We start from the raw sequence: 57,671 nt of genomic DNA, 5'->3' as shown, positions 1-57,671 counted from the left end.
CAATTGTTGGTGTCTGGCTTGTTACCGCCAAATTACCGAAGGGGGCATAACCAATTGCAGTTAATCCGTCTCTTGTGACCAACTCATCTGTTCCTGCGCTCAGCATAAAGGTCATACTTGAATTGAAATTACCTCGCCAAACGCCTTGTACGGATTGGGCATTGAGCGCACTATAGCAACCTATAAGTGCCGATTCCGCATCATCCGCTGTTTGATAGAAATTCTCCACCGTAGTGAAGGATAGTGGCTTGGTATCCAAAAAATCGTTACTGCACGAACTACAATAAATACCGATGAACGTTAAGACAACAATATTCTTTAGTATTCTATTTTTCATCTCTATTGATTTTTTTGCTGTTATTAAAATGTGAAACTGGCTCCAAAAGTGAATGTTTTGGTCCTTGGATAGGTCAATCTATCATATCCGGGCAAAAGCGAGTTTCCTGAATGGATTTCTGGATCAAATCCAGAGTAGTTGGTCCACGTGTACAGATTGGTGCCCGTGAAGTAAATACGAGCGTAATCTATTCCCATTTCCTTAATCCATTTCCCAGGAAGGGCATAACCAAATGAAATGTTCTGAAGCCTTAACCAAGAAGCATCCTCTACATAATAGCTAGAAGCCAACAAAGAAGTCCTGTTCCAAAGGTCGTCGGCAAAAGTACCATATTGATTCGTTGGGTTCTCAGGAGTCCACCTATTGCTGAAAAAATCATCGGAAATGTTCATCCAAGTGTTTGACACCCCTCCCTCTAGCCTATATTTGGCTTCGTTGAATATTTCATTTCCATAGGACCAATTGAACATTACGGAAAGGTCGAAGTTTTTATAATTAAAGGTGTTGTTAATACCTCCAAAGTGCTTAGGAAAGCTTCTGCTAATGGATGTTCTATCATTGTCCACATCAATGGTCCCATCTCCGTTTAAATCTTTGAACTTAAATGATCCCGGCTGCACATTGATCCCGTCTACGGTAACAACTCCTTCGTTCAGGACATAATCACGTTGCTCGTGCGGAATGGTCGCATCGCTATCGTTCTGCCAATTAAAATCTGATATCTGATACACACCATCAAACTCATAGCCATAAGCGTTACCCAAAGATTCCCCTTCGATTACCCTACCTGCATTTGTAATCCAACCACCTCCTATGTTCACAGGAATAAAGTCTACACCTCCAAGGTCCTTTACAATATTCCTGTTGCTACTGATATTGAAATCTGTTTTCCATTTGAAATCGCCTCCTTCAATATTTCTGGTCGAAATCTGAAGTTCGGTACCATCATTGTCTACTCTACCAAGGTTTTGCCATTGCTGTTGGAAACCACTTCTTTTAGGCACCAATGCGGCAATCAACATATCCGTAGTAACTTTATAGTAATAATCCCATGTAATGCTAATTCTATCGTTCACCAGTCCAAGGTCAAAGCCTGCATTGAACTGTGAGGTCTCTTCCCACTTTAGACCATAATTGGCCCTAGAGTCTGGTGCAAGTCCCAAATCTCCACCATAATCCGTGTTCACCATTCGTGCCAAGTATCTAAAGGAAGGAATTCTATCATTACCCGTAATACCATAACTCAAACGGAGCTTCAAGTTGCTCAAATCATCTACATTGGATAGAAAAGGCTCCTTATGCAACTGCCACCCATAGGCGAAGGATGGAAAGTATCCAAAGCGATTGCTAGGACCCAATTTATCCGATCCATCTGCCCTAAAGGTTGCTGTCAACAGGTGTTTACCCTTAAACTGATAATTGAACCTTCCGAAATAGGACATCCTGTTTATGATGTCCTTACCAGTGGAATTGTTCTTTATCCTCCTACCTTTACCGATATCATGAACCCCCGTAGACTCATCGGCAAAATCGGCTACCTCCATAAACATATTCTCCCAACTGTACCTGTTTGCTTCAAAAGCCACCATGGCTGTTAACAAATGATCTTGATTGGGTCTTAATGTATAATTCAATCTACTGGTTACGTTCCATGAATTTGCTCTTGCCTCTTGTACCATAGCTCGACCATTGTCCAAATTACCCCAGTTGGTATACTTGCTATAGAATTCCTTTCCCTTGGAGCTGGAGAGAAAACCACCTCCCGAGACATGGATTTTTAGGTCCTTCATCAATGCATATTCCAAATAGGCATATAGGTTGCTCCTCAATGAAGAAACATTTTTCTCCGCATTATCGATCATCGATAAAGGGTTGATGTATCTTCCATCCGTATCCCAGTTAGGGGCGAAAAATTCCAACGGTCTTGATATCACAAGATTTTGAACAACTCCATTGAATATCCCGGAACCACCACCGCTCTGTGTTGCACCGTTAAGCTCAGAATAGCCCATGTTGAAATTCAAACCCATCTTTAACCTATCGCTATGCTGGTCATCAAGGTTGAGCCTCATGGTGTATCGTTGGAAGTTGTTGTTGATTATGATCGCTTCCTGATCTAACATTCCAATTCCACCAGAAAAAGTGGTTCCCTTGTTATCCCCGCCGGAAATTGAAATATTGTGGCTATGGGAAACAGCAGTTCTCAACATCTCGTCTTGCCAATCATGCATGGGCAGCTCATAAGGATCCCTTGGAATATCATCCGAATTGTACAACCCATCTTGATTGCTATCCGTATAGAACAAAAAGGTCTCAGGATTGAGTGCGGCCCTATACTCAATATATCTTTCGGCATTAAGCACAGGTAGTTTTCGTGTTACTGTACCCAAACTAACAAAACCGTCATAGGTAATCTTGGTATCCCCTGCTTTACCTGATTTAGTGGTAATTATAATAACACCGTTTGCACCTCGAGCACCATAAATAGCGGTTGCGGAGGCATCCTTGAGCACTTCAACGGACTCTATGGATGATGGGTTCAGTGTTGCCAACGGGTTGGACGATGTACCGTTCCCTACACTGGCATCGGCAACCTCTCCATTGTTGACATCATAGGGTACCCCATCTATCACATAAAGAGGAGCTGAGCTACCAAATACCGTATTGGCACCACGAATGCTAATATTCATGGCTGCACCAGGTTCACCGGATGAAGACGAAACTTGTACCCCTGCCAGCCTTCCCTGAATAGCCTCTTGGAATGACAATACCTTGCTTTGGGAAATCTCTTCCGCCTTTACACTGGAAATGGAGCCGGTCACATCAGCTCGTTTTTGCTGACCGTACCCAATTACCACCACCTCATCCAACCTATTCTGGTTTTCGGATAACTCAATTGTAATGGATTGTCTTCCGGATACGGCTACCTTTTTGGTAGAGAAGCCCATATAGGAAAAAACCAATGTCCCTTCGGGATCCATAGTTATGGTGAACTCACCATCAAAATCGGTCACGGCCCCGTTGGTGGTTCCATCCACTACAACATTCACCCCTAATAGCGGTAAGCCTTCACTTTCTGAGATGACTTTACCGTTAACCTCAATTCGTTCTTGTGCTGCAGCTGTTTGTATTGCCAAAATTACAACGAACAGACAGCAGAATGTTGTTTTTAGTATTTTCATATTACATTAATTGTGAATTGTTCAAAAAAGTTGATTCAAATCTATATAATGGGAATAGACCAAGTATCCTGCCCCATCCTGTTCCCCTTAAACAAATGGGGTAAAAGAGTTTTTGGCCCTATTTCACAGGCGTCAATGCCACTTTGTCCCAACGCTTTTAACACAAGCATTACAAAAGATTTAGTAGGAAAAAAACCACTTTAAATATCGAGATATAAGGTGTTAAGAATAGAAAGATTCCAAATAAAGAACAGTATCTGTAGCACGCGTATTTGTAGGTAAAACCAACAGTTTTATCAAAACTGGTTTAGCAAAAACATTGAATAGGTTCAACTAATCGAGATATTGTTGGGGAAAAATCAAAAAGAAGAAGAAAACCCGGGATAATGACCAACCAAGGCGCCAATATTTAACCTTATGGTACAGCATACATTGATAGGAAAAGTATTTTGCTCCTATGCGGTAGAAGCCCTAACCGCACACCCTCCACATCCCGGGAAGTTGTCCAAGCGCAAGACGCCTGTATTTATATGGACCAGCATATATTGAAATCTGACAATAGACTATTATTTTAAGTAAGGCTCCATGACCTTTTGCCAAATCTGATAGCCCTTGGCATTCATGTGAAGGCGGTCGTCCAAAAAGATTTCCTCTTTAATATTTCCTCCTTCGTCCAACATTGGGTAAAATATGTCGATGTATGATGCATTTGACTTATTGTCCAGATAATCGGCTATCATTTTATTGGCCTCAATGGATTTATTCAAGATATTCATCCGAGAAGGACTTGGTTTAATGGATAAATAGTTTATCGTGGCTCTTGGGAAGTTTACACGGATCATCCCGTATAAGGTCTCAAAACGTAGAAAAAACTCTTCTACCGAGAGGTCGTTGTCAAAAGCAAAATCATTCTCACCACAATAAATGATGACCTGATCGGGGTTATAGGGAACAATAATGTCATAGAAATATCGGGTTACATCCACTAATGTCGACCCTCCAAACCCTCTATTGATAATTTGATGATTTGGAAAATAATCATTGACATCCTTCCAGAACTTAAAGGAACTACTTCCGATGAAAAGTATTCGATTTTTTGATATCGAGCCTGAAGCGTCCAACTCCTTAAAATCTACGATTTCATTCCATAGTGTTGGGTATTCCTGAGCTGACAACTGGAAGTTGAAAACAGATATTACCAACAAAATTAGAATGTTATATTTAATTGAATTAATTTTCATAAGTACTTGATTTACATTTCTATTTTATAAGTGGTGGTTAGATAAGTGTCGCTACGGCAACAGCCCAGTTGCAAAACTATTTTAAAGTCTCTGCAGTACCATCCTGTACCCTACTGTTAACTAGTTTCCGGCGCGATACCTGCCCGTAAGTTGAAGTTCACGCACCAACATACCGGAATCGAAAGTCCCTGTGGTTTCCCATCCGAAATTGAAGCTGGAAATAAACATATCGGACCAGTGCGCATCTTGCAAATACCCTTGTCTCTTGGCTCGTTCAAATGCGTTTTTAATGTACGGCAATATATCCTTGTCCACATCTATACTTCCGGATTTTTGTAAACTTCCTGGGAAAAATTCCTCACTTGCTATACTCACAATGAACTTTTTACTGGCATCATCCTTGCCCAAATCTTGGGCAGCGTACAGCGGAATCCCCTCTGGCCTCCTGTGGTCAAATACGGGAATACCAAACCAAAAAAAGTCGGTCGAATCACTAATGGTCAAATAAAGTGAAACCTGAGAGGTATGAAGACTTTCGTCAAACTCGGAAGGGTCCATCATCATCTTGTCATACACAAGCGAAAGGCCCATGTTCAATTCAAGGGACTCCATATCCTCTAGGGCTATTTTATCTGCCATGGTCTGCTCTAATAATAAATGGGGCCAATCTTCTCCATCTTTACGAACAGAAGTATAATCTTCGGAAGCTATTACTTCCAAAAGTACATGTGGTTTATCCTGAGCTTTCTCCTTTATGAACACTACCCGCTTTGCTTGATTGGCATAGATTATTGAATCTCCCTTCACCTCTTGTTCCACATTGCCAAAGGCATGGTTACTGCCCCATTCGGCAAGTTTCCAGCTAGCTGTTTCCGTTGCTGTTGAATAGGGGTAGATAAAATCCAAGGCTTTAATGTCAGAGGTATCGGTACCGAGCAAGCGAATACCATTTATGAACCCAGTGTCCTTTACAAATTCAACGGAGCTCAGAGAATCTTCATCATCGACATCACCATCTTGCTGGGCAATATCGGATTGTGATTCGTCATCTTCCAGATTGTGCCCATTGCCGTTGCATCCAACAAATATGAACATGCCCAACATTACCATTCCTAGTTTTAGTGCTTCCGGCCATAATACTTTACTTAATCTCATATGCTTATATCTTTACGTTAGGTTCTCGTCAACAGTTTCAAAATCCAAAGACTCTTAAATGAGTGAAAAATGAAACTTTCGTGCTAAAGTAACAGCAGTGACTTGGTTAAGCATCCTGAGGTGTCAGGTAATAAAATTCGTCCGGAACTGTCCTGTAAGACAGGAAATAGATAATTTTAAAATAAGGTCATATTGAAATGATCAATCGATTTGGATGTCGTTCTTACCTTCTTTAAGTGCCAGGTTACGACCATTCCAGATCAAGGTGCCATCTAGCCCCTTTGGAAGCTCAATCTTGCCCTTGAGACCGTTTTGCCCTCTTTTTTTAAGATTAAATTCTATTTCGCCCAAATGGTGCGGCACTTTACCATTGACCTCTTCTAATTTTCCTAAATGAGGTTCTACATGTATCTTCTGAAATCCCGGCGCCGCGGGTTGAATTCCACAGACCATTGACAGAAAATGATACATTGGGGAGGCGCTCCATGCATGGCAGTCCGACCGGGTAGGTTCTTGCTTTTCCGCAAATGTGGTGAGGCCATTATCGAGCATTTCTTCCCATCTGCCCATAAGCCCAAGATATTTCTCTTCCATTCCGGTATGCCTAAGTGCCTCGGTCAAATAAAAGGAAAAATAATAGCTAGTCTTTGCTAAGGACTCATCTTCTAGAACCTTTTTCATTAAAGAAGCGGCTTTTTCACCAGAGACAACATTCGCCAGTATGGCCATAATATTGGTATGCTGACTGAATTTTTCACCTTTCGGGGTATCACTGAACAATTCCTTTTGCTCATCCCAAGCGAGTTCCTTTACTTTGGCCCTTATGTTTTCCAATCTACTTCGATAGAGATCGGCCTGCCCAGTATGACCAAAAACTTCCAACATTTCAATGGCATATTGAAGGGTATAGGCATATTGCAGGTTGATAAGTATTGAGTTTCCTTTTTCAGCACCGGGAGGCACCCCTCGAACCCAATCATGTGTATCCACCCAATCGACGAACATCCACCATTCGTTTTGCTCCACTAGCCCGGATTCTCCACTTCTCTTTTCGAACCAGTTGAGAATATTGAGTACATTCGGCATCATTTTGCCAACAAATTCTTCATCTGGCAGAAGCATCCAGTAATCGTGCAGCATGGTTATCCATATGAGAGAAAAGGTTGGTATGAACTGTGTTTCGTTGCTAGGATAACGGCTCTGGGTGAGACCGAAAGATTCCTGTGAGTGCTGGAAGGATTCCAAAGCATTTTTATAAAGCCTTGAATCACCTGAAACATAGGTGGTCACCAAGCTCTGTATTCGGGTATCCCCTATGTACTGCAATTGCTCGTAGTAGGGGCAGTCAAAATAATTCTCGCCCGAACATAAACGCTGTGTTCTCCAGCTTACGTCCCATATCTTATCCAATAAAGAATTCTTGGTTCCGAACTCTGCAACTTGCTTAAAGGGATATCCCGTGAACCGCGATGCAAAATCATCCAAAACCAATGGTTGTTCCTTGGTCTCGATATCCAATTGCACATACCGGAACGTTCGCCACCAAAGCGGTTCATAAACCCGTCCTTCCTGACCATCTGGACGTATGATATCGATATTGCCCTCGATGCTTTTGCCCTCTATTTCATTTCGATTCCCTTTTTGCCTCTGAGCATCATAGAGAGCCTCAGCGTAAGTGATGTCGATTTGTGAACCACTTCCTTTTGAAAAGCTTACAATTGGGTAGGCATTGGTTAAATGTCCTTGGTCCAACAAAACAGTAATTTTGGTATGGGGAGGAACGATAAGTTTCTCTTTTCCTGATATAAAATCTGGCACCGACTTCTTTATCGATGTCCTTCTGATAGATTCAAAACGCTGAAACTTTTCCTCCATTAATGGAATATTCCTTGGAACAAGTATATGGGATGGAACAATGCCATATCCAGCAACCCCATTTTTAGGAGTTCCTTTGGAAATACTCTTTGCCGGTACAAATTCTTCCGATTTAAATCCCTCGGTCATCCATCCCCATGGATACTCGCTTGAATCAAAGTCTTCCCCTGCACCAGTAATCAGGTAGATTCTTTGGTCTATTTGCGTTGGCCCATGTGCCCTACTTTGCATTACGGACCATTTTTCATCCGTGTTTAGCTTTTGTTCAGCATCTCCGTTTCCTTGAAGAATAAAACCTGTTTTTACCGTATGCTGTGCCAAGGGACGATAATCAGAAAAGTTCCAAACCACTGCTGACAATGTATTCTCTCCATTTTTTAGATAAGGTGCAATATTCAAGGTTTCAAAGCGCCAGTTCAATTGATCCCCTCGTGCCGGTCCGCTGGCCACGTATGTTCCGTTCACATAAAATTTGTACCTGTTATCCGCACTAAGGTGTACTATAAATTCCTCTGGAATATCTCCCAACTGTGTAAAGTTTCTCTTAAAGAAAAATACACCGTATTCATGGCCCTCTATTTCTGGGTGAGTAATCCAGTTGGCTTTCCAAGAGGTCAACAATCTATCATTTATTTTATCCACTTGCTGGGCGTTTGCCCCAATTCCAATGAGAAGACAAATGATGAACGAACAAAAAACTTGCCTTGTTAAATGATGAAATACTGCAATCTTCATATTATAAAAATAGTGATATGATTAATGGACAATATTGCCATAAGTTTGTTTATTGGGCAGAACCTTAAGATTAAAGTACCCAAACAGAAAAGAGGACAATACAAATACAAGAATAAGACAGAGCGCCCACATAACCATCCTGTACTGTTATGAAGATTGCTCCTTCCTATACAATGGATTTCACTCTAGAACATAAATAAATGAAAGATGCTCTTGAAAATGAGTTTGACTGTACTTTTTCTTTTCGTTTACCAACTATGGTTATGGACGGAAACGATTCCCAAGGACTTCTCTATATAAACCATTTTTAAGTTTTTTATGGAAAGTGGCCTACGGTCATAAAATATTAAAACAGTTGAAAAGTAACCATATCTTTCTTAAAGCGATTAGGGGCTTATAGTCATGATTATCTATCTTCGTTTGTTTTTGCTTTCCTACCAATTGTGGGGTTTACCCCTATTAACGGTTCTTGTCAATTTCGTAACTTAAAATATTATCATTTAAATGGTGACGTTGTTAATTCCAGATTTTATTTTGGCCGATTTTCCCTGCCAAATAAATTCACCGTAAACCCCTTCAGGTAATGTAATGGTTGCCTTCACCTTCCTACCTGTTCTTTTATAATCCACGGATATCATTCCCGATGGATGAGGTATTTCGCCCCCAATTTTTTCGATGTCCCCCAAATTTGGGGCTATCCGTACCGTTTTAAAGTTCGGCGAAGCACTTTCTATCCCTAAAATAATCCTGAAAAATTCTATGTTAGGACTTGATCCCCAAGCATGGCAATCGGAACGCGTAGTTTCCACTTGGGAAATTTCTGCCCAAGTGGTCAGCCCCAACGCTATGTTTTTTCTCCAAACATCTAACCAATCCAGATACTTGTTGCCGTATCCTGCCTCGTTAAGAGCCTGATGAAGATAATAGCTAAAATAGATGGAGGCTGGAGCCAAGGATTCATCGTCCAACAGTGATTTTCCAATGGCCATTTTCTGGTCGGCATCCACTATATCGGCAAGAATGGCCAAAGAATTGGTATGCTGCGAATACTTGTTCTTTTCCGGGGTATCGGCAAACATCTTCTTGTCCGGGTCCCAATATTTATTTTTGATGGTCTCTGTTAATTGCTCGACCATTGTTGTGTACAGGGTTACGAATTCCTGCTTCCCCAATTCCTTCTCCAGAGCTATTCCATATTGTAGGGCATGGAGCATTTGTAAATCCAAGGCGGCCGATGAACCGTCTTCGGCCATCGGGGCCACTCCCCCTTCCCACTCCGGGACCCAGTCCGTAAAGTTCCACCCGGGAACGTTCTTCAAAGAGCCATCCTCATCCAAATACGTAATGAAATAATTCAGTACCTGTCGAGATCCCATTAACTTCTCTTCAATAAATTCCATATCACTGCCATACATCATATAATCATAGAGAAGGGCAACATACCAAAGAGAGTAGGTTGGGATTACCTGATCCTGTCTGTCCGGGTACCTGCTCAAGGTAAATCCGTCCGGTTGTCTTGAATAATCAATTAGATTGATGGCATTTTTGATCAACCGATCATCCCCGCTGTTATAAAATGATACAAAATGCTGGATTCTGGTATCCCCCACATATTGTAGCCTTTCATAATATGGGCAATCCATATAGGTATCCACAGCACAAAGTCGGGCAGTTCTCCAACCAATTTCCATCATATTGGAAAGTTCTTTGTTATCCGAAATGAGATTTGCCTTCATTTGGAACGGATACCCCGTGAAAGTGCCATAAATATCGTTTATGATCAAGGGCTCTTCCTTTGTCTGAACCCCAACCTCCACATACCTATATGTTCTATAGGTCAAAGAAGTGTATTCTTGATCAGCTTTTCCATTGGAAATGATGCTATCCCTTCTTCCTGCCATCGATTTTCCTTCGATAACATTGCGGTTTCCCTTAACTCCTTCGCTATCAAAGAGTCCTTCTGCATATGAAAGGGTAATTATACTATTTTTTCCTCCACTGAACAACAAGGTTAAGTAAGCGTTAGTCAAATGCTCTTGATCCAATAATATTTTGACATTGGAATTGGCCCCTACCTTGATATCCTTAGGTTTAGCTGGAAAAGATGATGGGACTTTCACTCCCTCGGACTTTCTTACCGTTGCCAGACGCTCTGCGGTCAACTCCATTTCCGGTAAAATAGTTGGAGTCAACTGCCAACCTTCTTGATACCGTATTCCGCCTCCCCTTTGTACCTCCTCAAAAACAGTATCTGGGGATTGCCATGCACTATCATCAAAGCTCTGGGACTTCCAGCCCGTCAATGCCTTGTTCATATCTATAAAATCCCCCGCACCGGCCGCATAGTATCCTCTTATGTCCTGTTTCAAAGGAGTATAACTTTCATCTTTGATGACTTTCCAACTGCCATCCGTATCCACTATTTTTTCCAAATCGCCCTCACCTTGTACAAATAATGCAGTTTTATAGGAAAATTGTGCCACCGCTCGCATTTCGGCTTCATTCCAAACTTTTATTGCCAAGATATTGTCACCTGCCTTTAAATGTTTGGCAATATCCACGTTGTGATAGTTCCAATGCTTTATATCTCCCCAGTTGGGGCCTACAGAAGCCAAGGTTCCATTTACAAAAAGTTTATATCTGTTATCTGCAGAGATACGTATTCTAAACTCGCTCGGCACGGTATCCAACGTAAAGTCCTTCCTAAAAAGGAAGGACCCGGCAGCTTGCGTATCTATTTTGGGCATGGTAATCCAATTGGCCGTCCATTCCTGATCCGCACTGAGTTTCTCCTGGGCCATTGAAATTAAAGTCGTACATAAAATAAGTAGTGATAGAAATTTTCTCATATTTTAAATCTAAATGATTTGTGCAAATATCCTGAGGCCTATGTATTTTGAATCAAGCGAAAACTCGCCATACGCCCCCTTATAAAAGGCCCAATGCAACGTTAATATAAGGTCTAAAGAAAACTATTCCGTTCTGTACTGTTCTGGTAAAAAGGCAAGTCCTCCAATATTGGACTATAGGGAGCTTCTTTGAATTATATGAAAAGGGTTTTCCGTGTAGATGGTCTGGTTCTTCAAGACAATTTCAGCAGCTTTTTTCCCAAGGTTCTCAAAGTCGGTGGATATTACGGTGATGCCATCCAGAAGCACTTCCTTTAGCGGGGTCTCGTTATATGAAATAATCCCAACATCTTGTCCCAACACAAAATTGGTCTCCTTTATTTTCTTGATCAAAATAACCAAGTCACTTTCCTTAAGATTAATATAGACAGTTTGCTTTTCAATTTCACTGGATTCAATTTCCTCTATAATTCCAAATTCGTAAGCAAATTGTGCGCAAAACTTTATGAAGCCCTTTTTGATCTCAATTGGATGGTACGTCTTCTTTCTTAATAAGAGTTTGATCTGCCGGTATTTTTTGAGTTTAGGGTTAAGTGCAACCAAAGCTGAATATATGTCCTGCTCAAAATCTTGATAAATGCTGGAAACGGTATTCGCCAGACCATCCAATCTTTTATCGAGTACAATCAGTTTTTCCAAAGGAATTTCATCTTTGATAAAGTTGATCACATCATCACCTCCTTCTTCAAAATGACTGATCACAACATAATGTGTGTAAGTGTAGGATCTTTTCTTGGACTCCAAGATTAGTTCCTTAAAATGTCTGTAATTATTTTCATAGATAAAAAAGTCTATGGTAGCATTGTCTCCCAAAGTTCTGGCAAAAGCATCATAAATAATTTTTTTATGTGCACTCAACTTATTAAAAAGAAGAAAAACTTTTGCTTTCAAGGCCAACTCATCTTCCTTTACATAATAGCCTTTTCCGGGTACGGACTCTATAATTTTGTTCTTCTTCAAGTGGTCGTAAGCCCTTACCACAGTATCGCGGGATATATCAAATTCTATTAGCAACTCATTCACGGAAGGCAACCTATCGTCCAATTTGAGCTTGCCATTTTCAATGGCTGCTAAAATGGAATCAACGATTTGTTTGTACTTTGGAACCTTTGATTCCTCCTTTATATCTATCAATTCCAGCATTTTATTAACTTTTACGGTACAGTACAGAACACTTAATAGAAAATGGGTAAGTACATTTACCGACAACAATAATAAAAAAAATACCTGATGGGGATTAAGACTTTTAAACATGTGGATTATTTATGGGACGAAAAAAAGGCCTTGGAACTTGGCGACGACCAAGTGGCTTTGTTCCTATATAGGTCCAATATTTTGGGCTCCGATTTAAGGATTACAAACTACGGTGGAGGAAATACTAGTTGCAAGACAATTGAAAAGGATCCACTGACCAATGAAGAGGTTGAAGTAATGTGGATTAAAGGATCTGGAGGAGACATTGGTACCCTTACCCGTTCAGGAATTGCCGGACTTTATACAGAACGATTGAGAAACCTGAAAAAAGTCTATAAAGGATTGCATGATGAGGATAGAATGGTGGGACTTTTTAACCATTGCATTTATGATTTGGACAGTAGGGCCCCGTCCATCGACACTCCTCTTCATGGATTGCTTCCATTTAAACATATCGATCATCTACACCCTGATGCCCTTATTGCTGTAGCAGCGGCCAAGGACAGTGAAAAAGTGACCAAAGAAATTTGGGGGGACACCATGGGCTGGGTGCCATGGCAAAGACCTGGTTTCGACCTGGGCCTTCAATTGGAAAAATGTTTGGACGAAAACCCAGGAATACGTGGTATAGTGCTAGGAAGCCATGGTCTTTTCACTTGGGGAGACACCTCATACGAATGCTATATCAATAGTTTGGAGGTCATTGAAACGGCTTCTGATTATATTGAAAAGAAAATAAAAGAACAGGGAAAAGTTTTTGGCGGTCAAAAAGTGGAATCGTTACCTGCCGAAGATAGAAAAGAGAAAGCGGCACAGTTGATGCCCCTACTTCGTGGACTGTGCTCTTCGGAAAACCGAATGATAGGTCATTTTACCGATGCTGATGTGGTCATGGAATACATCAACAGCAACGATTTGGAAAAATTGGCCCCGATGGGGACCTCTTGTCCGGATCACTTTTTAAGAACCAAGATACAACCGTTGGTATTAACTTTGGACGCCGGTGAAGATGTATCCAATGCAGAGGAAGTGCTTAAAAAATTAGAGCCCGCCTTTGAACATTACCGAAAAGAATATAAGGAATACTACGAGAACTGTAAGCACGATAACAGTCCAGCGATGAGGGATCCGAACCCTGTCATCATTATTTATCCCGGGGTGGGTATGTTCAGTTTCTCGAAAAACAAGCAAACTACACGGGTAGCCAGTGAATTCTACATCAACGCCATCAATGTGATGCGCGGAGCAGAGGCCATTTCAGCTTACACTTCGTTGCCGAGACAAGAGGCTTTTGATATTGAATATTGGCTATTGGAAGAAGCCAAGTTACAGCGTATGCCCAAGGAACAACCGTTATCGAGAAGAGTGGCCCTGGTCACCGGTGCCGGTGGAGGAATTGGTAAAGCTATCGCGGACAAACTTGCAGAGCATGGGGCAAATGTGGTATTGACCGATATTGCCGAGGACAGATTGAAAGAAGCTGTTGAAACCTACACAAGGGACGTGGCCACTTATGCAGTGTGTGATGTAACAAGTGCCGATTCCATAAGAAAGGCATATAAAGATGCCTGTCTGGAATTTGGAGGTGTGGATTTGATTATCCACAGTGCAGGATTGGCCATTTCCAAACCATTGGAAGAAACTACCGAAAAGGATTGGGACTTGCTTCAAAATGTTTTGGTGAAAGGACAGTTCGAACTCTTTAAACAGGGAGTCGATATTATGAACAAACAAGATTTGGGAGGAGACATTGTAAGTATTGCCAGCAAAAATGGTTTAGTTTCAGGACCGAACAATGTAGGCTACGGAACTGCGAAAGCTGCCCAACAACACATGGTACGTTTACTTGCGGCCGAACTCGGGGGCAAAGGAATCCGAGTGAATACGGTAAATCCTGATGGAGTCATCGTAGGCAGCAAAATTTGGGAAGGCGATTGGGCCGAAGGAAGGGCCAAAGCCTACGGTATTAAAGTTGAAGAACTTCCTGCTCATTACGCCAAGAGAAACTTGCTCAACGAAATTATATATCCAGAAGACATCGCCAACGGTGTATTCGCTTTTGTAGGTCTACTGGATAAAAGCACTGGAAACATTATCAATGTGGATGGCGGTATGGCAAATGCCTTCACTAGATAAGGTTTTGAGTTTAGTTATTTTTAATTCAAATTTTCCGCAGGTCTACATATTGGCCTGCGGTTTTTAAAGATTAAATCATCCTATGATTATCAATAAAGAACAAATCGCATCGCATAACCAAATCAACTTTGACAACCATGATCAAAGTTTTGATTTTTTGGCGAACCAGCTGTCCAAAAAAGGATACGATGTTGAACATATACTCAAGAAAATCAGCGACTTTCAAGTAGCCATTCCAAGTTGGGCCATGGGTGCCGGCGGAACGCGCTTTGGGAGATTCTCCTATCATGGGGAACCTGGCACTTTGGAACAAAAAATCGAAGATGTCGGAATGATTCATGCGCTAACCCAATCTGCAGGGGCCATTTCCCTTCATATTCCATGGGATGTGACAGAAGATGCTGAGAAGGTTAAAAAATTGGCCGGTGTCCTGGATCTAAAGTTCGATGCAATGAACTCCAACACCTTCCAAGATCAGCCTGAACAAGAACATTCCTATAAGTTCGGTTCACTTTGCAGCACCGACGAAAATGCACGCCAACAGGCCATACAGCACAATATTGATGTTATCCGATTAGGAGAAAAATTGGGTTCCAAAAGTCTTACCGTATGGTTGGCGGACGGCTCCAGTTTTCCTGGACAGAACAATTTCCAGACCGTACTTAAAAACACACAGGATAGTCTTCAGCAAATCTACAAAACATTACCCGATGACTGGAAACTCTTTATCGAGTACAAACCTTACGAACCTTATTTTTACAGCACGGTCATCCAAGATTGGGGAACTTCCTTTATGTTGGCCAACGAATGTGGCCCAAAAGCCTATACTTTGGTAGATTTAGGGCATCATCTGCCAAACACCAACATAGAACAGATCGTGGCCACTTTGATGATGAAGGGCAAATTGGGAGGATTCCATTTCAATGACAGCAAATATGGGGACGACGACCTTACCGTTGGAAGCATAAAACCATATTCCCTGTTCTTGATTTTCAACGAACTGGTTTATGGTATGGAGAACAATCCGCAAAACCCCTACCCTGCCTGGATGATAGATGCCAGCCATAACCTAAAAGACCCTTTGGAAGACTTAATGCAATCGTTGGAAGCTATTAGATCTTCCTATGCAAAGGCTCTTTTGGTAGACCAAAAGTCACTTCGTGAAGCACAGAGGAACCATGACGTGTCACAATGTCAAGAAATTCTTCAAGATGCTTACCACACCGATGTAAGACCGTTATTGGAACGTGCTCGAATCTCAAATGGGGGCGCTCTGAATCCATTGGACACGTACAGATATCTCAATATCCGTAAACAATTGATTGACGAGAGAGGTAAACATACCATGGCAACGGGGCTATAATAAATTTATATATGGCTAAAGATGTAATCGCAATTTTTGATATAGGAAAGACCAATAAAAAATTCTTTCTTTTTGACCTTGACTTTAAGGAGGTACATCGCGATTACACCTATTTGGAACCTATTCAGGACGAAGATGGCCATCCAACAGAAGATGTTGTCAAACTCCAGGACTGGATAAAAGCCACTTTTCACAACATCCTAAAATCTAAGGATTACAAAGTAAATGCCGTAAATTTTTCATCTTACGGTGCCAGTTTTGTGCACTTGGACGACATGGGCAACGTTGTGGCTCCGCTTTACAACTATACAAAGCCCATACCGGAAGAAGTTATCGAACAATTTTACGACACCTACGGTCCGGAAATAACATTTTGCAGGGAAACTGGAACAACAAAGGAAGGTATGCTTAACTCAGGCATCCAATTGTATTGGTTGAAACACCATAAACCGGAAGTTTTTTCAAAAATCAAATATTCGCTTCATCTACCACAATATCTAAGCTATTTGTTTACAGGAATACCGATCAGTGAATATACAAGCATTGGATGCCATACCGCCCTTTGGAACTACGAAAAACAAGATTATCACGATTGGGTCTACAAAGAGCAGTTGCACAGGGTACTGCCTTCCATTGTGGATACCGGGACCAGTATAAAAACTAATTTAATGGGGCACCAGATAAAAGTTGGAGTCGGTATTCACGATAGCTCATCGGCCCTTTTGCCCTACATAAGAAGTATCGATAAAAAATTCCTACTACTCTCCACAGGCACTTGGAGCATCTCCCTGAACCCATTTTCAAAAGAGTTTTTAACGGAAACGGACACCCGCTCCAACTGCATCAATTACATGCGGATAAACGGAGAGCCCGTTAAGGCCGCTAGGTTATTTTTGGGAAACGAGTACAATATCAAAATAAAGGAACTATCGGAGCGCTACGGGGTTGAAGAGGATTATCATAAATCGGTCGATTTTGATTCTGAATTGTACCATCGTCTCAAGGATAGTTTTTCACATAAATTCCAGTGGTCCAGTCTAGATGTTAGTGCTTTGGAAAATCTCGCTCCAATGCACTTCAATTCTTATGAGGAAGCCTATCATCAATTGCTGATGGAGCTGGTGGAGTTGCAGATTGAGAGTATCCAACGGGCTATCGGTGAGGAAGATATAGCCCAATTGTACATCGATGGAGGCTTTGCCAACAATCAAATTTTTGTGGAGCTGTTGGCACAGGGCCTTAACCATATGAAGGTAAAAACTACCGATGCCTCTCTAGGTTCGGCACTTGGCGCGGCCATTGTCATATCCAACGTGGAACTGGACCAAAAGTTCCTAAAAAAGAAATACGCATTAAAAAAACATAGACCCCTAATTACAAATTGATATGGCCCAAAGTTTCGATACCCGATACCCTTCCGTCGATGACCTTAGGGAAAAAGCCAAGAAAAGAATCCCCCGTTTTGCTTTTGAGTATTTGGATGGTGGCTGCAACGAAGATGTAAATATTAAACGGAACACCTCCGAAATTAGGGACGTTACGCTAAAACCGACCTATATTAAAGACTTTAGGGGAGCTTCTATCAAAACCAAACTTTTTGGACATGAATATGATGCCCCATTTGGCGTGGCCCCGGTCGGCCTTCAAGGACTAATGTGGCCAAATTCACCGGAAATCCTTGCGAAAGCAGCCCATAAGCACAATGTGCCCTTTATTCTGAGTACCGTAACCACTATGGATATAGAACGGGCGAGTGAGTTGACCGAGGGCAAGGCCTGGTTCCAGCTGTACAATCCGGCAGAAAATGCCGTAAGGTTCGATATTATCGACAGGGCCGCCGCATCCGGTTGTCCCGTTTTGGTATTGTTGTGCGATGTACCCACTTTTGGGTACCGCCCGCGTGACTTTAAAAACGGATTGGCACTTCCGCCAAAAATGACCATGGCCAATATACTTCAGGTTTTGGGCAAGCCCAGTTGGGCCATGCAGACCTTAAAATATGGCATCCCTACTTTTGAAACTCTAAAACCCTATACCCCGGAAGGACTGAACCTGAAACAATTGGGCAAGTTTATGGACAAAACGTTCTCTGGTCGGTTGAACGAGGAGCGCATTAAACCGATCAGGGATAGATGGAAAGGTAAGTTGGTTTTGAAAGGGGTCGCGTCCGAAGAGGATACCGAACAGGCCATTGGATTAGGGTTTGATGGCATCATAGTTTCCAATCATGGAGGAAGACAGTTAGATGCCGGTGAATCCACCATTGCACCATTGACTCGAATAGCGGAAAAATATAAAGATCAAATAACCGTAATGATGGACAGCGGCATGCGCTCAGGCCCGGATATTGCACGCTCCCTTGCACGGGGAGCGGAATTTACATTCATGGGCCGTTCTTTTATGTACGGCGCCGCCGCCATGGGAAACAAGGGAGGCGACCATACCATGACCATCCTTAAAGTACAACTACAACAAATTATGGACCAATTGTGCTGCGAGAATATCCAAGACCTGCACAGGCACCTGATCTAACAAACTAGCACATAAAAATTAACGAACAAACCAAACCTATATGAGCCAATATAATATTGATGAAGAAGTTGAGGAAATAGCTGGCGGAGAATTTGAAAGACAGCCCGTTCCGCAGTCCAAATTAAAAAGCTGGAAAAGTTTCTTGGGCATGTATGCCGGTGAGCATGCCGCAGGTACCGAATTCGTGATAGGCCCTTTATTCTTGACCACGGGAGTAAGTGCTTTTGACCTTATAGTCGGACTGTTATTGGGAAATCTTTTGGCTGTGCTCAGTTGGAGGTTCTTGACGGCAGAAATAGCCGTAAAGTATCGTCTTACCTTATACTATCAATTGGAAAAGATTGTTGGAAAAAAATTGGTCATTGGATATAATCTGGCCAATGGGATTCTCTTCTGTTTTCTTGCCGGTGCCATGATTACCGTTTCGGCCACGGCGGTTGGAATTCCTTTTGACATGGAAATGCCCAAGTTAACGGATACCATGCCCAACGGCATTACATGGGTCGTTATCGTATTGGTTATCGGGGCCGTAATTTCGTTGATTGCAGCAAAAGGGTACGAGACCGTTTCAAAAGCGGCCAACTATATGTCCCCTATTATTGTATTGGCATTTTTGGCAAGTGGTATCGTGGCATTGCGCGATCTTGATGTAAATAGCTTCTCCGACTTTTGGAACATTTGGGGCGAAGGTGGAGAACCTTTTCCTGGACAGATAAAATATACTTTTTGGCACGTCACCATTTGGTCATGGTTTGCCAATGCTGCGATGCACGTAGGCATGTCCGACTTGTCCGTATTTAGGTTTGCGAAAAAGGCAAGGTCAGGTTGGACCACCGCAGCGGGAATGTACGTGGGACACTATATGGCGTGGATTGCGGCAGCATTACTTTATGCTGTTTACCTTAAATCCCCAGAAGCTCAGGCCGCTTTGGCCGGAGGTAATGCACCGAATGTTGCTCCCGGACCATTGGCCTATAATGCTTTGGGCATTTTTGGTGCCATTGCCGTGGTCTTGGCGGGATGGACAACGGCCAATCCGACTATTTATCGGGCTGGACTGGCTTTTCAGGCCATTATTCCTAAAACATCCACATTTTGGGTGACCATTATTGCCGGTAGCGTGGCGACCCTTGCAGGGCTTTTCCCTGCCTTTGCAATGAAATTATTGGATTTCGTGGCGCTGTACGGTTTTATTTTGGCCCCAATGGGCGCGATTATAGTTTTTGAGCACTTCTATGGGAAAAAGGCCAACATCATAATAGATTATGCCGAAAAAACGAACGTGAAGTTCAACAGAGCCGTATTCTGGGCCTGGGCCATAAGTTTTGGACTATGTTATTTCATCTCCGTCACTTTTGATGTCTTTTTATCCTTTATGACCTTGCCCGCTTGGTTATTGTGCGGCGTACTGTTCTTGGTGATGTCCAAAAAACGAAGTTAAAACACTTTGATATCCAAGGAAGTTTTAAAAAAGTAAACTCACTAACTTTTGAATCTATAAATATAAGGAGCCCTATTCTGGGCTCCTGTATATTTTTTGCCCAGTCGTTCCAATACATCAAGACCCAATATTTTCTTTTGAAAATTGTTCATGGGGAATTTCTTATCATAAATGGCCTCATATAACTCCTTGATTTCCCTCATGGTAAACTCCTCAGGAAGTAGATTGAACCCTATCAACTTCTCATCAAGGTTTTGACGCAGCGATTTATGGGCCTTTTCAACAATCTCATTATGGTCATGCGTCATATTGGGAAGATCCTCGATGCTGACCCATTTTAGAAACTCCTCGAACTCTCCTATTTTTGGGTCCACCTTTTTCAAATCCACCAAGGCATAATAACCGATACCGACAAAACGGCTTGTTACCCAGTCTATGGCTTCGTCATCAAATTTCTTTGCGGCAAAATCCCGAAGTCCAGCCCTTACCACTTCCCTATATTCACTTCCAATGATTCTATCAGAACTTCCGAAAGCTCTAAACTGCCCTAAATAAATATTGTCCAGTCCAGTTCTCTCAATTAAAATACGTGAAGCTGCCTGATCAATACTTTCCGTTTGGAGAATATACCCACCCGGTAAACTCCATAAATCCTCTCCATAACTCAATTTTGAGATCAGCACCTTCAATTCGTTATTATTATATCCGAAAATCACACAGTCAATCGAAAGTTGTGCGATATAATCTTCTTTTCGAAACTCTCCCATAATCGTTCTATTAACACAACTGTAAATACAAGCATTCACAGCTGTTTAAATATCATTGTAAACTAATTAAAGTAACAACACAAATCTATTATCTTTTATTGAGAAAATAATATATATATTTATCATGCACACAAAACTAAACAAAGTAATCATGAAGCATTTTTTTCAACTTCGGGAATACGCTTTGGGCAATATATTGCATCTGTTCCAAAGGTATTTCCTGCTTTTTCTTGGGCTTCTTATAAGTTCATCCATGCATTCCCAGAACGATTCCATTGCCATCATCAAATTATTGGAAAAGGAAGGGCTTACTTGGCGTATGGGCGATAAGGAAGCACATGCAGATTGTTGGATGGAACGAGCCTACAGTAGCATATTGGTATCCACTTCGGATGGTCGAACCATCGATGTCCCAACAAAGACCATTATCGACCCACCGTCCAGCATGATAGGAAAGGGAGGATTTGCCTTCCATACCAATCATAAAATGAAAATTGATGAAAACATAGCCTGGGTAACCCATGATGAAGTTTCAGTGGGAACCAATGGTAAGGAAACCCTATCCAAAGAAGTCCGGTTTCTGGAAAAATTTGATGGCGATTGGAAATTGGTAGGACAATCCAATCATTTTTATAATCATCCCCCAGAAAATAAAATCGATACGACCAGTTACATTCAAACAGTGGATATTGAAACCGGTAGAATCGAGACGGTTCTTACTATTGACGACCACTTTGAAGCCCCAAACTGGCATCTTGATAATTATCTGATAGTCAACAGTAAAGGAAAACTATATACGTTGGACCTAAAAACAAAGAATTTAGAGCTATTGGATACCGGTTTTGCCGATCAGAACAATAACGACCACGGTATTTCCCCAGATAACCAATGGTTGGCCATAAGTCATAATGATGTAACAGACCCATCACCAAAGTACTATAAATCAGTCATTTATGTGCTGCCCATTGAAGGTGGCAAACCTAGAAGGATCACCTCAGAGGTGATGTCCTTTTGGCATGGTTGGTCTCCCGATGGAAAACGATTGGCCTATTGTGCCGAGCGAAACGGCAATTATGATGTGTATTCCATTAGCGTTGATGGTGGAAAAGAAAAAAGGTTGACCACGGCCGAAGGCTTGGACGATGGACCCGATTATTCACCTGATGGTAAATACATTTACTACAACTCGTACAAATCTGGACATATGCAGATTTGGCGCATGCGAACCAATGGTAAAAAAAAGGAACAATTGACCTTTGATGAAAACTCGAACTGGTTTCCGCACCCATCTCCGGATGGAAAATGGATTGTGTATATTGCATACACTTCTGACCAGAAACAAAACCATCTATTTGGAAAGCAGGTCAAACTAAGGCTTATGAATGTTGAAACAAAGAAAATTAAGGATATTACACCTGTATTTTTCGGTGGACAGGGTACCATAAATGTGCCCTCCTGGAGTCCGGACAGTAAAAAATTGGCCTTTGTGAGTTATTCCGTCAACTAAACCATACATATTATATCAAAGTACATGAAAAACAACGATCAGAACAAACGACGAAAGTTTCTACGGCAAATTGGAGCCACTACCCTGGCTTCTGCCGCTACCCCATTTGCTTCTTTTGCTGCCCAAGAAAAAGCAGAGGAGAGAATCTTGAGATACAACAGGACATTCTCGAACAACGACACTGTAAGAATCGGTGTCATCGGATACGGTGTACAGGGCCATTTTGATTTAAGGACCGCCCTACAGATTCCCGGTGTTGAGCTTGCAGGTATCTGTGATATCTACAAAAGTAGATTGACTCGTGCCCAAGAGGAATTTGGAAAGGATTTATTCGTAACCCGAAGCTACAAGGAACTTCTGGCCAAGGATGATATTGATGCCGTTCTGATATGCACCACCGATGTATGGCACTCCCAAATTACATTGGATGCCCTTGCCAAAGGCAAACATATTTACTTGGAAAAACCGATGATGCACAAAATTGAGGAAGGTTACCCAATGATGAAAGCTGCGGAAAAATCCGGAAAAGTGTTTCAGGTGGGCAGTCAACGAGTGAGCAGCGTTGGATATGCTAAGGCCAAAGAGCTTTTGGTTGCCGGTGAAATCGGTGACCTAAATATGGTTCAGGCAGCTTGGGACCGCCAAAGTTCCATTGGTGCTTGGGAATATACCATCCCGGATGATGCCAGTCCAGAAACTACCGATTGGGATACCTTTACCGAGGTGACGGACAAAATGGAATTTGACGCCAAAAAATTCTTTTGGTGGAGAGCTTATAAAGAGTTTGGTACGGGTGTAGCTGGGGACCTATATATCCATTTGTTGAGCGGAACCCACTTTATCACCAATTCCAAAGGACCGGAAAGCATCTACAGTACCGGACAGTTCAGCTATTGGAACGATGGCAGAAACATGCCCGATGTTATGTCCGGGGTAATGCAATACCCAAAAAGTGAAGAGCACCCGGCATTTCAATTAAACCTTCGGGTAAACTTTATCAGTGGCACGGGAGGTCAGGAAGTAATCCAGTTGATAGGTTCTGAGGGCACCATTACCATTGACCGTAATGATATTATTGTAAGTTACAGCAAAATGCCTGAGGCTCCAGGTTTTGGAGGATACGATTCCGTATTTACTTTTCCAGAGGCTATGCAAGAACGTATGAAGACCGAATACAACGCCAAATGGACCGAGGCACAGCAAAAAAGACATCCGAAAGGTGATGTAATCCATAAAGCACCTGAGGGATATAGTGACCATTTGGACCATTTCACCAATTTCTTTGATGCCATAAGAGATGGTAAAGAAGTAGTTGAAGATGCCGAATTTGGCTTTAGGGCCGCAGCACCTGCACTAGCTTGTAACACGAGCTATTTTGATAAGAAAATCTTGCAATGGGATCCCATAAAAATGAAATTGGTATAAAATAATTTCCCATCATCTTTTGGAAAGAAGAAGGAGACAATAAGTTAATTTTTCATTGGTATCTCAGATTGTTTTATCATTGTTTGGGGTAGCTTATTGTCTCCACCAAAAGTTATGGTTATACTAAAACCTTAACCAGCCTTTGTTGTTCTCTAACTTATTGATACATTTGCATGTTTCAATATATTATAGCATTTTGAACTTAAAACAAATAGAACGGATTTCGAAAGCGCTCAGTGATGTTAATCGCCTAAAGATTGTCCAAGCCATACAGTCCTGCGATGGCAAACTTGAATGTAGTACCATTACAGCGTCCTTGAACCTTTCACAACCATCGGTTAGCCATCATATCAAAAAATTAGTGGACGCCGACTTAATAGAGCCCCAAAAAGAAGGTAGGTTCTACTTTTATACCCTAAACCATGAGGTTATGGACAGTTATTTGTCATCACTCAAAAAGCTATAATTTTTTTATTTCAACAATATATCGATACATATAAATATATGGATTCAAAAAAAATTGCGTATTCTATTTTAGAATTGGCTGTTCTCCCAAAAGGAAGCACCATCAACCAAGTCTATAAAAATACCGTTGCATTGGCCCAAAAAGCGGAAGAGTTGGGCTATGAAAGAATGTGGTTTGCAGAGCACCACAATATGCCCGCGATTACCAGTAGCGCACCCGAGATTTTGATTGGCCATGTGGCGGAGGCCACCACCAGTCTGCGCTTGGGCTCTGGAGGCATAATGCTGCCCAACCACTCCCCTTTTGTTGTTGCTGAACGCTTTGGGACATTGGCCAACTTGTACCCAAATCGTATTGACCTTGGTCTTGGCAGGGCTCCCGGCACCGACCAACCTACTGCACATGCCATAAATCCTGGTTTTATAGAAGCCACTCATTCCTTTCCCAAGGATATTGAACAGATTCAACACTATTTTTCAAGTGATAACCATACATCAAAAATCAGGGTGCCATTGGCCGAAGGATTGAATGTACCCATTTATATTTTGGGCTCAAGCACCAGTAGTGCCAGATTGGCCGCCCAGAAAGGTTTGCCCTATGCCTTTGCTAGTCATTTTGCAACGGCACAGCTCTTCAATGCCTTGGAAATTTATAGAGACCAGTTTCAACCATCTGAAGCTTTACAAAAACCTTATGTAATTGCAGGCATCAATGCAGTGGTTGCGGAAACGGATGAGCAGGCCGAACGTTTATATACTTCTGCGCTAAGGATGGTCATCAATATATTATCCGGAACGCAAACACAGTTTATAGAACCTCCTACGGAGATGAGCACCAGTCTAAAGGAAGTAAGACAACACCCGGCCATTATGCAAATGACCCGCTACAGTTTTGTTGGGAGCAAAGAAACCGTAAAAAAACAGGTGGAAGATTTCCTTGAGCAAACCCAAGTGGATGAAGTTATTGTCTCTTCTATGATGTATGATAGCGATGACCGTATAAAATCGGCAGGATTGTTCGCCGAAATCATGAAGGACATCAATAAGAGCAATAGAGTTGCCAAAACATCTTCCTTGTAGTTTACCAAAAGTGTAGTCAAGAATTGAAACCAACTTTTAAAATCACCTATGGAAACCCGATTATCAAGCATCCATAGCCAACTTCCCCAAAGGGCCGTATGAAAAAATCAATCAAAATTGACAAATTTGTGGTAGGTATAATCCTAGTAATAATTTTGGCCTACTTTTTCCCAGGTCTTGCCAGTAGAGAGAGTACGGTTCCTTTAGATACTATTTCAGGAATCGGGATATCGCTCATTTTCTTTTTTTATGGACTAAAACTCAATCCCGAAAAAATAAGGCACGGATTAAAAAATTGGCGTTTACACATTTTGGTGCAATCCTTCGTGTTCCTAATTTTCCCATTATTGGTAATTGTTTTCTATCCACTGTTCAAGTCGAGTGATTTTTTACATATCTGGCTTGCATTCTTGTTTATGGCTTCCCTCCCCTCTACCGTATCCTCCTCGGTGGTGATGGTTTCCATTGCAAAGGGGAATATTCCCGCAGCAATTTTCAATGCAAGCATATCAGGATTGATTGGCATTGTGGTAACGCCATTGTGGATGGGCATTTTCTTGGAACATCAATCAGGTGATTTTAGCCTATTGGATGTCTATACCAGTTTGATATTACAGATTCTATTGCCCGTATTTCTTGGATTGTTACTACATCGATATTTGGGCGGGTTTGCTACACGATATAATAGTTATCTGACCCTTTTTGATAAGTTGGTGATTCTATTGATCATATATGTAAGTTTTGTGCACTCTTTTGAAGATGGAATCTTTGACTCAGTGAAATTGGAACAGCTGGTCCTGATCTACTCAGGGGTACTTGCCCTATTCTTCTTGGTCTACTTCATCATAGGCCGGGTTTCCAAACTACTGAAGTTTTCAACAGAGGACACCATTACAGCACAGTTCTGCGGCACCAAAAAATCCTTGGTACATGGAACCGTTTTCTCGAGCATCCTATTTCCCGCTTCTTTTTCGATAGGGATAATTTTATTGCCGTTGATGCTTTTTCACGTGACACAGATTTTCATCATCAGTATTGTTGCCAGTAAAGTCTCCAAACGTGATGATACAGGGGGAATAGTCACCTCTAATCAATAAAGCAAATAGAACGGTAAGGCTTAACAACGACCATTTTTGGCAAACAAGCTGCCATTTAATCAATGGAGTCTTGATTCGTGGAATCAGTCTTTATGGCGGCACTATCTTTTGTTTTATTGGATTCGGACCATTCCTTATACTTATCCATACTTTCAGTTTGGGTCTCTTTGACCTCCTTAAGTTCTTCTCCCTCTTTTGGATGATTTAATTTTTTCTCCCGGCAGGAAGTGGCAAGAGCCATCAAAAGAGATAATGCGAACAATAAACCATACTTCTTCATCATTATTTTTTTTAAGATTATATAGAAAAATAATATGTCTTTCTCTTGGACATGGTTCTTATCCGTTCGAAAATTGTCTTGATTCAAACAACCACACAAACTACTGTTAGTCAATCAGAAATGAATCAATTTTTTCTTGGAAAAAGCAAATATCCCCCTTCAATCTCCAGTATCTTGAAACTGGAATAAGAGCTGGATGTTTCCAGTTTTATTTTAAAAGAAATATTAATAAAAAACACACATTATGAAAACTTTGAAAACAATAACCGTATTGGCAACTTTTTTTGTTGCTTTCGGAACTTTTGCCCAAAACAGTAAGGACAAACAAATTATTGAAGATGCCAAAAAGGCTAAAAAACAGCTCATTGCAAAAGATGCGGGACTTAAAAAGTTCTTTGAGACATCCACAGGGTATGTAATTTTCCCAAATGTTGGTGAAGGTGGCTTTATTTTAGGTGGTGCTTCGGGAAACGGAGTGGTATATGAGAACGGGAAAAAAGTAGGAATGGCCGACATGAAAAAGATTGATGTTGGGCTCCAAGCAGGAGGCCAGGCTTTGACCGAAGTTATCTTTTTTGAAACTGAAGACGCATTAAACGAGTTTAAAACCGGAAGCTATGCTTTTTCGGGCGACCTTTCTGCCATTGCCGTAAAATCCGGAGTTTCCAAAAGCGCAGATTATGACGATGGTGTTGTAGTATTTGCCATGCCTAAAGCGGGACTTATGGCAGATGCCTCTATCGGTGGCCAAAAATTTGAATATGTTCCTTTTCAATAGGATGTAATATATAGCTAGCAAAAAAGGTCGGTACTTCTACCGACCTTTTTTTTACCCAGAATCAAATTTATGGTTTGATTTTGGCATCCGAATATACGTTCTATAAGTTCACAAATCCCTTTTCACTGGAACTGGAAGACACATTGCCTTCCTCTGCTCCAAAGAAGGGTACCAACTTGCTGTTCTCGTTATCCCAGAAAAAAGCATTTTCCATATTAACGCAGATGAGTGTAAGGTCGGGGTCGTCCTTACCTTCGAACCAATTGAGCAAATGATGGTTCCATAGTTCCTCTTTTTTCTGTTCGGCTATAATGTGTGTTGCGTTTCCAAAAATGGACAAGTATTGCTGCTTGTTGTCATCGTTATAGATTATCTGAACCCGATTGTCTTCCTCGATATCCTTAAAAAGTCCACTATCCTTGGAAACAAAGAACCAAAGGTCTCCTTTTTCATCCATTTGTTGGACGGTCATCGGGCAGACCGAAAATGGTATGGTATTTAAATTACTGGCCATCATCACAGTTTTCTGTTCATCAATCAAAGTCCTGACTTTTCTGAGGCCTTCTTCATTTTTCATATAATTTCTCTTGTTCATCGTTTTTGTTTTTATGTATTATTGATTCAGTTATATCATCCGGCCAAGAAGGGCTCTTACTATATTTTCATCTACTGGCCCCGCTCTGACCATCATCTACTTTAGTTTGATGATTGCATTTGGATGATTTCATAAATCTAACCGAAATACAACTGTTGGTTTTGCTCTTTAGATAATATGTTGGACGTAATCAAATAAATCACAATATTTCCATTCAAGATTCAACATACTCATATTCAATATATTACCTGCACACATTCACCATATACGGCAATCTTTCAACCATTAACGTCAAAAAGTCCGTCGTATGTGCTTTATATTAATATTGATGATGAACGGTACTGGGAAACGGCACCATTAAAATGAACTTTTAACCTTTAAAAAAATAGTTATGAGTATTGCAGATAAAAGAAAATTTAAACGAAAAGTAAAACAGAACAATCCAACAAACCCTACTGGTAACACCAATATCGATACGAACAAATTTGATATTGATGAGAATACCATTAAAGAACAGCAGAATAAAGAATAATAAAAATAACTGTTAGTAGATTAAGAAAAAAGCTCTCTTAAAGAGAGCTTTTTTAATGGTAATAAGTCCCGCAAGGAAACTATACTAATAAATGGATAACATAATTATGTTATGAATATATAGAGATACAACACTAATGTTGCAATTATTTTATGCTGAAATGGCAAAGCTTCTCTGTTTGTCCTTATACTCTTTGGGACTACAGTTATATTTTGCTTTAAAGATTTTTGAAAAATAACTTCTACTGATAAAACCAATGCTGTAAACAACCTCGGAGATGTTCATATCGGTGGTCTTGATTAGATTCTCTGCCAATCGCACCCTTACATCCCTTATATAGTCCGTTACCGTTGTCCCGTGCATCATTTTAAAGCCTTCTTGCAATTTTGAAGGTGATAAACCTCCTTTTTTACAGAGATATGCTACAGATAGCTGTTTTTCGGGATAGTTATTAATAAAGACGGACAGTTCCCTTACAATCTCTCTTTCCTTTTTTGTCAACGAGGATTCTTGTACCGTCGCATTCTTAAGGTCATCGGAATGCTGCTGAATCTCTAGGGCCAAGATCAAATGTACCAACCCTTCTATCATCAACTTTCTAGCAATCCCGGTCACGGATACGGTATTTATTTGACGTACCTTTTCCGCTACTTTTAGGTTGTAAGAACCTATGTATGCAAAATTGTCCACAACATTATCCTTGAAGAACAGTTTTTGAAGTTCATGGTTTAAATGGTTCTCGTTTCCCGCTCTTTTGGTAGGGCTTACGATAACCAGTATCATTTTAAGGCGCATGTCCTTCTCAAAATAGAGAACATTGTCCTGTAACGTTTTGCTTGTTAGAATACCTGTCTGAAAATTTTCCAAATCATGTTTTTTACCTTTGCGTCCAAAGCTGTGCGACACTTGACCTTGTGAGCAATAGGCAAAACAAATTGGGGTATATTGGGTGGAACTTGCCACCAACATAACATCTTCCGTGAATTCCATGTCAAACTCCATGTAGGATATGCCTCCTTTAAAAGAAATGCCTTTTATAAGGCCTTGCCCTAATGGATTGTCTATTTCGAGAATATGCTCCTCCGCATCATGTGTTAGGTTACCTGCAAAATCTGCTTGCAATTGTTCGAATACTTGATGGATTTTTGCTGTTTTTAGGGATATCGTTTTCATGGCTTATTGTGTTTTAGGTTGTTTTCTATTACTGATTGATAATGAAAAATCTTGTTTTGTAAAGATCACCTACTAAGCCACAAAGTATTTTATACAACTTTTGGATTCTGTTATAGAACTTTTTGATATGCCCGGAAATAGTGTTAAAAAGCTCTTAAACAAGCTTTTTGATAGAGTCTTTGAATAAGTTCCGGACTAAACAGGAAGGTAGATGGTAAAAACGGAGCCCCTGTTCTTCTCACCGGAGGCGTGGATAAAACCGTGGTGGTTCTCCACAATTTTTTTGCATATGGCCAACCCGATACCTGTGCCGGAGTATTGGGTCTTTGAATGTAGCCGTTGGAAAACTTCGAAGATTTTTTTGGCACTTACATTGTCAAATCCGATGCCATTGTCGGTTAAACTTATCTTGAAGTAGTTTTTAGCGTGTTTTAGGAATTCTTCTGGCATTTGATCATTGGCAACCATTTCCGATGTTACCTTTATCTTGGGCGCTACTTTGGGATTTCGATATTTTAAGGAATTGGACACCAAATTGCCGAAAAGTTGCTCAAGCTGGAAACCCACACCGTGTACCATTGGTAGATTATCCCAAACGATACTTGCATCTTCACCTTTAATGCGCTCTGCATTTTCTTCGCTGACCTTTTTCATAACACTGTTAAGGTCGACTACCTCAAAATCATCGTGGGTACTATCTATTCGAGAATAGTTCAATAGGTTACGAATCAAGGATTGCATCCTGGCCGCTACTTTGTCTATTCTATCAAAATATACTCTTCCCCTCTCGGACAATTTATTTTTTTCCTCCCCATCAATACGGGATATAAACATTTGGATTTTTCGCAGCGGCTCCTGTAAATCATGGCTTACCACCCTATTGAACGATTCCAGTTCCACATTGCTGCGCTCTAGTTCAAGATTCTTTATCCGCAATGTATTTTCTGCAGCTATCTGGTCGGATACGTCCTGTACTACACCGATCATTACAGTTCTCCCATCCTTTTGTATAAACTGACCCTTGGTACGTATGTGTTTTACTTCTCCGCTTTTAGATATAATTCTATATGTATGGTCCCGTGGTTCTTGCTTTGCTCTATGCCATTCCCCGTATTCATCATATTGCTTCAAATCATCCGGATGCACAAAACTCCTGTATCGTTCCAGTGATGGTTTAAACTCGTTTGGTTCGCACCCCAATATTCGGTAGTAGTTTTCGGATATTTCTGCCTCCCCGGTATCTAAATACCATGTATAACTTCCAATTTTTGCCACCTTCTTGGCCTCGGACATAATAAAGTTCTGAACTTCCAGTTCTTGGTTGGCCCTTAATAGGTTTTCCTTGGCCTTGTACTCCTCTGTATTGTTTCGCACAACTTCCAATATTCCCCCATCCATTGCCCTAACAAAGGTGTGGAACCAAAATTGTTGACCCTCCACGGTAACCTGACGTTCGAAATCTATGGTCTTGTTTTCAAGAAAACAATCTATCATCCGTTGCAGTTCGTTGTTCTTGAGAACAAACGGAAAAACATCGGTTATGGGCTTTCCAAGAAGTTCATCCGGCTCTAGGTTTAAATAATCCCTATTGCATATATTGGCGAAGGCTACCCTAAAATCGACCACCTTTGCATTGGAATCGTAAATGGGCTCATAATAGTTCATTATGTTATCGGTACTCTGAACAATGTTCTGCAACAAAGCCTCAGAGGATTGAATTTTGTTTTTGTGCCTCCGTAACCTGAAAAATGCTATAGTGAACATAACAATGGAAAACAGGGCAAGGAACAATGTGGTTAGCGGCGTAAGAAAGGTAAGCCTCCTATAGGTCACCAATTTGTCCTGAAGAAAGTTCTCGTTATTCGCCAGCATATTTCTCTTGAATCCCCTAAGTTTTTTTAGGATGGAAGCTGCTCTCTCCACATACACCATGGCGGTAGAATCTGCCTCCATTGGCTTTACCTTACCGTGTAATGCGGTCAGGGTCGTATGTAGGCTATCCTTTAACTTTGAAACAGTATCCAAATTTCTCCGATGGTAGGGCATCTCCTTGACCAGTCCATACAACCTATCGAAGGTTCTATCATTTTGCAACTTATGGTCTATGTACGATTCTTCAAAAGTTGAATCCTTTAAAATCACAGATCTGAACTCGGCAGACTCCATCAGGTCATATTGGGTGAACAACTTATTTATTTCTTTGTCCACCGTTAAGGAATGGGATACCATCTCTGCGGAAACTTCCAGATCTCTTATCTGTTTGAACAATACGGTGGTAATAAAAAGAAGCAATACTATGGCCAATGCCAAGGCGATTCTGTCCACTACGGGTGATTGGGCTATGCGACGAAAAATCTTAAAATCCATTAGTAGTTGCAGTAACCTGTTTTAAGGTTTTATTATAAGTAGCACATAATTAAAACATATGCTGCTCAATTTTGATCACAATCGCAACAAAAAATTATCCCGATTGAGGTTAGAGGTGTGGTACTGCCAGTTTATCTGCAAAACCTTCTCTATGGAATCCCTCAATTTACTAAAGTTATTGGGCTTGTTCAAATAAACATTGGCTCCATTGACAAAAGTTTCCTCGATATCGTTTTCGGAACATGAAGTTGAATATATGGCAATGCACACATCATTGAGCTTTGGATTTGAACGAATCTCCTTTAAACACTGCATTCCATTTTTAATGGGCATGTTCAAGTCCAAAAAAATCAAATTCGGCAGAATAATGTTAGGAAGGTTCAGGTAGTCCATCAATTCCTGTCCATCGCTCAATAACGATAGTTTTGTTCGGATGGAAATATCCTCAATAGCTTCTTGAAAAAATAAGCGGTCGTCCTCATCATCATCGGCAAGGGCTACATTTAAAATCTGTTTGCCTGAATTGGAAGGAAATTTATTCATATAGTTTGTTGTATTCTAGTACCTCTTCGTCTTTCCAATATTTCTTGAAACTTGGTAGGTGTCAATCCCGTTATTTTCTTAAACTGTCCGGACAAGTGCGCTACACTACTATAGTTTAAACGATAGGCTATTTCTGTTAATGTTAGGTCGGTGTCGGCCATAAGGTCTTTGGCATGGTCGACTTTTCTGAGAATCACAAAATTCTCTATTGATGTATAGGTTGTTTCAGAAAAAAGGTTGGAGAGATAGGTGTAGGAATAGTTCAATTTATCAGCAAGGTACTCAGAGACCTTTTGCGATTTTAACTGGTCATCTTCCAACATCTCGTTTATGGTATTCTTTATTCGTTGCACCAAAGCTGTTTTCTGATCGTTCAGGACATAAATGCCATATGCATTCAAATTATTTAACAATTCCTGCATCTCTTCATCAGAAATTGCCCGCTTTATCTCTATCTCACCAGTACCATGAAGCAGGTGGGGAATATCCAATTTATCCAATTGCTCCTTTAAAATGGTTTTACAAGTGATATTTAAATCATATTTGACACTAATTTTCATCCTTCTCCTGCATAATTTGGCAAAGTCTCTTTAAGGCCGGGGCAAGCCATTGCAAGTATAGACTAAATTTAAATAATTATTTAACACAATTGCGGTGTTTTTGGCCAATATTGAACTTACCGCATAAATGAAGGGAAGAATGTCTTGATGACCTATTCAATACTCTAATACAGTGTCTTTCCTTAAAAAAAAACTCTGTTTAATGGAACATACATCCACGTTACCGTTAAGAAGAAAATAAATACTAGTAGAAGGGTACTAGAATTTTTGAAAGGAATTTTGCAGATTCGTTGTTTATTAAATGGAAAAATCAAGAATCAATGCTTGCCTTATCGGAAACATTCTCATCGGGAATGGCCTTAAAGAATTCGGCTGCATCCAAATCGGCATTGGGACCATACCCTAATAAATAGGTTCCTTTTTTTCCATCATTGGTTTCCAAAACATATAAAATTGACATGTCCGACGGGTTGCTCATACCTTCATAACGATGGTCGGCAACAATATGGATGTCTTCCGGGGAATAGGTTGTTTTAGAATTGGAAGCAATCAGTTTTCCTTCCTCGAACCTAAAATTGGCAGTATATCCCTTTTCTTGATATGCTTTTATATAATCCTTTTCGTGCTTTGCGTTTTCATTTTCCATCCCTGATGCTATTTTCATCAAATATGGGGAAATACAACTATTTTGGTTGACACATTACCTAACATTCTTGACCCATTTAAAAATAAAATTGGCACATAACTGAAAAATATACGTAATTAACAGTTTAAAACTAAATAATAGTGTCTTTGGCAATCTTCTTTTTACAAGTTGATCATAGCCCGGCCATAGCCTACTGTCTTATAGATTATAGCAATGAGCGTTACATTTGAAATACGTGATACGGACACCAAACAATTGATCAATGATCTGGCCGATAACCTTAAAATAGATGTCGAGGAAGAAAACAACGAACACTGCCTACGTTTACCCTCCAAATTGGGTTCAGGGTTCGTTAAGGGCACTTGTTTTGAAAACGGAGTGGGCGTTTTGGAATTTGATTGCCAACTAAAAAAAGAACTGGTACTGGAATTCAAAAAAGGATTGGTACACCCTTTAAAACTTATTTTTAACAGGGAATCCCCTATTGTGCACAGGTTCGATGAAATCGATGGGGAGCATGAAATACAACGATTGGAGAACGCTATTTTATCGAGCACGCCACACAATAACCATATATTCCGTTTTCCGGCCAATCAACCCATTTGTGTTTATAGTTTGGAGATCAACAGGAAACTTTTTGAGGATAAGATCAGTGAGTTCCTTCCTGAAATGAATACAGATTTAATGGATCTCTTCCGCGATCTGAACGGTACCCAACTGTTTTATCACAAATCCCATTACAGTCTGGAAATTGCAAAGTTTATGGAAGAATTTACAGAGTGTGATCTAACTGATTTTATGAAGACTGTATATCAGGAAGGCAAGGCATATGAAATACTTTCACATCAGTTACAACAGTATCTAGATGACCTGAACGGGTCTGGAGAACATAAAATACTCAGACAGGCCACCCTATCCAAAATTGAAAAAGCTGCAGAAATAATCCATGATGAGCTAAACAGAATGGACAATATTGTTAGTTTGGCCAAAAGAGTGGGATTGAACCAAACCACATTGCAACTTGGGTTTAAAAAGCTTTACAATGCATCGGTAAACGAATACATCCGAAATTACAGGATTGAAAAGACCAAAGAATACCTGGAAAATACCGACATGAACATTACTGAAATAAGTTATAAGGTAGGGATAAATTCCAGAAGCTATCTTTCCAAGCTCTTTAAGGAAAAGTACAATATCACACCAAAGGAATATCACACTCAGGTCAAAAATGGCCATTCAAAATAATTTTCTATTTTGATTTAATCTTTACTTGTACAGTTTTTATGATTGTGCAATCTTTCCCAATCTTTTTATGATGTTCAAGTCATTGGAGATTTTGTTCATTTGTTGGCGAATGATTACCTCTACACTGGAAGGCAGATCTATTTCCTGCAATACCATTCTATAACTATCAAGCGTTGCTCCCTCGGCTTCTATGGCTCCTACAAACATAGGCTCGTTCCTGTTTATGGAAAAATCCATCCATCCCTGTTGCAATGTTCCTGCGGAGCCTACGTTTTCCCTTATTTCTTGATTGAACTTCATCATCTCTATTTTCAGTTCATGCCCAAAATGACAGCGTTCCTTGGCCTTATCGAAAAAAAAGTTTTTTAAAGAGGGACTATCGGCTAATTTCCCCGCCCTTTCAAACTCATTTTCAGAAATATATATTTTTTCCAGAAGATTATTGAGTTTCTTCCCCAGTGATCGAGAATAGTTCATTTACTTTTGATTTTAAGGGGGATGGCTTTATCGGGGGGAGTAAGAATTCATCCTTATAACTAAAGATACTTCAAAATAAAGTTCAGCGACTATCTCAGAAAAAATGATTGTTGACCCATTTGATCAACATATCTGTACAAAGAACACAAAAACATGCCCATTGCTGTCTTAATGGAAGCACAGGGGTTGACCTCCACTTTTTGAGTCAATATTTTTTTTGAATATGCTAAGGCAAAAAAATAAAAACCTATAGTTTCACCCAACCAATGATTAATCATTGGAATAACCTAGCCATCAACTTTAAGATGACTCATTATGAATAAGAAAGATCAAAAACAGCCTCAAGAAAATACGGAACTGGTTAAAGATGAAAACAGCCCCAAACGAAACTATATTTTCCAAAAAAGTGGTATTACCAAACTAGGATTTGTAATCATATTGGCTATACTCATACTCATCATATTTGGAATTGTTCTTTCGGGGCTCTTTTTTGAAACACCGGACTTTGCTTCCTAGGCATTGTACTGGTATAATGTTTTACCTTTGGTCGGCTGAACCTGGATTCAACTTTCCCAAACTTCTTTAAATACAAAGTCTTCTTGGGGTATTCTTTGTCGGTCGGCCTGCTCGCTTTCCTGAAGTTTTTTGGGCAGCTTATCCAGTTGTCCACCATAATATCCTACAGCAATAGCGGATGAAACATGGTATCCGTCCGGCACATTGAATTCTTTCTCGGCTTTTTTCCAATCCACACCGGCCATGTGGTGCAGTCCTATATCCAAATATTGGGCTTGTACGGACATACTGCCCAAGCAAAGCCCCAAATCGTGCAGCGCATGGAAGTTTTCTTTTCCTTCATCCGTTGTTTCTTTGTAAATGGCCAACATTAGCAAAGGGGCTTCTGGAGCCCATTTCTTGTTAAAATCACTTAAGCAATCTACAATCTTTTCAAAAGCTTCAGAGCCTTTTTCGGCATAAATGAATCGCCATGGTTGCAAATTATTTGAACTGGCGGACCATCGTGCAGCTTCAAAAAGTTGATTCAATTGGCCTTTTTTAATTTTCTCTTCCCTAAATGTTCTGGGGCTATATCTTTGCTTTAACAAAGCAAAAATTTCGTGATCGGTATCCGCTATTTTACCTAGTCTGATTTGTTCCAATTCTTTTTTCATTGCTCTTTTTTATTTAAGTATACTTTTATCAATTCAGATCAGTTGTTGCTAAACCTTATTATTTTGACGCTATTGCATTAAAGAAATCCCATCGGTCTTTTTTGAACAAAATCAAGTTCAATCAATCTTTTGCCATCACGTTATTGAACATCTTCTTTACCATACTCCCTTTTGTAAATCCTTACGATTACTAAAAACAGATTGATTAGCAAAGGGCCAAAAACCAGGCCTATGAATCCAAACAGCGGTATTCCCACAATAACCCCTATCAAAGTGATCAGCGGGTGCACATCGTCCAGTTTTTTGAGCACGTACAATCTGATGATGTTGTCCGTTAAGCCTACCACAACAATCCCATATATCAGAATCCCCCAAGCTTGAAAGGTTTGCCCATTGCTCAGGGAGAGTATAAAGACCGGAAGGGTTCCTAAAAAATTACCTACAAAGGGAATCATTGAGCCAATGGTAACCATGAGAGCCCAAAAAAATGGGTTTTCGATTCCAAATATCAAGAAACCGATCAAAGCAACAACTCCTTGGGCCAAAGCCACCAATGGGATTCCCAATGTATTTGCTTTGACAATATCCCGTATTTCCTCTCCAATAATCGTTAGGTTCTTGTTGCTTATGGGAACATAATCAAAAAGAGATTTGTAAAGTTTTTTTTGATTGGTAAGCATGTAATACAGAAGAAAATACATTATGGATATGGCGATTGCGGTATTGAAGGTACCCCCCACAAAACCTTGCAGACTTCCCGACAGCCATTCAGATACGGCAGAAGCATCTACTTGTGAGCTGAACTTGTACCCCACTAGATTTTCAAAATACTGTATTTGCGATTTTATAATGGATGTGAGCTTTTCCGAATTATCCAACGCCTTACTGATTTTGTTTCCCAACATTAGCAAGGCCCCCGAAATCGGCAACAGTATAATAAAAAAGGACATTACCATTAGCAAACTGGCAGAGAGTACTGGATTCCATCCTTTGCCTACCAATTTTTTCATTGGCTTTTTCAATAATACAAACAACGTAATTGTTCCGAGTACTCCCGAAAAATAGGGCGCCATTTCCAACATGATCAACCCTCCGATCAATAAAATTAAAAGGAGAATAAAAATCTGGCGGATTATTTTTGGGTGGATATATTTCATAAACTTATTTAAATTGAAATCGCTTTTATCAGTGGTTTCTCAAAGCACCTATGAGCTCTTTTTTTGACATTTTGGAACGGCCTTCTATACCTACCATCTTGGCCTTTTTATATAGTTCTTGCTTGGTCCATTCTTCATAAGGGCTTGCTTTCCCTCCTTTTTTTCCTGAATCCGGTGTATTTGCAATCCGGGCCGACTTTTCTTTACTGTAGCCCTTATCCCTCAGAGCTTCATACTGTTCTTCATTTTTTATTTGTGGATTTGGCATAACACTAATTTTTGATTTGTTATAAGATTTAATACCTGACCTTTTCAAAATTTAAAAAATCAAGTGGGTATGCTTGCCCCATTTGACTTTTTTATTGTCTTTATAGGCATAATCAATCCTTGATAACCGTAAAAAAGATCAAACTTTTGATTGCGTCAATATTTTAAGTTTCCGAGGTGATCTCCCGCGATGGAAAGAAATACATTGGATGTATAATTATTAATTTAAAATTTTACAGATATGAACAACGATCAATTAGAAGGCAAGTGGAAACAGGTAAAAGGAAAGTTCAAAGAAAAATATGGTGAGCTTACTGATGACGACCTGAAATATTCTGAAGGAAAGTTTGACCAAATGTTGGGAAGACTTCAAGAAAAGACAGGAAATTCCAAAGAAGCTTTGAAAAAGGAAATCGAAAAATTATAGGTTAAACCGGTTTTCCATAAAAAAGCCCTCAAAATTTTGAGGGCTTTTTTTTATGGGTCAATATTTCCTATGTTTTGCATCATTTGTCCAGGCTTGTCTTGTCCTGCCTAAGCCACGATACCAAAACACCCAGAAAAAGAGCCAAAGCTATAAAGCCCAAGGAAATCCATTTTGGAAATACAATATGGTGAGCCAAAATCATTTTAAGCCCCACAAAACTTAAGATAGCGACCAAACTATATTTAAGGTATTGGAACTTATTGATCATGTGAGCCAAAAAGAAGTACATGGACCTAAGACCCAAAATGGCAAATATATTTGAACTGAACACCAAAAAAGGGTCGGATGTAATGGCCAATATAGCCGGAACGCTGTCCAAGGCGAACAAAACATCCGTGAATTCAATAATTATCAACGCCATGAACAACGGGGTGGCCGCCGTAATGTGACGTAGTTTCACAAAAAACTTTTGTCCATCCATGTGTGAGGTGATGGGCATGATCTTTCGAAGATTCCGATAAATGAAAGATTTTTTGGGTTCGAAGGGCTTTTCTTTGGAAACGACCATTCTTATGGCAGTAAATATTAAAAACGCTCCAAAAATATAGGTCGTGAAACTGAATTTTTTGATGAGCGCCACTCCAAAAAATATCATTAGGGCCCTAAAAACTATGGCACCCAGAATCCCCCAGAACAACACACGGTGCTGATACTTTTGTGGTATTTGAAAGGAAGTGAAAATTACCGCAATAACAAAAATGTTGTCAATGCTCAAAGAAAGCTCAATAAGGTAGCCGGTAATGTAATCTATTGTGGCTTCCATGGGTTCGAGGCCATCAACATTATCTATTTTACCGGTATTGTATAGCCAATAGATAACTCCCGAGAACAGCATGGACAAAGAAACCCAGACCGCAGTCCATATTGATGCCTCCCTAACGCTTATCACGTGGGCATTTTTATTGAAAACTCCCAAATCCAAAGCTAAAAAAACAAGAATGCCCAACAGGAAGATAATCCAAACCGTCATACGCTAAATGTATTATGAATCGAAAATATACAAAGGAACAGATTCCCTCACCAAAACGTTGTATAATAAAATGTTAAACTGGAATTAAAGTAAATCAATGTACTTACTTAAAGGTGCTTGGTTTAGGATAGTGTTTTTAATTGAAGTGGATGAACAAAAGAAAGATTCGATGACCTGCATTGGGAAATCTTGAATATCAGTATAAAAAAACATCAAATACCTCTTTGGACATTACCAATTCCAATTATAGCCCACCTCAACGGCAATAGGTGATCGCATATAAAAATAGACTATATCGGTTCTTTCAAAATACTTGAAACCACCTCATTTTAAAACCAAATATATCCGTGAAATTTTAGTAAACGATAAAATCTATGTATCTTGATTATAGTTCTCCTACAAAAAACATAGATAAATTTTTACAAATTCAACACCTCAATGGGTTGATTTTATCAATTTGTTAAAATACCTCCTTATGTGGAACAGGATTATCAAAACATCCGCGGCGCTTTATATTCCCCTCTTAATATTTACCCTTGTTTGGGAAAACCTCCAAAAAAAAGAGCTGATTACCAACATGGGACAAATACAGCAACGGAATATCTTAAGCAAAAGCTACAACTTGATAGATCAAAGCATGGTTTTGATAGATATTACCTCTTTTTGGTCGGGTGTTACATTTCCAGCATCCTTCTCTAATAAAAACCAATTAAACCCCGATTTTTTAGAAAATTATATAAGAACTATGCAGGGGCTGGATGTTTACGAACAATTCCGCCTAATAGACCTTCATGGTAATGAAGTAGTAAGGTATGAGAAAGTAAACCAAGATAGTATGGCACCTGCGTACCTGCAAAATAAAGTGGACAGAGGTTATTTTCAGGCAGGCCTTTCTTTAAGAAAGGGGCAAGTATATGTTTCGCCCATAGAACTCAACAGGGAAAATGGTGTCTTGGAAACTCCACATAAACCAGTTATACGAGGAGTGACCCCTATATATGACATCAACAATGCCCAAGTTGGTCTGGCAGTAATCAATTTTAACATGAACAAAATTTTTGATTTACTTAAGACCAGAATTTCCGGCGACAATTTTTATCTACTGGATAATAATAGAAACATAATCACCACCAATCTTTCCGATAATGTTTTACCTCATCAGGCCAGCATGAGCCATGTAGACTCTGTCATCAAAAAGAAACTAGAACTCAAAAAATTGATTTTTCCGAGAGACACCTTCTTTATGGAAAATGGCAGTTTATGGGTACATCAAAATGTAAGAACGGGGTTTGAAAAAGATGTTGGAATGAACCGCTACACCGATATGGCAGAGATTGTCACCGATAACGATTGGGCCATAATTCAGGAAATACCCCCAAACTATATAAGAAGTAGATTGCAGACCATTAGAAAAAATCTTATTCTATTCAACATCCTTACCCTGATCGTAATCACCTTGATTGCTTTGGGCTATGCCCGAACTCAGAGAGAAAAAAAGAACTTTGTTACCCAACTTCAACAAAAAAACAAACAATTATTGAGCAGTCAGGCCCAGTTAAAATCAACCAATGAGCTTGTAAAGCTTTCCAATGAACGTCTTCAGGTACGTAACCGGCAACTCGAAAATTTCAGCTATGTTGTGGCCCATAATCTAAAAGCACCGGTAACCAGCATGTCCATAATTGTAGATCTGTTGAGCAAGTCCAAAGATCAGCAAACCTTTATGGAGCTGTTTCCCAAATTGCAAACCATTTCCAATAACATCAGTACCCTTACAGAGGATGTAAGCACTTATATTTCCATTTTGAACAATAAGGAATTACAGGTAGAAAATGTAAACCTCCTTTTATTGCTGCAAGAAGTCGAGAAAGATTTTGTGGAAACCTTTTTGGATGATGACGCTCAAGATTTTGAGACCGTTTACAAGCTGGATGCATGGCATTCCATCAAATCTTCCAAATTTTATATGAAGAGCATTTTACAGAATTTCCTGTCCAATGCCATTAAGTATAGAAAGCCAGACGCCCCATCCCATATAATCTTTGAAAGCAGTTGGGAAAACGACCACAAAGTACTTTATGTAAAGGACAATGGTCTTGGCATTGATCTAGATAGGCACGGAGACAACATTTTTAAACTCTACAAAAGGTTCCACCGGAATATATCCGGCAAGGGAATGGGGCTTTTTATAGTAAAATCCCAATTGGAAGTCATGGATGCCATATTGGAGGTGGAAAGTGAGGAAGGTATAGGAACAACATTTAAAATTACATTTAAAAGGATATGAAAAAACCCAGAATTTTATTGGTCGATGATGATGAAGTCTATCTATTTGTAACCAAAAAGATATTGAGCAATCTATCAGAGGAAATTGCCATAAATACATTTACGGACGGGGAACAGGCCATTGAATACATTTCTATGTGCCTAAAGGAAAACGTACCCTTGCCCGAGGTAATCCTATTGGATATAAACATGCCCTTTTTGGACGGATGGGGATTTTTAGCGGAATTTAAAAAAATGAAACCTTCCCTTCCCAGTCAAAGTGTGGATATATTTATGGTAACGTCTTCCGACGACCCCAGTGACTTGAAAAGGGCTCAGAATTTTGAAGAAATAACCGGATATGTTGTAAAACCAGTATTCGAAGAAAAATTGGCCGAAATCTTAACCGAGGTATATAACAAGAGATGGTAAATAATTGTGCTTTCGTGGTTTTGAAGTATTTCTGGAGTTAACTCAATTAGGTTCTTTGTAAATCAAGTTCTCCAAGTCTATTTCGCCTATCTTCTTTGTCAACAATGCATCTGAGTACAATTCCAGGGTCGGGTCTAAGAAATGATAGGTATAATCGGCTCCATAAACAAATGGATTGCTTGTTTCAAATGCTTTAAATACCGACCGAACCTTCATGGTGAGTTGAAGAAGTACACTTTTGTCGTTGATGAGGGCCTCAGCCTTGCCGGGGTCCATTTTGAACAGCACATATCCACTGATATAATCCACTTGAGCCATGGTGTTGGCCATTTGGTTCCCGTAAGCTGTTTTGGGAGAAAACTCGCTAAAATAGTCCAATGACGAAACTTCCATGGACTGTCGTTTAATGGGAAGCTGTACCCAGAACCCTCCTTTGTCAAAATCGTATTGACCATAAAACTTAATGGCATGCACCAATTGAAAATTCTGTGAACCATCAGAAAAAAAATCCGAACTCCATTCCAATATTTCATCCAAATACTTTTCCACAAAATCGACATATCGTTCGTTTTCGGTAAAATCATCAGCCTGATGGCCTCCCCATTCCCTCACCAAAGCACTTTTTCCGGTTCCGCTCCAATCGTTCATAAAGTATTCCTTTTTAAGGGCATCCGTACCCATGGTAAAGGCAAATTCCTTTAATACTTTTTGGGCCAAACTGGATTTGGCCTCTTTTTCTATAATCTTCCCCTTGGTAGGAACGGTGAGCGCAGTTCTGTCCATCACCTTAAAATGTTCTTTCAACATATGAATACGCACCAAATGCTGAAAACCTGCATATCCTAGACCCGTAAGGTTTCTTTTGTCCGCAGCATCTTTGGAGAGGTCCACTTTTTTTGGATTGTCCCTGTCCATATAAAAATCAATGGCCCCAAACCTGGGAAGCCCTTTGAATCTTTGAATCACTATATCCTTGAAGGCCGCAGGATTTGGCGACTTGTACACAAGGTAATCCGAATGGTCGTACAAGATTTTTTCTTCCGGTTTGTTCCCTTCTTGTGCATTCTCCCCTTTGCTCCCATTGTTCATATTTCCAGATTGATGCCCTACCTCTTGGTCTTCGCTTTTCTTGTTGTCTTTAAATAGATCATCAACTTTTTTATCGGCCTTTTTCATTATTTTTTCTTCGGCCTGCTTTTTCAACTTTTTAAAAAACTGCGCATTGGTACACTGAGGCATTACCAGTATGAATGCCATCAGCATCAACCATCGAATTTGTTTGGAACGAATAATTTTCATCTTCTAATCCTTAAATGTTACAGTTTTCATATCAACCTCACCTAATTTTTGACTTAGGGGACCATCCTTATAAAATTCCACAGTGCTATCTTCCAATTGGAATTCCCATTGTATTTGGTCCGGTGCAATAATTTTTGGAAAGACCTTCACTTTAAAAGCCACAAAAACAGGAGAAACATTGGTAAGGGCATACTCTTTTGCTTTTGAAGGTTCTACCGGTAGGAAGAGACTTTTGGAACTGTGCCTTAAAGTTTTCTCATTTTCGGTATAGGGCATAAAGTTGGTATTGTGCAACATAAAATCACCCCCGATGGAAAATATGTTTCGTATCCAATACCCCTTATTCTTAAAATCATACTTTCCGTTGACCGCGCCCCGCGCAACAAAATAGGCGATTTGCTCATCATTGGGGAAAAACGTATTGCTCCATGCTTCCAATGCTTCAAGATGGTTCTGAATGAATGCCGTATAGCTCCGGTTTTGGGCAAATTCGTTGTTTCTTGTACCTCCCCAACTGGGCACCAAGCTTCTTTCTCCGGCGGTATTGTAGAAGTTACAAGGCGTTTGGGCCTCGGCATCACAAAAGTATTCTTGTAGGCGTTTATCGGAAAGCACATCCTTACCGAGCATCAACAAATGGTGTTGTGCTTTATTGGAATACTTGGTCTTTGTATCATCTTGCGCATAGTTGTACGTTGTCAACTTGGATTTGTCCATCTGCCCCAATAATTCCTTCATATATTTAAGCTCCAGTAAAGCTTTATAGGCTTTGCTATTGGTGGATGCCATCTTACCTCTCAAATAATGGACGTCCCCGTATCTGGGCAATCCCTTGTGAGACTGTATCACAATATCAATAAAGTCCTTGTTCGGGGCTTTATGGGTGATAATATTATTGTCTTGGATAGTGGGCTTTGAGCCATTGGCCGATGCATTATCCCCAATAGTGCCGTTATCTGTCTCCTTGGTATTTTTGACATTGCCCAAATCATTCCCGGCACCTTCTCCATTTAAAAGTTCATCGGTTTTTTCACTGGCTTTATTGACGATCTTGTCCTCTACCTTTTTCTTCAGCTTTTTTAAAAACTGACCTTGTAGGGATATGGGCATTATCATGCAACCAAGTCCCATTACCAGAATCATATGTATTCTTAATCCTTTCATATCTGCGAATTATCTTGTTTTAATTTCCACCGAACCAATATCCATTTCGGCCACTTTCCTTGTGAGGGAGTCATCGGAGTATATTGTAATTATAGGGCTGTCCAAGACAAAGGTGGTTTTGAGCTGGTCGGCTCGATAATTTTCCAAACCATTTAGGGATACAGAGACCTTGAAGGTTAGAAAAATTTGTTGGTTCTTTTCAGAAAAGGCCTCTGCTTTTTCGGGTACCATTTTTAATAATAGGGAGGAACCATTGGGGTGCATTAATTTACGTTCGAAGGAATTGGCGGGTTGTAGATCATGCCACGATAACAAAAAGCCTTGGTTATGGAATTGATGGGTGTGAAGCCAATATCCCCCAGCTTTAAAGTCATATTGTCCCAATTGCGTCTTTACCACATAATACCCTTCCAATGTGTTATCCGGATACAAAGTATCCGCCCATTGTTCCACGGATGGAAACAACTCTTCAACAAATGTGGTGTATGCCCTTAATTTTTGAAATTCCGAAGCACTTCTACCACCCCAACCTTTAATGTTCCTCGGTTCGTTATAATACCCATCTTTTGGAAAAACAGAGGCACAGTCCTCCTCTTTTGGGTTGCAAAACAAGCGATTGGATTGTGTTTTGTTGCAGAGGGCATTGGCCAGGTTCAGTACATGCAATTGGGCGGTATGGGACTTCATTTCCTCTTCGTACATATTTTGCTTTTGTTCGGTAAAATAGTTCCTGTCCATCGCACTGAACATCTCTTTTTTAAACCTCATTTTAAGGAGCTCCACAAAAGCATGCCTGCTTGCCCTGTTATGACTGGAGCGTCTGTCCATTTCAAAATAACCATCATCCCTTGAGCTGATATAGGTTCCATCCGACTTCTGGAAGTATTCGTCTTGATTACCAAAACGAAGCTTGCCCTCGTGCGTCTGTAAGGAAAGGGATATAAAATCAAATGAAGGTGGCACAAACACTATTTCTTGTGACTGTCCGTGTACGACTATTTGTATCAAAAGCAAAAAAACAATCCATATACGTGGTTTCATACATTAATTTTTAAGAATAAGGTCGTTCATGTAAAGTGTCTTGTAATGCTCAGTCAATCTTTGGTCCGTATAAATTTCCACGTCTGGAGTTTCATGGCTGTATCCGAACTTGATAGGCCCTATTGAATCTTCCAACTCTTTATTCAAAGGTCTCAACTTGATTTTTTTGACCAGATATAATCGATTGTTTCCCTCTTTTTTTAAACCTTCGGCCGTTTGTGCTTCCATTTGTAGAAAAAACGGAACGCTCTTAGGGTTTTCCAACTTATTTACAAGTGCTTGTTCATAAGAACTTGAAGGTTCAAATACCACCTGTTTCATCACACCTTGCCGCATTGGAAAAATATCATTGAGTACCAAGGAGTGATATACCCAATAACCTCCCCTATCAAAGTCATAATTACTGCCAATGTTAAGAGTGGAAACATGATAGATCAACCATTCTCCGTTCATAAAAACCTGCTGGCTCCACTTTAGAAGCGGTTCTAAAAATTTGTCTATAAAAGTCTTGTAGTTTCGGAGTCTCTCAAATTCATTGTTGCCGCGGCCTGCATTTCTGCAATCTTCGTTCAAGCATAAGTTTGGAGCTACTTGGCTCAATAAAAATCGCTGTAAAAAAGCGGAATTAGCCTCTGTTTTAGACATATTGCCTTTTACTGTCGTCAAACTTTGCTTGTCCAGATCATTCATAAATGGCTTTACATATTTTAAACTGACCAGTAGGGAAAAAGCATTTCTGCCATCGGTCACCATTTTGCTTTTTTCAAGCTGTGCCGAGTTCCTGCCCACACGCACGCCTCCCCTTGGGTTTATATTCCGGTCGCCATAGTTGTCCATAACGCCCAGCCGTGGAAGTCCCTTAAATTCTTGGAGCTCGATGGAAACAAAATCATCAGAAGGTGGTGCGTAAACAATAGAACTTTTTGTCTGTGCAAAAGCTTGGGACACCAAACCCAGGAATAAACATATAACCGTCATGAATTTCATCCTGCTCCTGAATAGTGTGAATTTTACTCCCATGTTACGGTACCATCCAAGGTAAGTATGGCTTCATCTTCAGTATTGATTACTGTCGTATTTTCAAAAGTGACCTTTTTTCCTTCAAAATCCACAGCGAACCCTTCTCCGCAATCCGTAAAAAAACTGAGATAGGGCGAGGTACAGGCATGTCTAAACTCCTCTCCGTTCCTCACAATGGTCATGGAAACGGTCTTGTCCACATCGGGAGAACCTCCTGCGGAAAAATCCGCTGCTACAATCACAAATCCATTCCGATCATCGCTGTACACAAATTCGTTATCAACTACAGTAATGTTCTCGGACAATAATATTACCGATTTGTCCGTACCGGAAAGAGTGGCATTGGCTACTTCGATATTGCCAACTTTCAACGACTCACCAAGTTGCGGGGTTTCCTCTCCCGATAGTCGTATAGTGCCCTGAACCTCGTTCTTATTGCCTTCCTCTGAAGAATTTCCATCATCTGAACTGCAACTAACGACAAGGAAAATCATGGGGAGGTACAGAAAAATTGAAAACATATGCTTCATTATAGTCAATGGTTTGATGATATAGCTAGCTCTAAACTATATAGAACCAAGTCACCATGCCAAGACCATTTATTTAACGTGCATATTTTTAATTTTTCCGTTACCATTTTTTTAATATCCGTAAAACATGGCATAACAGCGGATTAATGTAACAAATGGCTTAAATTTGATTTCAACTAACCTCATTACATGCATCAACCAAACAAAATTGCATTCTTCTTATTCTTTATTCTCTTAATACCTTTTGGAGTTCAAGCACAAGGACATGAAGTCGATTCTCTAAAAAATGAATTGAAGGGACATTCCACAATGGATACAATCCGGGCAGGACTACTAATTGAGCTGGCCAACAAATTAACTTATTCCGACCCCAATGAGGCCATTCCACTTATGGAAGAGGCAATATCCATTTCCAAAAAAACCGATTGGACATTGGGCGAAGCCTTGTCCCATCGTCAAATGGGCAACCTACATTATGTTCTTGGAGATAATATCAAAGCTCTCGATGAATACCAAAAAGCGCTGGCCCTTAGTCACAAAATTACCGACCGACAACTACAGTCAAGCTTGTTGAGCAACATCGGAAATATACACGCAGATCTAAAAGAATATGATCTGGCCTTAGAAAATTATCATTCCTATCTCACCACATCACAGGAAATGGGAAATAGGGCGGATGAGATCAAGGCACTTTCCAACATCGCCATAATCTACAACGACACCGAAAGGTTCGAAAAAGGGGTTTCCTATTTGGAAAAGGCATTGTCCCTGTCCAAAATTGAAGAGAACGATCTATTTATAGCTGCAATCACAAACAATCTTGCTCTGGCCTATAAAAAACTTGATGAAAACGAAAAAGCGCTTTCCCTTTATTTGGAAGCTGCCGAATTAGCCGAGCAAATGAACAATAAATACATTGAGGCCTCAGCTTTGAACAGTATAGGTAAGATATACCTTTTGTTCAATGATTATGATCTGGCCGAAACAAATGCAAATAAAGCATTGGCTCTTTCAAAGGAAATTGATGCCGTGGAGTGGCAATCCGACTCTTGGGAAGTCCTCAGCGAAGTCTATGAGCATAACAGAAAATTACCTGAGGCGCTCGATGCCTTCAAAAAACATGTTCAATTACGGGACAGTGTAGTGAACGAGGAAAAAAAATCGGAATTGACCCGAAAAGAGATGCAGTTTAAAATGGAGCGCCAACAAGCGGTGGCGCAGGAGGAAATCAAAAGGCAACAACTGGTGAAGAACGGATACCTGATCGGGGCCATACTTTTGTTAATCTTCTCAATCATGGGATATTTGCTGTACAAAAGGAGAAGGGATGCGTTGGAAAAGAGAAAACTGGCCGAATTCAATGCAAAAGTGGCCGAGACCGAGTTGAAGGCGCTCCGTTCTCAAATGAACCCCCATTTTATTTTTAACTCCTTGAACTCTATCAGCGATTTTATATCAAAAAACGACATTGAGCAGGCAGATGACTATTTGGTCAAGTTTTCCAAATTGACAAGGTCCATACTTGAAAATTCGGAAAAAAAATGGATAACACTTGAGGAGGACATTGAATTAATGAAACTCTACATGCAGATCGAAGGCTTAAGGTTCGATAATAAGTTAAAGTACCATGTCTCTATGGACAACAGTTTGGAACCGGACAATGTCCTAGTTCCCCCGCTCATTTTACAACCCTTTATTGAAAATAGCATCTGGCACGGCATTGCCCCTAAAAAAGGAGGGGGAAATATTGATATTAGAATCGCAAAAGACGGGACAATGTTAAAATACATAGTGGAAGATGATGGGGTCGGAAGATCTGTACAAAATAGGGAAGAGAAAAAGACAAAAGACTCCTACGGAATCAAGATCACAAGCAGTAGGATTGATATAATAAATCATTTAAAGAACACTAAAGGCTCTATAGAACTAATGGACAAAGCAGAAGGTTTCCGTGTGGAAATAAAACTTCCTTTAGAGCTCCAATTTTAAAAAGATATGTTAGAGGCCATTATTGTGGATGATGAGCAACATTGCATCAACCGTTTACAAAAACAGTTGGGGGCCGAAGCGCCCGATATCGAAATAATTGCTTGTTGCAAAACTGTTGAAAACGCACGGAAAATTATTGCAGAAAATTCTCCTGATATCCTTTTTCTCGATGTTCAACTGGGAAACCGGACTGGTTTTGATCTTTTGGCATCAATAAAAAAAATCGATTTTGAAATCATCTTTACCACCTCCTATGATAGTTATGCCCTAAAAGCCTTTAAATTCTCTGCCCTCGATTATCTTTTAAAGCCTGTAGATAAAGATGACTTAAAACGTTCCCTTCAAAAACTAAGGCAACAGAGAGACTTAAAGGAGACGTCAAAAAAAATAGATATCCTATTCCATAATTTTAGGGAGGGTAACGAAACATCCAAAAGAATTGCCATTCCAACTGTTGATGGATATACGATGGTAGATGCAAAGGACATCATTCGGCTTCAATCGGATGTCAACTACACGCATATACACACAGTGGCTGGAAAAAAAATAACCGCCTCCAAAACCATAAAATTTTTTGAAACACTGCTTGAAGGCGCTGACTTTTTCAGAGTCCATAAATCACATTTGGTGAACTTGAAATTTGTAGAGTCCTACAGCAAGGGAAAAGGGGGGCACATTACCCTTGCTGATGGTAGCCAAATAGAAGTGGCCATAAGGCGTAAAGAGGAACTGCTCAAAAGGCTTACATGATCGGGGACCGGTATTCCCAAATCAAAGTTCAATGGGTATGTCCTCCCTCGATTAAAAAGCTTCATTAATATCCAATCAAAAGTTAGGAGCATCAAACCTCGAATCAACAGGGGGCGCGATGATTCATACGGATTGTCTAGGCAACAAATTCTGCTATTGCTTCCCCAATTTCTGAAGAGCCCTCGCTCATTTCTAGAATTTTTGAATGGGTGTTTTCGTTAGGAAGAACCTTAAGAACCGTTTCCGCTACGGCAGCCCTCGGAATTTCCTTATTGAGTTGATGGGGATCGGATTGAATGGTTATTTTCCCCGCATCCCCATCATCCGTTAACGATACCGGACGAAGAATGGTATAGTCCAGACCGCTTCGCTTCAATTCCTTATCTGCCATATGTTTGGCAATGTAATAGGGTTTCATACCTTCCGAGTTCCAGCTTGAAGGGTCATCAGAAAGTGCGGCACTTACCATAACAAAACGTGAAATGCTATTCTTTTTGGCAGCTTCTATTGTTTTTACTGCACCAAACAAGTCTACTTCTATGGTTTTATCCGCTCCTGTGGCACCGCCTGAACCAGCGGAAAAAACCACGGCATCAAAACCCCTTATGGCGTCTCCTATATTTTCTTCAGAGTTTTCTATACTCTCAACAACCACAGGAACTCTTATGGAATCGAAATATGCTTTCTGTTCTTTCTTTCGGATAAGAGCGGTGGGTTCAAATTCATCGGATGCGCTCATTTTTTGCGCTATCAATCTTCCTACTTTCCCGTTTGCTCCTATAATAATTACTTTCATTTTATCTTTTCTTTTTACAATTTATTTTCTTCAATTTTTTATCAGAGACCTATGCGGTAAATCACTGCATTATCTCCATCCGTTAATGCATAAAGTGCACCGTCAGGACCGTCAAGAACATCTCTAAACCGTTCACCCTCGTCTACCAACAATCGCTCTTCACCGACCACAACATTTTCTTCTATGACCAACCTTACGATGTGTTGACCACTAAGAGCCGCCAAAAACAAGTTGTTCGTCCATTCTGGAACAGCATTACCGGAATAAAAATCCATTCCGCTTGGTGATACCACTGGGTCCCAATAGTAGACAGGCTGTTCCATTCCATTTTGCTGAGTGATTCCGGAGCCAATGGCCGCTCCGCTATATTCCAATCCATAAGAAATTGTTGGCCAACCATAATCAGCTCCAGATTTAATGAGATTAATCTCATCCCCTCCTCTTGGTCCGAGCTCGGATTCCCAAAGATCTCCTGTTACCGGATGAATAGCCAGACCTTGCACATTGCGGTGTCCGTAGGAATAAATTTCCGGCAATATCCCTATTTCGCCCACATACGGATTGTCTGCCACAGAATCACCATCGGTAGTAATTCGCAATACCTTGCCCAATGCAGCATCCAATTCTTGTGCTTCTGGTCTAGTGACCGTACTTGACCTGTCGCCGGTGCTTACGAACAAATTTCCTTGTCCGTCCCACGCCAAACGAGAACCGTAATGGGCGGTACTGTTAAATTCGGGAATCGCCGTGTAGATGACTTCGACATTCTCCAGTTCATCCTCGCTATCCGACAATCTTCCCTTAGCTACGGCGGTTGCGGTACCATCGGGACCATCTTGCGAAAATGACCAGTATACCATTTTGTTTTCTTCAAAATTTGGGTCTACGGCTACATCCAAGAGACCACCCTGACCCGAACTGTTCACGGCAGGAACACCGGTAATCGGGCCGCTCACTGTTCCAGAAGTGGACACCAACTTCATGACACCTGCTTTTTCGGTCACTAAAATTCTACCATCCGGAAGATGCGCCATACCCCAAGGGCTGGATAACCCTGTGGCAAAAACGGTGGTGGTATATGCTGTTTCCGTTTGAACACCATTTATTCTTGTTTGTCCTTCGAAGGCCGGTGAATAATCCGTGTTCGGCTCATTTGTTTCTACAGGGTCCAGGGCTTCCTCTGGAGCTTCCGGCTCCTCATCATCACCATCGTCATCATCATTTCCCTGTTCAGAACCTTCAGGCCCCTCTATAGTTGGGTCCGTCCCATCATCCAAACCACAGGATTGCTGCATTCCCAACATCAAAACAAAAACTATAGACCATATCGTAACTTTTAGAACATTTTTCATGTGAACTTTTATTTGAAGTACTTTACACATAAATTTAAGATTGTTCTTTCGATAAGTTTGGTTCGTTCGGTTAAAGTTTTGACCGAAATACTACTCCAAACACCGATACTGTCACGGAAACAATGAAAATCCTTTATTTAAAAGATCCTTTTACTTGGTCGCGAAACAGAAGCATTTCAGCTTCTATGAAGCTTTTAGACTTCCCGCTCCTTAGGTTTAATGATCATTCTGAAGTATTGATCCCTGTGAATATAATATCCGATCCAGTCAACAAACGCACGCATTCGGTTCTTAAAATTGACCAAGCCCATGATATGGACAAATATCCAAATAAGCCAAGCCAAAAATCCCTTAACAGAATAATTTTGCCCGGGAATATCCAAAACGGCCTTGTTCCTGCCTATAATGGCCAAAGACCCTTTGTCCTTATAGGTGAAATTCTGCCAACTCCCATCTTTCCTTTCCAAGTTCTTGGCCAAGTTTTCGGCCTGTTGTATTGCTGGTTGCGCCAATTGCGGATGTCCATTGGGAAATGTCTCGTCGCCCAATACTAGCGCACAATCTCCCAAAGCATAAACGTTTGTATATCCCTCAACCAGATTGTACCCATTTGTTTTTAAACGATTGCCTTTGCCATAGCTTTCTTTGTGGAATCCTTCAAAAGTCTTTGCGGAGACTCCTGCGGCCCAAATCAGGTTCTTGGTAAAGATTTCTGTATCGTCGGACAACAATACTTTTTCATTGTCAAAGTCTTTTACGAAGGTGTTCAATTTAATTTTAACTCCATATTGCTCAAGCTTTTTGTGCGTGTATTTCTGTGATTTGGTGGACATGGCCGACAACACTGCTTTTTGACCATCGATCAAATAAATACCTCCTAGATCTTCCCAATCTAGTTCAGGATAGTCTTTTTTTAGGATTGAAGAGCTCATTTCAGCCAAAATTCCAGATAACTCAACACCAGTAGGGCCTGCACCGGCAATTACAAAGGTCAACAATCGTTTACGTTCCTCTGCTTTCTGCAAACGGGTGGCACGATCTAACCGAGTCAAGATTGTATTCCGTAAGGATAATGCATCGCTAATGGTCTTCATAGGAAGACTATATTTTTCGATATTCTTGTTTCCAAAGAAATTGCTTTCCGCTCCTGTGGCCATCACCAGAATATCATAATGCAACTCGCCATTGCTCAAGATTATTTTGTTCTCCAAAGGCACCACTTTTTCCAAACTGCCCAATCGAAAACGCACACTTTTTTTATCTCGAAGGATTCTCCGAAAGGGATAACTTATTGCTGAAGGTTCCATGAAACCTGTTGATACTTGATAAATCAATGGAGGAAAAAAATTATAGTTGTTCACATCCACCAAAACAACGTCGTATATTTTTGAGTTGCCCAACTTTCTAATAAATTCCAATCCGGCAAACCCACCTCCTACGACTACAACTTTTTGCTTATTTTTCATTCCAATGCCTTTTATTCAAAATTACGGTTATCGCAACAGATTTCACTTAAACTGGTTTAATAACCTCACCAAAACATTCCATTTTATCCCAACCAATCACCAGAATGTATACAAAACAAAAAAGAAGGCCCAACAAAAGGGCCTTCTCTACTAAACACACAACTATGAAGCAAAAAATGATTAAGGGGTGTAAATCTGGGGTAGCTTCGTATTCACAATAAGCTGGTTGAATTCAGTAATTTCTTTGCTCTTTATGAATTGTAAATCGGTTTTTAATTTGTTCCATTGATCAAGATAATCCTTGGTCACCTCTCTAACCCCTTGGGTAACCGGTAGATTTCCTTTCCCAATACGGTTTAAAAAGTCTTTGTATTTGATCAACAATCTGGCCTCGAACATATAATTACTTTGATAGGTTCGCATTTCTTTCTGCAAGATTTTTGCTATCCAATCATCTATACGCTCTTCAAGCAGTTTTCCTTTGGCATTTAATTCCGGTGAATCTGATTCTTCCATTACAAATTTCAACTGTTGCTTTACTTTTCTTAGGTCCCTTACCCCTTGGGTCATTTCGGTACCTGCACTATAAATCGATTTGAAAATTCCGTCGCGTTCCACATATGCTTCTTCCACATTATCGACGCTCATCTTTATTCGTGGGTCAATAGTGATGGCAAAATCTTGGGTAATAACAACATCACCGATGGTCAATCTTACTTTATAATCACCGGGAGCGGCGTCATAAGCACTTAAATCTCGATTGGTGGTATAAAGCTCCGTTAGGCAATCGAACATTCCTTCCCGCATGTTCCACTTATATCGGTGTGTTCCGATTGACTTTTTTAATTGTGGCTTAATCAGGCTATCACATTCAGTTCTTGCAACATTGGTGAATTCAGCATGGATTACCTCGCCTTCGCTGTCCAGTATCTCCAAGGACATTTTTGTATCCGCAGAAACTTCTTTGTTGTTCACGTAATGGATTTGAACTCCTTTTGGAGGGTTTTGACCACTGCCATCGGAACTATAGGCAATCGATAATTCCGCATGGGTATCATTGGGTTGGTACAAAAAGTAATCAGATTTTGCCACTTCATCGGAAATTTGATGCAAGGGAGTAAGATCATCCAAAATCCAGATGGCCCTACCTTGTGTGGTCACTACCAAATCTTTACGCTGCACCCTTAAATCAGTAATGGGTACTTCTGGAAGATTGTTCTGTAGCGAATGCCATTGTTTACCATCATCAAAAGAAACGAACATTCCCGTTTCCGTACCAGCGTACAACAATCCTTTTCTATCCGGATCCTCACGAACCGTCCTTGCAAAGGTGTTGTCCGGAATCCCAGTTACAATTTTTTCCCAAGATGCCCCGTAGTCGGTAGTTTTATATATCTGTGGGGTAAAATTGTTCATTTTGTATCCAGCCATGGCAAAATATGCTGTGCCGGCATCGTGTGGGGAGGGTTCCACTACATTTATGATTCCTTCCTCCAAACCTTTAGGTGTCACATTGGTCCATGTTTCACCACCATCTTGGGTTACGTGTACCAAACCACAATCTGAACCTGCCCAGACCACCCCTTCCTCAACCGGAGATTCTTCAATATTGAAAATATTGTTATAGCTCTCGGCAGTAATCTGTTCGTTGGAAATTGGAATACCACCTTTTCCTTGATGGTCCTTGTTGTTCCTGGTAAGGTCTTCACTCATGGTTTTCCATGTAACTCCCCTATCCGTCGACTTCATTACATATTGCGAACCGTAATAAATTACGTTAGGGTTATGTGGCGACACCATTACCGGTCCGTTCCAATTGGCCCTTAACTTTAGGTTTTTTGGTTGTTCCCCACTAATTCTTTCGGGGTATGGGCGAACCATTCTTGTATTATCGATATCACGGTCCCATTCCACAAAATTGCTGGCAAAATAGGTGGAGTATACATATCTTGGGTTGTTTGGATCCACAGCTACGGTAGAGGACTCCCCTGCACGCATGATATCCCAGTGCATTTCCCCTATACCATTGTCCATAACTCGGCTATCTATCGCGATGGTACTGTTGTCCTGCTGGCCGGAATACACTCTGTAGGGGTAACCATTATCGGTTATTGCCCTGTAAAACTGTCCTGTGGGTTGATTCATAATGGTGGACCAAGTCTTACCTCCGTTATAGGTGATGGAAGCACCTCCATCATTCGCATTGGCCATAATGGCACTATTATTTGGGTTGATCCACATATCGTGATGGTCCACATGGCTCCCCGGATTACCGGTAAAGGTTTTGCCGCCATCAATGGATTTCATGGCATGACTGTTCATTACCCACAGCTCGTCTTCATCATTGGGGTCCGCAATAATGTGCATGTAGTACCATGCCCTGGCATAGGTTGTCGCATCATTAGTGGTTTGAGAAAATGTTTCACCTGCATCATTGGAGCGATACACCCCTCCTTCTCTCTCCTTTGCCTCAATGGCCATATATACCACGTTTGGATTGACCGGACTAATATCGATGCCCATTTTTCCCTTGAGCTTTGGAAGACCCTTGTTGATTTCCTTCCAGGTTTTACCACCATCTGTGGTCTTGAAAACCTTACTTCCAGGGCCACCACTCTGCACAACCCAGGGTTTTCTTTGAAAATCCCAAGAGGTTACCATCATAAAATTAGGGTCGGATTCACTAACCGTCATATCCACGATTCCTGAATGATCATCAACATATAGAATTTTTTCCCAGGACTTCCCACCATCTTCTGATAGGTACAATCCCCGATGTTCATCCGTTCCCCATGGATTACCTTGTGCCGCGACATAAACTTTGTTCGGATTGGTAGGATGAACATAAACTTCACCAATGTGTCGTGTCTCTTTGAGGCCAATATGTTCCCACGTTTTTCCCGCGTCCAAGGATTTGTACATACCATCTCCATGAGATGTTTTTACACCACGAATACACGATTCCCCTGTTCCCACATAAATAATATTATGGTCTGATGGGGCTACGGTAATATCCCCGATTCCCGTGGTGTTAAAATAACCATCGGAGATATTCCCCCAAGTTTCGCCACCATCCTCGGTTTTCCATACACCCCCTCCAGTGGCCCCCATGTAATAGGTGAAGATATCGTCGGGAATACCTTCTATCGTTGTTGCCCTTCCTCCACGGAAGGGTCCAATATTTCTATATTCCATCGACTCGTAGAGCCGCTCATTTATACCGCTGTCCGGCTTTTTTCGTTGTCCATAGGACGAAAAGAATATTGCCATACAGAGCAATATCAAAAATTGATTTTTCATTTGATAAGGTTGAATTTTGGTTGGTTTTTTAAGATTTTCACAAGTTACCAGTTGCCGAACCTGTGCATTGCAAAATTGATACAATCCAGCGGTACAAAGCACTAGGTAATGATTCATCAACACATAAGTATTATGATATCTAAACCTTTATTTTTTAAATTTTGAATACCCTAAGTAAAAGACTATTCTTAGGTGGTGTTTTTCTGTAGTGTCATATTTAGTTTGATTTCGATTTACCCTGACCGAAAAAAACCAATTGAGGCCAATCAATTAAATGGTTTTTACTGTCATAATTTATTACACCAACAAATTACAAAATAAATTCATTTCATCTCTGATTTTCCGCTAAAAATAAAGACTTTGACCTTCAATTGGCCCTCGATAAAGTTTAAAATGCATATCCCTTTTAGTAACTTTGCTACAACTGTGAAATAAATATTTAAAAATTAATTTAATCAAGTATGGGAAAAGGATTTTTTCATGTTCCGACCGCTATTAATGAGCCGGTCAAAAGCTACGCTCCGGGCACTCCCGAGCGAGAAGAAGTACTAAAACAATACAAGGCGTTTTACGACAG

At 40.4% G+C, this 57,671-nt stretch carries 48 protein-coding genes (1 of these 48 running past the window's edge); 19 read left to right on the top strand and 29 right to left on the bottom strand.

Annotated elements, in window-relative coordinates:
* The 7 genes from K1F36_RS16775 to K1F36_RS16745 form a co-directional block, all read right to left on the bottom strand.
* Window positions 1-337, bottom strand: the 5' portion of a protein-coding gene (locus K1F36_RS16775; RefSeq protein WP_220114870.1) for a RagB/SusD family nutrient uptake outer membrane protein. The gene continues 1,295 nt to the left of window position 1, outside the view; only the first 337 of its 1,632 coding nucleotides appear in the window; its start codon is at window positions 335-337; its stop codon lies off the left edge, out of view.
* Window positions 338-360: 23 nt separating this feature from the next.
* Window positions 361-3,519, bottom strand: coding sequence for a SusC/RagA family TonB-linked outer membrane protein (locus K1F36_RS16770; protein WP_220114869.1), 3,159 nt, complete (start codon window positions 3,517-3,519; stop codon window positions 361-363).
* Between the two features lie 566 nt (window positions 3,520-4,085).
* Window positions 4,086-4,760 carry a GDSL-type esterase/lipase family protein gene (locus K1F36_RS16765; protein WP_220114868.1) on the bottom strand — a complete coding sequence of 225 codons (675 nt, stop codon included), beginning with the start codon at window positions 4,758-4,760 and terminating at the stop codon, window positions 4,086-4,088.
* A gap of 120 nt (window positions 4,761-4,880) precedes the next feature.
* Window positions 4,881-5,915, bottom strand: coding sequence for a hypothetical protein (locus K1F36_RS16760; RefSeq protein ID WP_220114867.1), 1,035 nt, complete (start codon window positions 5,913-5,915; stop codon window positions 4,881-4,883).
* Between the two features lie 201 nt (window positions 5,916-6,116).
* Window positions 6,117-8,432, bottom strand: a complete 2,316-nt coding sequence (locus K1F36_RS16755; protein WP_220114866.1) for an alpha-L-rhamnosidase-related protein — start codon at window positions 8,430-8,432, stop codon at window positions 6,117-6,119.
* Window positions 8,433-9,025: 593 nt separating this feature from the next.
* A complete protein-coding gene (locus K1F36_RS16750) occupies window positions 9,026-11,326 on the bottom strand; it encodes an alpha-L-rhamnosidase-related protein (RefSeq protein WP_258539126.1) in 2,301 nt (766 codons plus the stop codon).
* Between the two features lie 222 nt (window positions 11,327-11,548).
* The gene (locus K1F36_RS16745) at window positions 11,549-12,577 is read right to left on the bottom strand and encodes a GntR family transcriptional regulator (protein ID WP_220114864.1); all 1,029 of its coding nucleotides are present in this window, start codon (window positions 12,575-12,577) and stop codon (window positions 11,549-11,551) included.
* Between the two features lie 87 nt (window positions 12,578-12,664).
* On the opposite strand from K1F36_RS16745, the gene K1F36_RS16740 reads away from it, so the two are divergent.
* The 5 genes from K1F36_RS16740 to K1F36_RS16720 all read left to right on the top strand — a co-directional run bounded on the left by K1F36_RS16740 (window position 12,665) and on the right by K1F36_RS16720 (window position 20,100).
* Window positions 12,665-14,764: a bifunctional aldolase/short-chain dehydrogenase gene (locus K1F36_RS16740; RefSeq protein WP_220114863.1), complete on the top strand. Its 2,100-nt coding sequence runs from the start codon at window positions 12,665-12,667 to the stop codon at window positions 14,762-14,764.
* Between the two features lie 82 nt (window positions 14,765-14,846).
* The gene (locus K1F36_RS16735; protein ID WP_220114862.1) at window positions 14,847-16,127 is read left to right on the top strand and encodes a sugar isomerase; all 1,281 of its coding nucleotides are present in this window, start codon (window positions 14,847-14,849) and stop codon (window positions 16,125-16,127) included.
* An 11-nt stretch (window positions 16,128-16,138) separates the two neighbouring features.
* Entirely contained in the window at window positions 16,139-17,512 is a 1,374-nt protein-coding gene (locus K1F36_RS16730) for an FGGY-family carbohydrate kinase (protein ID WP_220114861.1), read from the top strand.
* Between the two features lies 1 nt (window position 17,513).
* Entirely contained in the window at window positions 17,514-18,659 is a 1,146-nt protein-coding gene (locus tag K1F36_RS16725) for an alpha-hydroxy acid oxidase (RefSeq protein ID WP_220114860.1), read from the top strand.
* Window positions 18,660-18,699: 40 nt separating this feature from the next.
* Window positions 18,700-20,100, top strand: a complete 1,401-nt coding sequence (locus K1F36_RS16720) for a purine-cytosine permease family protein (protein WP_220114859.1) — start codon at window positions 18,700-18,702, stop codon at window positions 20,098-20,100.
* A 41-nt stretch (window positions 20,101-20,141) separates the two neighbouring features.
* On the opposite strand, the gene K1F36_RS16715 is transcribed toward K1F36_RS16720, so the two are convergent.
* Entirely contained in the window at window positions 20,142-20,867 is a 726-nt protein-coding gene (locus K1F36_RS16715; RefSeq protein ID WP_220114858.1) for an NUDIX hydrolase, read from the bottom strand.
* Window positions 20,868-21,018: 151 nt separating this feature from the next.
* Between K1F36_RS16715 and K1F36_RS16710 the strand changes: the two genes are divergently transcribed.
* From K1F36_RS16710 to K1F36_RS16690, 5 genes are all read left to right on the top strand, one after another.
* Complete coding sequence (locus K1F36_RS16710) at window positions 21,019-22,374, top strand: TolB family protein (protein ID WP_220114857.1); 1,356 nt, start codon at window positions 21,019-21,021, stop codon at window positions 22,372-22,374.
* A gap of 24 nt (window positions 22,375-22,398) precedes the next feature.
* Entirely contained in the window at window positions 22,399-23,799 is a 1,401-nt protein-coding gene (locus K1F36_RS16705; protein WP_220114856.1) for a Gfo/Idh/MocA family protein, read from the top strand.
* 196 nt (window positions 23,800-23,995) lie between these two features.
* Complete coding sequence (locus K1F36_RS16700; protein ID WP_220114855.1) at window positions 23,996-24,265, top strand: ArsR/SmtB family transcription factor; 270 nt, start codon at window positions 23,996-23,998, stop codon at window positions 24,263-24,265.
* Between the two features lie 38 nt (window positions 24,266-24,303).
* Window positions 24,304-25,344 carry an LLM class flavin-dependent oxidoreductase gene (locus K1F36_RS16695; protein WP_220114854.1) on the top strand — a complete coding sequence of 347 codons (1,041 nt, stop codon included), beginning with the start codon at window positions 24,304-24,306 and terminating at the stop codon, window positions 25,342-25,344.
* A gap of 98 nt (window positions 25,345-25,442) precedes the next feature.
* Window positions 25,443-26,441, top strand: a complete 999-nt coding sequence (locus K1F36_RS16690; RefSeq protein WP_220114853.1) for a bile acid:sodium symporter family protein — start codon at window positions 25,443-25,445, stop codon at window positions 26,439-26,441.
* Between the two features lie 55 nt (window positions 26,442-26,496).
* Here the strand turns inward: K1F36_RS16690 and K1F36_RS16685 are convergent, their stop codons facing one another.
* A complete protein-coding gene (locus K1F36_RS16685; RefSeq protein ID WP_220114852.1) occupies window positions 26,497-26,724 on the bottom strand; it encodes a hypothetical protein in 228 nt (75 codons plus the stop codon).
* A gap of 241 nt (window positions 26,725-26,965) precedes the next feature.
* On the opposite strand from K1F36_RS16685, the gene K1F36_RS16680 reads away from it, so the two are divergent.
* Complete coding sequence (locus K1F36_RS16680) at window positions 26,966-27,499, top strand: lipid-binding SYLF domain-containing protein (protein WP_207032121.1); 534 nt, start codon at window positions 26,966-26,968, stop codon at window positions 27,497-27,499.
* A gap of 100 nt (window positions 27,500-27,599) precedes the next feature.
* On the opposite strand, the gene K1F36_RS16675 is transcribed toward K1F36_RS16680, so the two are convergent.
* Window positions 27,600-28,094, bottom strand: a complete 495-nt coding sequence (locus K1F36_RS16675; RefSeq protein ID WP_220114851.1) for a pyridoxamine 5'-phosphate oxidase family protein — start codon at window positions 28,092-28,094, stop codon at window positions 27,600-27,602.
* 391 nt (window positions 28,095-28,485) lie between these two features.
* On the opposite strand from K1F36_RS16675, the gene K1F36_RS16670 reads away from it, so the two are divergent.
* The gene (locus tag K1F36_RS16670; RefSeq protein ID WP_207032125.1) at window positions 28,486-28,626 is read left to right on the top strand and encodes a hypothetical protein; all 141 of its coding nucleotides are present in this window, start codon (window positions 28,486-28,488) and stop codon (window positions 28,624-28,626) included.
* Window positions 28,627-28,776: 150 nt separating this feature from the next.
* On the opposite strand, the gene K1F36_RS16665 is transcribed toward K1F36_RS16670, so the two are convergent.
* The 5 genes from K1F36_RS16665 to K1F36_RS16645 form a co-directional block, all read right to left on the bottom strand.
* Window positions 28,777-29,799 (bottom strand): helix-turn-helix domain-containing protein, encoded by a 1,023-nt coding sequence (locus K1F36_RS16665; RefSeq protein ID WP_220114850.1) that lies wholly within the window; start codon window positions 29,797-29,799, stop codon window positions 28,777-28,779.
* Window positions 29,800-29,994: 195 nt separating this feature from the next.
* Complete coding sequence (locus K1F36_RS16660; protein WP_220114849.1) at window positions 29,995-32,166, bottom strand: sensor histidine kinase; 2,172 nt, start codon at window positions 32,164-32,166, stop codon at window positions 29,995-29,997.
* A gap of 75 nt (window positions 32,167-32,241) precedes the next feature.
* Window positions 32,242-32,709, bottom strand: coding sequence for a response regulator (locus K1F36_RS16655; RefSeq protein ID WP_207032131.1), 468 nt, complete (start codon window positions 32,707-32,709; stop codon window positions 32,242-32,244).
* A complete protein-coding gene (locus tag K1F36_RS16650) occupies window positions 32,706-33,269 on the bottom strand; it encodes a helix-turn-helix domain-containing protein (protein WP_220114848.1) in 564 nt (187 codons plus the stop codon). Before K1F36_RS16650 ends, K1F36_RS16655 begins: the two co-directional genes overlap by 4 nt.
* 310 nt (window positions 33,270-33,579) lie before the next feature.
* Window positions 33,580-33,933 carry a hypothetical protein gene (locus tag K1F36_RS16645; protein ID WP_258539125.1) on the bottom strand — a complete coding sequence of 118 codons (354 nt, stop codon included), beginning with the start codon at window positions 33,931-33,933 and terminating at the stop codon, window positions 33,580-33,582.
* Between the two features lie 195 nt (window positions 33,934-34,128).
* On the opposite strand from K1F36_RS16645, the gene K1F36_RS16640 reads away from it, so the two are divergent.
* The gene (locus tag K1F36_RS16640; RefSeq protein ID WP_220114847.1) at window positions 34,129-35,160 is read left to right on the top strand and encodes a helix-turn-helix transcriptional regulator; all 1,032 of its coding nucleotides are present in this window, start codon (window positions 34,129-34,131) and stop codon (window positions 35,158-35,160) included.
* 36 nt (window positions 35,161-35,196) lie between these two features.
* Here K1F36_RS16640 and K1F36_RS16635 read toward each other — a convergent pair whose 3' ends face one another.
* On the bottom strand, window positions 35,197-35,637 hold the full coding sequence (locus tag K1F36_RS16635; RefSeq protein WP_220114846.1) for a DUF2383 domain-containing protein: 441 nt from the start codon (window positions 35,635-35,637) through the stop codon (window positions 35,197-35,199).
* 315 nt (window positions 35,638-35,952) lie between these two features.
* Here K1F36_RS16635 and K1F36_RS16630 point away from each other — a divergent pair, with 315 nt between their 5' ends.
* Entirely contained in the window at window positions 35,953-36,153 is a 201-nt protein-coding gene (locus K1F36_RS16630; RefSeq protein WP_220114845.1) for a hypothetical protein, read from the top strand.
* Between the two features lie 47 nt (window positions 36,154-36,200).
* On the opposite strand, the gene K1F36_RS16625 is transcribed toward K1F36_RS16630, so the two are convergent.
* The 3 genes from K1F36_RS16625 to K1F36_RS16615 all read right to left on the bottom strand — a co-directional run bounded on the left by K1F36_RS16625 (window position 36,201) and on the right by K1F36_RS16615 (window position 38,234).
* Window positions 36,201-36,809, bottom strand: a complete 609-nt coding sequence (locus tag K1F36_RS16625; RefSeq protein WP_220114844.1) for a nitroreductase family protein — start codon at window positions 36,807-36,809, stop codon at window positions 36,201-36,203.
* Window positions 36,810-36,949: 140 nt separating this feature from the next.
* A complete protein-coding gene (locus K1F36_RS16620) occupies window positions 36,950-37,966 on the bottom strand; it encodes an AI-2E family transporter (protein WP_220114843.1) in 1,017 nt (338 codons plus the stop codon).
* Window positions 37,967-37,994: 28 nt separating this feature from the next.
* Window positions 37,995-38,234: a DUF7218 family protein gene (locus K1F36_RS16615; RefSeq protein WP_220114842.1), complete on the bottom strand. Its 240-nt coding sequence runs from the start codon at window positions 38,232-38,234 to the stop codon at window positions 37,995-37,997.
* Window positions 38,235-38,474: 240 nt separating this feature from the next.
* On the opposite strand from K1F36_RS16615, the gene K1F36_RS16610 reads away from it, so the two are divergent.
* Window positions 38,475-38,660: a CsbD family protein gene (locus tag K1F36_RS16610; RefSeq protein ID WP_220114841.1), complete on the top strand. Its 186-nt coding sequence runs from the start codon at window positions 38,475-38,477 to the stop codon at window positions 38,658-38,660.
* 79 nt (window positions 38,661-38,739) lie between these two features.
* Here K1F36_RS16610 and K1F36_RS16605 read toward each other — a convergent pair whose 3' ends face one another.
* A complete protein-coding gene (locus tag K1F36_RS16605; protein WP_220114840.1) occupies window positions 38,740-39,690 on the bottom strand; it encodes a TerC family protein in 951 nt (316 codons plus the stop codon).
* Between the two features lie 475 nt (window positions 39,691-40,165).
* Here K1F36_RS16605 and K1F36_RS16600 point away from each other — a divergent pair, with 475 nt between their 5' ends.
* Window positions 40,166-41,977, top strand: a complete 1,812-nt coding sequence (locus K1F36_RS16600) for a sensor histidine kinase (protein ID WP_220114839.1) — start codon at window positions 40,166-40,168, stop codon at window positions 41,975-41,977.
* Window positions 41,974-42,387: a response regulator gene (locus K1F36_RS16595; protein WP_220114838.1), complete on the top strand. Its 414-nt coding sequence runs from the start codon at window positions 41,974-41,976 to the stop codon at window positions 42,385-42,387. The genes K1F36_RS16600 and K1F36_RS16595 overlap by 4 nt, the downstream gene beginning before the upstream one ends.
* A 42-nt stretch (window positions 42,388-42,429) precedes the next feature.
* On the opposite strand, the gene K1F36_RS16590 is transcribed toward K1F36_RS16595, so the two are convergent.
* From K1F36_RS16590 to K1F36_RS16570, 5 genes are all read right to left on the bottom strand, one after another.
* Window positions 42,430-43,686: a hypothetical protein gene (locus tag K1F36_RS16590; protein WP_220114837.1), complete on the bottom strand. Its 1,257-nt coding sequence runs from the start codon at window positions 43,684-43,686 to the stop codon at window positions 42,430-42,432.
* A gap of 3 nt (window positions 43,687-43,689) precedes the next feature.
* Window positions 43,690-44,850, bottom strand: a complete 1,161-nt coding sequence (locus K1F36_RS16585; protein WP_220114836.1) for a hypothetical protein — start codon at window positions 44,848-44,850, stop codon at window positions 43,690-43,692.
* Between the two features lie 9 nt (window positions 44,851-44,859).
* Entirely contained in the window at window positions 44,860-45,891 is a 1,032-nt protein-coding gene (locus K1F36_RS16580) for a hypothetical protein (RefSeq protein ID WP_220114835.1), read from the bottom strand.
* 3 nt (window positions 45,892-45,894) lie between these two features.
* Window positions 45,895-46,839, bottom strand: a complete 945-nt coding sequence (locus tag K1F36_RS16575) for a hypothetical protein (protein ID WP_220114834.1) — start codon at window positions 46,837-46,839, stop codon at window positions 45,895-45,897.
* Between the two features lie 62 nt (window positions 46,840-46,901).
* Entirely contained in the window at window positions 46,902-47,441 is a 540-nt protein-coding gene (locus K1F36_RS16570; RefSeq protein ID WP_220114833.1) for a hypothetical protein, read from the bottom strand.
* Window positions 47,442-47,630: 189 nt separating this feature from the next.
* On the opposite strand from K1F36_RS16570, the gene K1F36_RS16565 reads away from it, so the two are divergent.
* Window positions 47,631-49,430, top strand: coding sequence for a tetratricopeptide repeat-containing sensor histidine kinase (locus K1F36_RS16565; protein WP_220114832.1), 1,800 nt, complete (start codon window positions 47,631-47,633; stop codon window positions 49,428-49,430).
* Between the two features lie 6 nt (window positions 49,431-49,436).
* Complete coding sequence (locus K1F36_RS16560) at window positions 49,437-50,180, top strand: LytR/AlgR family response regulator transcription factor (RefSeq protein ID WP_220114831.1); 744 nt, start codon at window positions 49,437-49,439, stop codon at window positions 50,178-50,180.
* Window positions 50,181-50,316: 136 nt separating this feature from the next.
* Here K1F36_RS16560 and K1F36_RS16555 read toward each other — a convergent pair whose 3' ends face one another.
* The 4 genes from K1F36_RS16555 to K1F36_RS16540 form a co-directional block, all read right to left on the bottom strand.
* Entirely contained in the window at window positions 50,317-50,976 is a 660-nt protein-coding gene (locus K1F36_RS16555; protein WP_220114830.1) for an SDR family oxidoreductase, read from the bottom strand.
* 41 nt (window positions 50,977-51,017) lie between these two features.
* Entirely contained in the window at window positions 51,018-52,328 is a 1,311-nt protein-coding gene (locus K1F36_RS16550; protein ID WP_258539124.1) for a PQQ-dependent sugar dehydrogenase, read from the bottom strand.
* Window positions 52,329-52,522: 194 nt separating this feature from the next.
* Window positions 52,523-53,794, bottom strand: coding sequence for an NAD(P)/FAD-dependent oxidoreductase (locus K1F36_RS16545; RefSeq protein WP_220114829.1), 1,272 nt, complete (start codon window positions 53,792-53,794; stop codon window positions 52,523-52,525).
* Window positions 53,795-53,974: 180 nt separating this feature from the next.
* On the bottom strand, window positions 53,975-57,094 hold the full coding sequence (locus K1F36_RS16540; protein ID WP_220114828.1) for a WD40/YVTN/BNR-like repeat-containing protein: 3,120 nt from the start codon (window positions 57,092-57,094) through the stop codon (window positions 53,975-53,977).
* Between the last annotated feature and the right edge of the window lie 577 nt (window positions 57,095-57,671).

Source organism: Flagellimonas abyssi, assembly GCF_019457905.1.
In the GTDB taxonomy this organism is placed as follows: domain Bacteria; phylum Bacteroidota; class Bacteroidia; order Flavobacteriales; family Flavobacteriaceae; genus Flagellimonas; species Flagellimonas abyssi.
The sequence above is the reverse complement of the archived record's forward strand: the minus strand, read 5'-3'. Positions and strand labels throughout refer to the sequence as shown.

Excerpts from the sequence above, each read along its gene's own strand:
- K1F36_RS16770 (WP_220114869.1), bottom strand. The coding sequence starts at position 3,519 with ATGAAAATACTAAAAACAACATTCTGCTGTCTGTTCGTTGTAATTTTG.
- K1F36_RS16765 (WP_220114868.1), bottom strand. The coding sequence starts at position 4,760 with ATGAAAATTAATTCAATTAAATATAACATTCTAATTTTGTTGGTAATA.
- K1F36_RS16760 (WP_220114867.1), bottom strand. The coding sequence starts at position 5,915 with ATGAGATTAAGTAAAGTATTATGGCCGGAAGCACTAAAACTAGGAATG.
- K1F36_RS16750 (WP_258539126.1), bottom strand. The coding sequence starts at position 11,326 with ATGGCCCAGGAGAAACTCAGTGCGGATCAGGAATGGACGGCCAATTGG.
- K1F36_RS16745 (WP_220114864.1), bottom strand. The coding sequence starts at position 12,577 with ATGCTGGAATTGATAGATATAAAGGAGGAATCAAAGGTTCCAAAGTAC.
- K1F36_RS16740 (WP_220114863.1), top strand. The coding sequence starts at position 12,665 with ATGGGGATTAAGACTTTTAAACATGTGGATTATTTATGGGACGAAAAA.
- K1F36_RS16735 (WP_220114862.1), top strand. The coding sequence starts at position 14,847 with ATGATTATCAATAAAGAACAAATCGCATCGCATAACCAAATCAACTTT.
- K1F36_RS16730 (WP_220114861.1), top strand. The coding sequence starts at position 16,139 with ATGGCTAAAGATGTAATCGCAATTTTTGATATAGGAAAGACCAATAAA.
- K1F36_RS16725 (WP_220114860.1), top strand. The coding sequence starts at position 17,514 with ATGGCCCAAAGTTTCGATACCCGATACCCTTCCGTCGATGACCTTAGG.
- K1F36_RS16720 (WP_220114859.1), top strand. The coding sequence starts at position 18,700 with ATGAGCCAATATAATATTGATGAAGAAGTTGAGGAAATAGCTGGCGGA.
- K1F36_RS16715 (WP_220114858.1), bottom strand. The coding sequence starts at position 20,867 with ATGGGAGAGTTTCGAAAAGAAGATTATATCGCACAACTTTCGATTGAC.
- K1F36_RS16710 (WP_220114857.1), top strand. The coding sequence starts at position 21,019 with ATGAAGCATTTTTTTCAACTTCGGGAATACGCTTTGGGCAATATATTG.
- K1F36_RS16705 (WP_220114856.1), top strand. The coding sequence starts at position 22,399 with ATGAAAAACAACGATCAGAACAAACGACGAAAGTTTCTACGGCAAATT.
- K1F36_RS16695 (WP_220114854.1), top strand. The coding sequence starts at position 24,304 with ATGGATTCAAAAAAAATTGCGTATTCTATTTTAGAATTGGCTGTTCTC.
- K1F36_RS16690 (WP_220114853.1), top strand. The coding sequence starts at position 25,443 with ATGAAAAAATCAATCAAAATTGACAAATTTGTGGTAGGTATAATCCTA.
- K1F36_RS16685 (WP_220114852.1), bottom strand. The coding sequence starts at position 26,724 with ATGATGAAGAAGTATGGTTTATTGTTCGCATTATCTCTTTTGATGGCT.
- K1F36_RS16680 (WP_207032121.1), top strand. The coding sequence starts at position 26,966 with ATGAAAACTTTGAAAACAATAACCGTATTGGCAACTTTTTTTGTTGCT.
- K1F36_RS16675 (WP_220114851.1), bottom strand. The coding sequence starts at position 28,094 with ATGAACAAGAGAAATTATATGAAAAATGAAGAAGGCCTCAGAAAAGTC.
- K1F36_RS16670 (WP_207032125.1), top strand. The coding sequence starts at position 28,486 with ATGAGTATTGCAGATAAAAGAAAATTTAAACGAAAAGTAAAACAGAAC.
- K1F36_RS16665 (WP_220114850.1), bottom strand. The coding sequence starts at position 29,799 with ATGAAAACGATATCCCTAAAAACAGCAAAAATCCATCAAGTATTCGAA.
- K1F36_RS16660 (WP_220114849.1), bottom strand. The coding sequence starts at position 32,166 with ATGGATTTTAAGATTTTTCGTCGCATAGCCCAATCACCCGTAGTGGAC.
- K1F36_RS16655 (WP_207032131.1), bottom strand. The coding sequence starts at position 32,709 with ATGAATAAATTTCCTTCCAATTCAGGCAAACAGATTTTAAATGTAGCC.
- K1F36_RS16650 (WP_220114848.1), bottom strand. The coding sequence starts at position 33,269 with ATGAAAATTAGTGTCAAATATGATTTAAATATCACTTGTAAAACCATT.
- K1F36_RS16645 (WP_258539125.1), bottom strand. The coding sequence starts at position 33,933 with ATGAAAATAGCATCAGGGATGGAAAATGAAAACGCAAAGCACGAAAAG.
- K1F36_RS16640 (WP_220114847.1), top strand. The coding sequence starts at position 34,129 with ATGAGCGTTACATTTGAAATACGTGATACGGACACCAAACAATTGATC.
- K1F36_RS16635 (WP_220114846.1), bottom strand. The coding sequence starts at position 35,637 with ATGAACTATTCTCGATCACTGGGGAAGAAACTCAATAATCTTCTGGAA.
- K1F36_RS16630 (WP_220114845.1), top strand. The coding sequence starts at position 35,953 with ATGAATAAGAAAGATCAAAAACAGCCTCAAGAAAATACGGAACTGGTT.
- K1F36_RS16625 (WP_220114844.1), bottom strand. The coding sequence starts at position 36,809 with ATGAAAAAAGAATTGGAACAAATCAGACTAGGTAAAATAGCGGATACC.
- K1F36_RS16620 (WP_220114843.1), bottom strand. The coding sequence starts at position 37,966 with ATGAAATATATCCACCCAAAAATAATCCGCCAGATTTTTATTCTCCTT.
- K1F36_RS16615 (WP_220114842.1), bottom strand. The coding sequence starts at position 38,234 with ATGCCAAATCCACAAATAAAAAATGAAGAACAGTATGAAGCTCTGAGG.
- K1F36_RS16610 (WP_220114841.1), top strand. The coding sequence starts at position 38,475 with ATGAACAACGATCAATTAGAAGGCAAGTGGAAACAGGTAAAAGGAAAG.
- K1F36_RS16605 (WP_220114840.1), bottom strand. The coding sequence starts at position 39,690 with ATGACGGTTTGGATTATCTTCCTGTTGGGCATTCTTGTTTTTTTAGCT.
- K1F36_RS16600 (WP_220114839.1), top strand. The coding sequence starts at position 40,166 with ATGTGGAACAGGATTATCAAAACATCCGCGGCGCTTTATATTCCCCTC.
- K1F36_RS16595 (WP_220114838.1), top strand. The coding sequence starts at position 41,974 with ATGAAAAAACCCAGAATTTTATTGGTCGATGATGATGAAGTCTATCTA.
- K1F36_RS16590 (WP_220114837.1), bottom strand. The coding sequence starts at position 43,686 with ATGAAAATTATTCGTTCCAAACAAATTCGATGGTTGATGCTGATGGCA.
- K1F36_RS16585 (WP_220114836.1), bottom strand. The coding sequence starts at position 44,850 with ATGAAAGGATTAAGAATACATATGATTCTGGTAATGGGACTTGGTTGC.
- K1F36_RS16580 (WP_220114835.1), bottom strand. The coding sequence starts at position 45,891 with ATGAAACCACGTATATGGATTGTTTTTTTGCTTTTGATACAAATAGTC.
- K1F36_RS16570 (WP_220114833.1), bottom strand. The coding sequence starts at position 47,441 with ATGAAGCATATGTTTTCAATTTTTCTGTACCTCCCCATGATTTTCCTT.
- K1F36_RS16565 (WP_220114832.1), top strand. The coding sequence starts at position 47,631 with ATGCATCAACCAAACAAAATTGCATTCTTCTTATTCTTTATTCTCTTA.
- K1F36_RS16560 (WP_220114831.1), top strand. The coding sequence starts at position 49,437 with ATGTTAGAGGCCATTATTGTGGATGATGAGCAACATTGCATCAACCGT.
- K1F36_RS16555 (WP_220114830.1), bottom strand. The coding sequence starts at position 50,976 with ATGAAAGTAATTATTATAGGAGCAAACGGGAAAGTAGGAAGATTGATA.
- K1F36_RS16550 (WP_258539124.1), bottom strand. The coding sequence starts at position 52,328 with ATGAAAAATGTTCTAAAAGTTACGATATGGTCTATAGTTTTTGTTTTG.
- K1F36_RS16545 (WP_220114829.1), bottom strand. The coding sequence starts at position 53,794 with ATGAAAAATAAGCAAAAAGTTGTAGTCGTAGGAGGTGGGTTTGCCGGA.
- K1F36_RS16540 (WP_220114828.1), bottom strand. The coding sequence starts at position 57,094 with ATGAAAAATCAATTTTTGATATTGCTCTGTATGGCAATATTCTTTTCG.